Here is a 53,770-nt window from a genome sequence, read left to right as displayed (position 1 = left end):
TTAAAAGAATACATTCTTCAATTGATTATAGAACCCCAAATGAGTTCTATAATCTAAAAAATAGTAATTTTAAGAATAAGCTAGTAATTAGCATTTAGAGTCTACTTTTATGGGGCCAATCCGACAGTTATGGTTAATATTACTCATTTCATTCCTAATATTTAAAATAAAAATACATAAAAACTACGTTTTTATATTGTTTTACACTAATTTGCTTTGCAAATCTAATAAAAAATCATTCTTTAAAATTGGATTTCCAATTTTTACATTCATTTTCAACTTTCAATTTTCCATTTTCAATTTTCAATTAAATTAATTAGAATTCTCAACTGAAACATGAATATCTTAACATTTCAACTTGTATTCCTATATAGGGTTCCAAGCTGAAAAATAAAATTATTCAAATATTAAATGAGAATGGTAGTATTCCGAGAAATAGTAATTATTTAAAACGTTATTCATAAAAACTTCAAAGAAACTCTAATAAATTTGCTATTTTATTTCCAAGACTAAACGGCTGAATCGACGTCCTGTCTAGGCAGTCGCTGAACCCGTCCTTGGGTTCAGGTCTTGAAAATAAAACACAAATTAATAAGATTTTCTAAATCAATTTTTAAAGAAATACTAATTTAAATAATTCCTGTTTCTTGATAAAAGAAAAAAGTTTTTCAATTGAGAAAGATGTTATTTAAAATTTGAACTTGGAACCCTATATATGGTTCCAAGTTCAAATTCAAAAGTTACAATTTATTTCTATGTTTAACTTTTTTCTTTTACATTAAATCCTTTATTCCATACGATAATTGTTGCTAAAATTAATACTCCAATATAAATATATATTCCCATAGATATTTTTAATAATACATAATGTACTATTGCAAAAATAGCTACTACTGCCATTAATAATAATGTCTTACCTATATTTTGATTTTTACTATTTACTGAAAATGCTAGACTAAATGGTAAATTTTTTTCTGTAATATTAAATGAACCTACAATAGTAATAAGCATAACTAAAAACATAGCAACTAAATGAACTATAACTTTAGTTTTAAATATAGATATATAAATCAAGGAGCATATTATAAACATTGGTATAATAAATTTGTATATAAATGCTTTTATACACCCTCTATACATTAATTTTCTATTTTCTATAGACACAACATTGTATATCCAAGCACCCTTGTAATTCTCAGAGTACTGCATCATCATTGTAATTGATGGTATAGCTATTAACATCAAATACATTGTCAAAAAACTATTTGAATTTTTTAACTGATTTAATGCATTTAAAATTTCTCCTTCATTTTCTCCAGCAATAAATAAAAATATAACTGGAAATACTAGTGAAAGTGCTACATCTGGATATATTTTTAATTTTAATTCTCTTTCTTTACATATTATTTCATGAGAAAAATTAAAAAACATTCTTTCTTCTTTATCTCTACATATATACTTACTTAACTTAAATGCTAATGTGTTTTTTTTCTTAACTTTACTTTCGCTACTATTTAATTTTATTAAGTAATTTTCAAATGAGTTTGAAATTCTTGAATAAATAATTATTGCAATGATAGGTATTATAATTCCAATCATTGTTAATATCAAAAGATCCTTTTCTACGCTTCCCTTGTTAATCATTTCTAAAGGAGCTGCAAACCACATAGGTGGTAAAAAACAATGTACCAATTTTATATTATACTCACTACTAATTTCTACTACATTAAATATTCTTCCCATTAATTGTGACATTACTACTATAACAACAGTTAAAACTATTTGAACAATATTTATCATATCTTTTAATTTTTCACCATCAAAAAACTTTAGTATTACAAAATATAAAAGTGCAGTAACTGTTATCATAAAAATATCTATAAAAACTATTTCTAATATAAATACTAAACAAAATGTTATACCATATTTAAAAGATGATAGTATCGAAAATCCACATAACGCAAGTGTTATTTGAAATATATAAATCATTATATGTGTTATCTTTGCAGCATTAACAGTTTTTAAACCTACCCCTCTAATACCTATTAAATTTTTATCCCTAACATCTAATATTACTGAAGAGAAATCTGATATAAACACTGAAAAAATCATAAACATAATCATTCCAAAATAAATAGTCATTTGTATCATTATATTTACATCTATAATAATCATCATCATACATAAAAGGCCTAATATACAATAATAAATTAATGATCTCTTAAATTGATTTTTATCTTTATCATCATTTCCTTGACTGCCACTTAAGACAGTTGGAATTTTCCTTCCATCCATAGTCAGTTTCATTCTAAGAATTAGTATCATAGTGTCATAATCTACGCCAATTTTTTTATATAAAAATTCAAACTTTTTTACTAATTTTAATATTTTAAAATCCTCCATATTTTATTCTCCTTCAACTATTGATATTATTCTTTCAGCCAATTGTTTATGCATATCAAAACCTGTAAGTTCGTTGAATATACTTTCCAGTGAACCTTCATTATGACTATGTTTTAACTCTTCAAATGTTCCATCTGCCACAATTACTCCTTTATCAATCAGTATTATTCTATCACTAATTTTTTCTACAACTTCCATTATATGCGATGAATAAAATATGGTTTTACCCTTAGCTGCAAATTCTGCTAAAAGTTCTTTTATAATCATTACACTATTAGCATCTAACCCACTTAATGGTTCATCTAAAAATAATATATCTGGATTATGAATTATACTTGAAATTATCATAACTTTTTGCCTCATTCCCTTAGAATAAGATGACAATCTAGAATTATATGCATCACCAATTCCTAATACATCCATTAGTCTCTTTGCCTTATTATCAATTTCATCATAGTCCATTCCATACAACTGACCTATAAATGTTAAATACTCTTTAGCACTTAAACTTTCATATAAATCTGCAACTTCTGGAACATATCCAATTTTCTTTTTGTAATTCCCGTTGGTATTTTTGATTTCTTCACCAAAAATTTTTATTTCTCCATCATATCCATCAATTAATCCTAATATCAACTTAACAGTAGTACTTTTTCCTGCACCATTAGGCCCTATATACCCTATTATATTTCCTCTGTATATATCTAAATTAATTCCTTTTAAAACACTCTTACTTCCAAATGATTTAGTTAAATTTCTTATTTCTATAATTTTCTCCATAAGTCCCCCTCCAATAAAAAAAGCTAGTGAAATAAAAATTTCACTAGCCTAATTATACATAATTAATAAACATATTGGTTATATTTTTCATCAAAGTAATTATTTTGTACTTTAAATATTTTTCTAATTATCCCCATGGAAACTTACTAAATCTATCATTGCAGTAAGACCTATAAAAAATATTTTATAATTCTCATCATAAACTTCTAATGAATACTTATCCCTTGGACTTAATCCTTTATCGATTCTTCCTATTACTTTTCCATTTTTTGTTAATTCATAATGTCTTCTTAATATATCACCTTGTAATTTAATATTTCCAACTAATCCAGATATACTATAGCTAGCTTTCATTAATGAAAATGCTTTTTCTATAGTTGCAATTTCATCATTATTTCTATTATAGGCAACATATTTATGTGTTCCTAATCTAATTTTTTGTTTCATATACAATAATTTCTCAGTTTTATTTATATCATAAATAGATATGTTTTTACCTATATCAAGCTTATCTCCTTCTATTAAATACTCTTCCATACCATATTCATTTGTTACAACATACTTACTTCCTATAGCTATCAATTTTTCTTTTATATAATATTTCATAACAATCCTCCATGTCTATCTATAAAAAATTAAACTTCCAAATTTTCCCTTACTTGAAATTTAGTAATTTAAATTTCTTTCTTTAAAATTTAATTTTAATTAACACTTAAATATAAATTATATTTTCTATATTATATATCATAAATTTTTATTTAACATTAACTTAATCTTAAATCTTTCTAAGTTTAATATAAATTTAATAAATATCTCTTTAAATTTTTATATTCATATATTATAATATATAAATATAAAAGATTTGTTTTACCTTTATTGATTTTTATATTAATATCTGATATTATTTAATAATAATTATTAAATATATAGTGTAGTTTATTTTTACAGTTTATTTAATTTAAATAATGGGAAACATAACTTTAAAATAAATCTTAATTTTTTATTGATGATATAATTTTTCATTATATCTGATATTTTCTTACAAATAGGAGGTAATTTAAATGGCAAACGTATTAAATAATAGTAATTTTGATTCTGAAATTTCAAATGGAGTAGTTGTGATTGACTTCTTTGCAACTTGGTGTGGTCCATGTAAAATGTTAGCTCCAGTATTTGATGAATTAAGTAATGAAATGAATGGCACAGCTAAATTCTTTAAAGTAGATATAGATGAAAGTGCTGATTTAGCTCGTAAATATTTTGTTTCTAGTGTTCCAACAATTATGATTTTCAAAGATGGAAAAGCTGTTGAAACAATGGTAGGATTTATTCCAAAAGAAAATCTAGAAGCTAAAATTAAAGCTCACCTATAGAAATTAGAGGTAATTAATATGAGATATGATATAGCAATTATAGGCAGTGGTCCTGCAGGATTATCTGCATCAATAAATGCTAAAATAAGAAATAAAAATTTTATACTATTTGGTTCTTCTGAGCTAAGTCCCAAAATTAGTAAAGCGCCTAAAATTAATAATTATTTAGGCTTTCCAAATTCAAACGGATCTGAACTTAAAGAACATTTTAAAAACCATATAAATACTATGGATATTACAATAACTGAAGAAAAAGTGAATGCAATTTACTCTATGGGTAGTTATTTTGCTCTTATGGTAAATGACAAAACTTATGAAGCAACTACTGTAATACTTGCAACTGGTGTAGAGTTTACAAAACCTATAAAAGGTGAAGAAGAATTCTTAGGCAAAGGTGTTGGATATTGTGCTACATGTGATGCTCCTCTATACCGTGGAAAAGTTGTTGCAATAGTTGGATACAACAAAGAAGCTGAAGAAGAAGCTAACTATGTATCTGAACTTGCTTCAAAAGTCTATTATATACCTATGTATAAAGAGGAACCTAATGTTAATTCAAACATAAATATACTAAAGGATACTCCAATAGAAGTTCAAGGTGATACATTAGTAAGCAAATTAGTTCTTAAAGAAACTACTATCGATGTTGATGGTGTGTTTATGTTGAAAGACAGTATTTCACCAGCAAATTTAATGCCTGGACTTCAAGTTGAAGATGGTCATATCATAGTAGATAGAACTATGTCAACTAATATCAAAGGTTGCTTTGCTGCTGGAGATATAGTTGGAAAGCCTTATCAATACATAAAAAGTGCCGGTGAAGGATTAATTGCCACATTAAGTGCAGTATCTTATTTAGATAAAAATAAATAAATAATAAAAGAGCTATGTATTTTATATCATAGCTCTTTTATTATTTAAAATCCTTCATATATCTACTTTTTTATAATTCTAAAATTCAGCTGATATAGGGCCAAGTTCAAATTTCAAATAATATCTTTATCAAAAGATACTACTAAAATTATATGTTATTCCTATTTTTATATTTAGAACCAATTAAGAACTAAGAGTGAATAGTGAATAGTTATGGTAAATATTACTCACTTCGTTCTTAATATTTAAAATAGAAATACTTAAAAACTACGTTTTTATATTGTTTTCAACTAATTTGCTCTGCAAATTTAATAAAAAATCGTTCTTTAAAATTGGAAATCCAATTTTTACATTCACTTTCCATTTTCCATTTTCAATTTTCAATTAAATTAATTAGAACTCTCAACTTAATCATCAATAACTTAAAGTTTTAACTTAGATTCCTATAGAAAGCATTTAAGTATTACATTTTTAAATAATCCTATTATTTTCCATGAAATTTATAATATAATTATTTCTAATTGATTAATTTTATAGATAGAGAGGATTATATGATGAATAAATTACCTGATTTTATAAATGAATTTAGCGAAGCTCGTAGAAATGCTTTTATTAAAATTAAAGAATTAAAAGATGAGGGAAAAAAAATTGTAGGAGTTTATTGTGGTTTTGCTCCTTGGGAAGTTATTGCTGCCTCTGATGCTGTAGCTGCTTGGCTTTGTGGAATGGATGAAGAACCAATAGAGTATGCAGAAAAGGATTTACCTCGTAATTTATGTCCATTAATTAAATCTAGTTATGGATATGCCATATCAGAAAAATGCCCATTTTACTATTTCTCTGATATGTTGCTTGGAGAAACTACTTGTGATGGTAAAAAAAAGATGTATGAATTGTTAAAAAAGAAAAAACCTATGCATGTTATGCAATTACCACAAACACCGTATGGAAAAGCATCTTACGATTATTACAGGGCATCTATAGTTGAACTTAAAGAAACATTAGAAAATCAGTTTAATGTTGAAATAACAGAAGAAAAACTAAAAGAAAAAATTTCTTTAAAAAACAGAGAAAGACAAGCTCTTAGAAATTACTATGGATTATCTAAACTTTGTCCTCCCCCTATGACTGGATATGATTTAAGAAAAGTTATTCAAGGAACTCTTTACATAGCAGATAAAGAAAAAGAAATTAATGATATATATTCAATAATAGATGAAACAATGAAAAATTATAACAACGACATAAGACCTGTTTCACCTTCTTCAAAAAGAATTCTCGTTACTGGTTGTCCACTAGGCGACTCAACTGAAAAAGTTATAACTGCTATTGAATCTAATGGTGGAGTTGTTGTTTGTTATGAAAATTGTAGTGGTGCTAAAGATGAAAGTCTATTAGTTGATGAAACTAAAAATCCTATTGATGCTCTAACTGAAAGGTATCTACGAACTGCATGTGCTTGTATGAGTCCTAATGATAATAGACTTGAATATCTATCATACCTTGTAGATGAATACAAAGTTGATGGTGTTGTTGATGTTGTTTTACAGGCTTGTCATACATATAATGTGGAAGCTACTACAATTCAAAATTTTATTACAACTAAAAAAAATAAACCATATATGAAAATAGAAACTGATTATTCAACTACAGACATTGGTCAATTAAACACAAGAATCCAAGCATTTATTGAAATGCTCTAAATTTAATTATCTTAATATATAAATCTAGTATTTTATAAAATTACTAGATTTATATATTAAAAAGTAATTTTTTTACTATACCTTTATGTATTTTCATACATTTTAGATAAAACATATCTTCTATTTATTTTATATTTTAAATAAACTTTTTCTAATATATAAAATTGGATTATATATATTTTTATTCATTTTTCTCAATATTATGGATTATTCCTTATTTTTTTACATATTTTTATATTTTTTGTCTTTTAAATATTGATTTTTTTCTGAAAATTGTACATAATTATATACATAGATTAATTGCATATATTAATATTTATGTATTTTTTGTAAACATATATATTTACAGATCAATTTAATTAATTTTTATATAGTTTCAAAATTAGAAACATTTAGCTATGGTTTATAAGGTTTTATATTTAAACGGGAATACATTTATAAAACTTTGTATATAAATTTTTATGAATCCGAGGGGGAAATTTAATGGACTTTTTTAATGACTTTATTAGTTTGGCAAACAATTACTTATGGGGATATGTATTAATTGCACTGCTATTAATACTTGGGTTATACTTCTCTATAAAAACACATTTAGTTCAATTTACACATATCAAAGAAATGTTTAGACTTATTTCTGATTCTGAAGACAAGAAAAATAATAAAGATGGTAAAGTATCATCATTTCAATCTTTTTGCATAAGTACTGCATCAAAAGTTGGAACTGGTAATATTGCTGGTGTTGCTATTGCTGTTGCTATTGGAGGCCCTGGAGCTGTTTTTTGGATGTGGCTTATAGCATTAGTAGGTGCAGCATCTGGATTCGTTGAGTGTACACTTGCTCAAATCTTTAAAGTTAAAGATGGTAATGCTTACAGAGGTGGTCCAGCTTATTATATGGAAAAAGCACTTAATAAAAGATGGCTTGGTATTATTTTTTCAATTCTTATAACAATTTCTTTTGGATTAATATTTAATGCTGTACAAGCTAATACTGTTACTGTTGCTTTTGATACAGCTTTTGGAATAAACAGAACAGTTATGGGTATTGTTCTTGTTGGTCTTACAACATTAGTTATATTCGGTGGAATCACTAGAATTGCAAGAGTTTCTGAAGTTATCGTTCCATTTTTTGCAATGGCGTATATAGTAGTTGCTCTTTTAGTTGTTATTTTAAACTTTAGAGCTATTCCAGGAATCCTTAAATTAATTATCCAAAATGCTTTTGGATTTAAATCTATTACAGTTGGTGGATTTACTGCTACTCTTATGCAAGGTATAAAAAGAGGATTATTCTCTAATGAAGCTGGTATGGGTAGTTCACCTAACGCTGCTGCAGCCGCTGAAGCATCTCATCCAGTAGAACAAGGACTTGTTCAAACTTTAGGAATTTTCATTGCTACATTAGTAATTTGTACTTGTACTGCATTTATAGTTCTAATTCCTGGTGCTTATGCTGATTCAGCTTTAACTGGAATAGAATTAGCTCAATATGCACTATCATCTCAAATTGGTGCTTTTGGTAATTACTTTATAGCATTCTGTATTTTCTTATTTTCTTTTAGTTCTATAATAGGTAACTACTATTATGGACAATCTAATATAGAATTTATAAATACAAGTAAAGTATCTTTAAATATATATAGATTTTTTGTTGTAGCTATGGTTCTTTTTGGTTCTTTAGTAAAAGTAGAGTTAGTATGGAACTTAGCCGATTTATTCATGGGATTAATGGCTATAATCAACCTAATAACAATAACTCGTATAGGTAAATTTGCATTCCTAGCCTTAAATGACTACAAAGCCCAAAAAGCTAAAGGAATCAAAAAACCTGTTTTCAAAGCATCATCTATTCCTGGACTAGAAAATGCTACTGAATGGTCTAATTAATTTAATTTTCCATAAATTAAAATTTTTTAAATATATTATTGAACTTAAACAAGCTCCAAATTAAAATATCTTGGAGCTTGTTTTTCTATATATATTTTCAATATATATTTTTCAATTCACATTTTATACTAATATAAAAATAAATTTACTTATGTATTCCAAATCCAGTTATTATTAGTGTTGCCCAATCACTGTCTTCAGTTTCTATCCATTTATATTCAATGTCCATTTCTTTTAACCATGCATTTAGTCCACTGTTTCCTTTACTTGCATTTGGTGATTGTCTTTCATATACTCTTTTTATAGTATCAAGTAACTCTTTTTGTTCATCTTTATCTAAATTTTTATTTAACATATCTCCAATTATTTCACAACATTCGTCATATGCTATATAGTCACGACTATATAATTCATTAGCTAATAATTGTCTTTTTTGATTTAATTCTTCTCTAACTTTTTCAATTTCAGCTTCATTAGATAAGTATTTTTTAGCTATTTTTAATGCTGCAATATCCTTATCTAATCTAACTATTGATTTTTCTAAGTTTTCATTTTCCATTTAATTAATCTCACTTTTCACTTTTTTATTTAATCATTTAAATTGCATATATCTTTTATAAAATAATTTAAATAACAATTATTCCATTATACCATTAACTGAAATTCAATCAATACATTATTTTAAAACTCTCTATAATCTAGGACTTTTCTATAATTGTTTCAAATAAATCTACAAGTTTCCAGTTTTTTATTATATAATTTACTTTGGCAATGTAAACTATATTAAAATTTTTATTACTTTTTTATGTTTTATATTTTATTTAGGAGAGTAATTATGTTTTTATTAAGTATTTTTGAATTTATTGGAACGGTAGCTTTTGCTGTGTCTGGCACACTTATAGCTATTCAAAAAAAACTAGATCTATTTGGAATATTGACATTAGCTGTAGTTACAGCTGTAGGCGGAGGAATTTTTAGAGATATTTTAATTGGTGCTAATCCTCCAAATGCCTTTAAAAACCCTTTTTACTGTTTTATAAGTATACTTACTGCAATAGTTGTAATAGGGTTATATACTTTAATTTCTAAAATAACATATAATAGGATAATAAAAGAAATAAAATTTTCAACTTCAAATGAGGATATGCAACGTATAGAACTAAAACAAAGAATTGACTTTTTGCGTAGAAGAACTGCTATACTTAGGAAAATAAATATTGTTTTAGATGCTATCGGCTTAGGTGTTTTTACTGCCGTTGGTGCTAATATAGCTACATCTAATAATTTTGCCAATTTATTTTTAGTTATATGTCTTGGTTCAATCACTGGTATTGGTGGTGGAATTGTAAGAGATGTATTTGTACAAGATATTCCCATGGTTTTTAAAAAAGAGATTTATGCACTTGCATCAATTTTAGGTGGATTATCATTTTGGTTTTTACATAATTATGTACCACGTGTAAATGCTCTTTATATTTGTTCTTTTATAACTTTTACATTTAGAATACTTTCTGTAAAATTTAATTGGAACTTACCAAATTTAGCACTTAGCCGAAATGTTGCTAAAAATTAAATTTTAAAAGGGCTGTATCAAAATTAAATAATTAGCCCTAAGAAATAAAATGACCAAATTCTAAAAATGAATTTGGTCATTTTTTGGGTAACAGAAGATTTTTGTTATGAAACACTTTTAAATCATATAAAATATAGCTTTTTCTGTATCTACTTCTATTTTTATATTTTGTCCAATGACAAAATCATATTCTCTATAAGTTTCAACTATCAATTCAATATCTTTATATAACACAACTAAACTATATTTATCACCTAAATATTTTACATTTAATATTTTACTTTCACTTTCTTTATCACTATCTAAAATTTTAATATCTTTAGGTTTAATCATTAATGTGTACTTTCCATCTTTCAATGATGTGTTATATGTACCTATCTTACTCGTAAATACACCATTTTTGCATACTCCATCTATATAATTCATATCACCAAAGTAATCTGCTACCGCTCTAGAACATGGATTATTATATACCTTTTTTGCTTTGTCATATTGGACTATTTCTCCATTTATCATCATAGCTATTCTATTTGACATCAAAAGAGCTTCTTCTTTATCATGAGTAACCATAATTGTTGTTATTCCCATTTCTCTTTGTAACTTCATAACAAGATCTCTCATTTTATATCTTAAATTTTCATCTAAACTTGAAAATGGTTCATCTAATAAAAGTATTTCTGGTTCACTTGCTATTGCTCTAGCTAATGCTACCCTTTGTTTCTGACCACCTGAAAGTTCATAAACTTTTCTTTTCTCATATCCCTTAAGACCAACTTTTTCAAGCATTATCTTTGACTTTTCTTTTCTATCATCTTTATTTATACCTTTCATTTTAAGTCCAAACTCTACATTTTCAATTACATTCATATTCGGAAAAAGTCTTAAATCTTGAAATACTATTACTGTTCCTCTTTTCTCTGGTGGAAAATCTTTCACATCTTTACCATCAATAAGTATTTCCCCTGCTGTTGGCTCTATAAGACCTGCTATTGTTTTAAGAAGTGTACTTTTTCCACATCCAGATGCTCCTAAAAGTGAAATCATTTCACCACTTTCAACATTTAAATTTATATTTTCATTTATAATTTTTTTTCCTAATTCAACTTTAATATTTCTCAACACTAGTTCATGCATTAAATACTGCTCCTTTTTATCCGAAAAAATAAGTGTTTTCTATATCATAATATTTTTTTATAAGCTTCTCAAATAAAATGAAAACACCTAAAGTAGCAATTATAAACATAACTCCATAAGCTGATGCAATGGTTCTATCTCCACTTTGAATATATGGAAGCATAATCATGGAGAAAGTAACTACTCGTCCACCTCCAATTATGAAAGTTAAAAAGTATTGGCTAAAGGAAATAATAAAAGCCATACTAAATGATGATATTATACCTGGCATCAATATAGGTATAGTTATATTGATAAATGCTTTTAATGGCGATGCTCCTAATACTCTTGCTTGCATTTCTAATTTATTTCCGACAACTTCTGTTACTTCTGATATAATTTTCATAGTGTATGGAATACAAACAATTATATGTACTAATATTACACCTACTACTGTATCATTTATCCCCATTTTTATAAAAAATATTTGAATCCCCATTCCAAAAGCTGTAGCTGGTACTATTATTGGCATAAGTATTACAAACTTAAAAATGTTTTTGCCATAAAAATTATACATTGTAATAGCTCTTGCTGCTGGAATACTTATGATTACAGAAATAATTGCCACTATACAAGATATTAAAACACTGTTTAAAAGTACTTTTATAGCTCCTGAATATCCTCCAAACAACTCTTTAATTGCTCTAGTTGAAAATGTTTCTGGAAATATATTGGGGAAAGACCACCTTCCCGCAATACTCCATAATATCAAAATAAGAACAGGAAAGATTATAAAAAATAATGCTAAATATATAAAAACTGTTTTTAATATATTTTTATTCCTCATTCTCTATTGTCCTCCCTGTGCTTTTACTATATTTGTTTGAATGATTTTGTAATATACATAAGTTAAAATTATTGATATTATTACCATAATACTGTTTAACACCATTGCATATGGTCTATTTAATAGACTTGGATGAATATATTCTACATATGCCATTACTGGCAATGCCTTTGGACTAGTTGGTCCTAATAAATATGGAATTTCATAAGCACCAAAGGAATATGCAAATATAATTATAAATGAAGTTGCTATTGTGCTTTTGCATAGTGGCAATGTTATATTAAAGAATGTTTTAAATTTAGATGCACCTAAATTTATAGCAGCTTCTCCTAGTGACGAATCAATATTAGCCATTATAGTAGATACTATTAGTATGACAAAAGGTATCTCCTTCCACAAATATGCAAGTATTATTCCAATTCCATTTCTATCATATAGTAAGCTTATGAACATTTCTTGGTTTTCTATAAATCCTAAGGAATAAAATATCCTTGATATAATTCCACTTTGTGAAAATATATTTATTATAAGTAAGGCTGAAACCATATGTGGTACTATTATTGGTATTTTAAATAATTGAAAGATTTTTCTTTTCATTAAGCCAGTAGTTGAAACCACATAACTTATAACAATTCCTATAATGATTGCAAAAATAGACGAAACCAATGATATATATATACTTTGTTTAATTCCCAGTATTATGTTTTTATTTTCAAATATCATTTTATAATAATCTAATGTAAAATCTTTAAGTCCAATAGCTGGAATTATACCAAAGCTTTGAATTATACCATTAATAAGTCCATGGATAAATAATATCATTAGCATTAGTACAGGCATGATCATAATATATGGTTTTAATTTTTTATGCATTATAATTATCCTCTAGCTGCAACTTCTTCTTGCCATATTGCTTCTATTACTGGTACTAGTTTTGCTGGTACTTCTGGAACTCTTTTTTCTAAAAGTTCATCTGAAGGTATAACTCCTTTTCCCGCATTAACTGAATTAAATAAATTTTTTTCTTCAGTATTAAGTTTATCAAAATCCACTACAGGCAAATCACCCCAATTTTTAGGATCGTATTTTGAAGATTGCATTTCTGGACTAATTATTGCATTAATCACAGCTAATGCTCCATCTATATTAGATGCATTTTCTGGTATTGCTACAAAGTGTGTATTTCCTATTGTTCCTTTATCAAATATAAAAGATCTAGATGTATCTGTAAATCTTCCACTTTCTATCATTGTTGCTACTGAATTAGGATTATATGACATAGTCATAACAAGCTCTCCATCTGCAAACATATTTTCTACTTGTGATGTTGATGCTGGATATGTTTTTCCTTCATTCCAAAGATAAGGCTTTAATTCATTAAGATAATCCATAGCAGGTTTTATAGCTTTTCTAACCTCTTCCTTATCACCACTTAAATCTTTTACTTTATCATATCCTACTGTTTCATATATAATATTTCTCACAAATGCACTTCCTGTAAAATCTGGTGGTGCTGCATATGTAACTTTACCTTTATATTTCTTTACAAACTCTAATAACTCCGCTGTATTTTTAGGTGTTTCTTTTGTAATATTAGAATCATTTATTAAAACAAACTGAGCTTTTCCATATGGTACTTCATGACCTTTAATTTCATATCCAAAATCATATTTTGCTTCATCTGAAGTTCCATCCAAGTACTTTTCATAATTTGGAATGTACTGTGTAATAGGTCCATATAATAATTTACTTTCCATTGCAGTATAAAAATTTTCTCCATTTATCCAAACTAAGTCAACTGCACCCTCTTTATTTCCTGCTTGCTTTTCCCCAATCATCTTATTAAGAATTTGATCTATATCCATAGGAACTCTTTTTAATGTAATATCATAATTTTCTTTTACATACTTTGAAAGTATAGTATCTATCCACCTATTAGTGTGTTCGTCTCCTCCCCATCCATAAAAATTCACAGTAGTTCCCTTGGCATTTTCTGCTATCTCCTTAAAATCTCCTCTAGTTTCATTTGCCTCTTCTTTTTTATTTTCCTTAGAACATCCTACAAAAACAAACATAATAGCTATTGTCATTATTAATACGAGATTTTTAACTATCTTTTTCAAATTTATTCCTCCTTTTTTAACTTGTTTAAATTGGTATATTTTTCATTATACATATACAGAATACTACATAACTTTATTTAATCCTAGTAAAATAAGACATTTAAATAGTTGTTTTTCTTTTATTTATAAAATTTAATAATAATTAATCTTTATAATTATTATTATCAAAAACATATTTTATTATTTAAATAAGTACTGTTTATTTGTACTGCATTAAATTAATTTTCAACTTAATTAATTTAATGCAAAATAAAAAAATGGAGAAAATAAACTTCTCCACTTTTTAGTATCATATATATCTAATTAACTTTTGCTGCTTTTTCTAATCTCTTAAGTGGCATTGCAGTTACAAGAACTGTTGTTAATAATCCTTCAACACCAGCTGATGATAAATTATATATTAATGAATATAACCAAACATTCATTCCAGCTGGTGCATATTGTCCAAAGAAAACAGCACCAGATACTACCATTGATAATACACTTAATCCAGCTGCAAATAAACATCCTGCAATTACATTAGATTTCTTTTCCCTACCAAATGTACCTGCAAGTCCAAGTGCCATTCCACCAAGTAAGTAATCTAATATAAATTGTGCTGGATGAACTATAGTTGCTCCATTTAAAAGTTTTAACAAACCAAATATAGCTCCTCCTGTAAGTCCTGCTTGTCTACCATATAATAGTGCCAATATCATTGTTGGCATCATTGAAAACAAACTTATTCCCCCTCCTTGAGGATATTTTATAAATTCAATCAAATATAATACAAAGGACATTGCACTAAACATCCCTATCATAACTATACTTTTAACATTAAATTTTGCATTTTTGATAAGATCTACAACATAAAAAATCATTAATACAATACTAAGAATCGTTGCGAAAATAACCATTTTCCTTCCTCCTAAATAATTTTATTATTTAATAATTAGTTTTTTCTTTTCATTTTTCTGATATTTTCAAATATTTTATACAAAACAAAAGCTATACTCCATGCGGAATATAGCTTTTAACTTTATATAAAGTTTTTAATTATATACATAAACATAATTTAAACTTTGCTTTCCTCCGCTGGTATTATCCATATCAGGTACAAGGGTTAATATTTATAAATATCTCTCAGCCACTTAGGCACCCCTAGCTAATTATTATATTTTTCATTATCATTATAACTCAAAATTTACAAAACATCTATAGTTTCTTTACAATTATCTGTAAAATATATAAAAGAAAAAAGCATAGGGTTATTATTTATATACCTATGCTTAAATTTAAAATTAATTTTTAATTGCTTTTAAAAACTTTATCTTTATTCCTTGTGCACTAAACATATCTTCGTGTTCTGTAGTCACATTACCTTCAAATCCACTGTTATGTAAATCGTATGTTATATATTCTATTTTGAAGTTACTTTCTTTAAAGTATTCTAAAGATTCTTCAAAAAGTTCATCATCATCTGTTTTAAACCAGATTTCTCCGTCCTCTTTTAAGAATTCCCTATATTTATTTAATTGTCTTGTGTGTGTTAATCTTCTTTTTTTATGTCTTTCCTTAGGCCAAGGATTGCAAAAGTTTATATAAATTCTATCTATTTTATCATTGCTATCTAACATTTCATCAATAATAGCAATTTCTTGTGCCATTAATTTTACATTATCTACTTTTCTTCCCTTTTCCTCAAATGAAGCTTCTATATTTCTTTTAGCTAAAACAAGTACTTCATCTTTTATGTCTATTGCTATATAATTTATATTTTCATTTTCTGCTGCATGTACAGCCATAAATGTTCCTTTTCCACATCCTAGTTCTAAGTATATTGGCTGATTTCTAGTGAAAGATTCACTCCACTTTCCTTTATATTCAGTAGGATTTGTTATAAAAAAACTACATTCTTCTAATTCTGGTCTAGCCCAAGGCTTTCTTCTCATTCTCATATCTATTCGCTCCATCCTTACCTTTTATTTTATCAAGGATTGTTTTCTTAAATTTCATTCCTTATATTTTATACTCAATTATTATACATATTTACTTAAATTCTATCAACTTATATTTAACTTTTAATCTACTGATTTTAATGATTCAACCATTTGTATTTTTTTTAATTTGTAATACATTGTAAAATTAACTACTATGGCAAACATGAAAGTTAATAAAAATGAATATACATAGCTAATACTTCTTATGCTTCTTCCAAACATAATAGTTTCAAGTTCTACAGTTAACATAATGTATTTATGTAAGGCTACTCCTAAACCTAGTCCTACAATTATACCTATAAACGTTAAAATGATATTTTCCCTATAGACATATTTAGCAACTTCATTATCATAAAAGCCTAAAACTTTAATTGTTGCAATTTCTCTTAGTCTTTCACTAATATTTATATTTGTTAAATTATATAGTACTACAAACGCTAATGCTCCAGCAGATACTATCATTACTAAAACAACATAATTTAAGCTGGATATTGTATCCTTAAAATTATTTTTTATTCCAGAATTAAATCCTACAGATTTTACATTTTCCTTGGAAATAATATCTTTAGACAATTCATCCTCAAAATTTTTAGAATTATCCACTGTTTTTGCTATAATTTCATTAAATTCAACTTTATTTTTAGTTTTGTTTTCATAAAGTGATTTATCCATATATAAATAATGAAACGTATATTGCTCTGTAATTCCTGAAATCCTAATTTCAAATTCCTTTTCTCCATCCTTTACCTTAATAACATCAGCAACTTTAACATTTAATTGATTTGCTATTTTTTCACTAATAATAGCACCGTCTTCATCTAGTTTTAAGGTTTCTTTATTCTTCCTGTTTCTCATGGAAATAAACTCTTCTAATCTATCATTATTTTCAGGAATAATAAATTTTACATCCTTTTCTATATCATTAGATGAAATTTTTATATTTTTACTTTGTAACATCATATAATCTGATATTCTACTATCATTTTTTAACGTATGTTTAAATTCATCTAATTTATTCTCACTCTGGTTAAAATCAATATTTATGGACATATCATATTTATATATTTCACCAAACTGCTTATCTACTATAGCTTTTATTGAATCCTTTATACCAAATCCACATAAAAGCAAAGCTGTACACCCTGCAATACCTATTACTGTCATAAAGAAACGTTTCTTATATCTAAATATATTTCTAGCTGTAACTTTTTCAGTAAAACTAAATCTTTTCCATATAAAAGGTATTCTTTCCAAAAATATACGTTTACCATTTTTCGGTGATTTAGGTCTCATTAAAATAGATGGTGTTTCTTTAAGTTCTTTATTGCACGCAAATACTGCAGCCATTGTAGTTATTAAAACTGCAGCAACAGTGGATACAGTAGCATAATACCAATTAAACTTTAATATTACATTTGGCATAGAATACATTATTCCATATGCATTAAATATTATTGTTGGAAATACTGTAAATCCTATTGCTATACCTAATATACTTCCACTTACACTTGCAAATGCTGCATATAAAATATATTTAGATGCTATAGTTGCTTTATTATATCCTAATGCTTTTAGCGTTCCTATTGTTTCCCTTTGTTCATCAACCATTCTTGTCATAGTCGTTAAACAAACTAATGCTGCTACTAAAAAGAAGAATAATGGAAACACTTTTGCTATTGCTTCTATTCTATCTGCAGACCCTTCATAGTCTACAAAACTATAATTAGATTTTCTATCAAGAACATACCAATTTACTTCATTTATATCTTTTAATTTTTCTTCAGATTTATTTATCTCTTTTTCTGCCTTTAAAAATTCTGCTTCTGCTTTCTTTTTACTTTCTTCATATTTTAACTGACCTTTAGATAATTCACTTTTTCCATTATTAATCTTATTTTGTGCTTCAATAAACTGATTTTCCGCTTCCTTTTTCTTTGTTATTAATTCTTCATTATTTTTATCTAGCTCTATTTTTGCTAATGTTAATTGTTCTTTACTATAAGCTAATTTGCTTTCATTCTCAGTAAACATTTGTTTTTTACTATTCAATTCAACTTTAGCTAAGTTCAACTTTTTCTTACTTTCATTTAATATATTTTCTAATATTACTATTTGCTCTTGTATTTTCTCTTTATCATCCTCTTCAATATGTGTTTTTAGCATTAATTTTAAATTGGATATTTTATTTTCTAGTTCATTAATTCCATTTTCACTAGCTTTAATTTGCTCCTCACCAATTCTAATAGAATCTTCTATTTCTTTTCTTTTACTTATAAACTCATTGTAACCCCTATTATATTCAGATTCTCCTTTTTTTAACTCAGAATATCCATTAGAAATTTCATTTTCGGCATTCTCAATAAATACTCTAAATTCATTCTGTTTGGATTGTAACTCTGATTGTGCCAACTCTAATTCTTTTTTAGAATTTTCTATTTCATTTTTTGCTATGTTTAATTCTTTCTCAGCCTCTAACTTTTTATTTTTTAATTGCTCTTTTCCATCAGCAATTTTCTTTTTTCCATCTACTATAACTTCCTGATACCTTATTTTGCTTCTTTCTTTTCCAACCTCTTCAAGCTTGTCTTTTATTGGAATTACAACATCAAAATAATCATCATCATATGTAAATTTTTCTTTAGCATTATTTATTGTTATAAAAGTTTCCGTATATACTTCACTTTTAAAATTTTCTTGTGGAATCATTATGTAGTTTCCAACAGAACCATTTCCTATATTACTGTTTCCTTTTTCATAAGATAAATAATATGGTGTCTCTACTAATCCAACTACAGTATATTCATTTTCTTTTAGACTATCTTTAATATCTTTATCTGTTCCAGACTGAAGACTCAACTTTGATCCTACTTTTACATCAAAATCTGCTATTTTACTATTTTCTACAAGACATTCATTAGATTTTTCTGGATATCTTCCTTCTACTATTTTTACTTTGTTTATATAATTTTCATTATCCTTTGTATCTTCATATTTAGGTAACCCATGAACTCTTAATACTGTCTCAACATTTTTTATATTGCTAATAACATCCATAGAATATGTTGGATATATTCCTTTAACACCATCTACTTCATTTATTGCTTTAATATCTTCATTTGTAAATCCTAATGTTGATATTAACTGAATATCCATAAAATTGTAGTCATCATAATATTTATCCGCAGTTATTTTCATATCCGGAGAACCTACATTTATTCCAGAAAAAAAAGCTACACCTATGGCTACTATTGCAAATATAGATAAAAATCTACCTAAAGATTTTTTTATTTCTCTTAAAGTATCTTTTCTTATAGAATTATTCATAACTACCACTCAATCCTTTCTACTGGAGTAGGATTTTCATTTATAGTTATACTATCAACTTTTCCATTTTTAACTTTTATAACTTTGTCACCCATATCTGTTAATGCTAAATTATGTGTTATAACAATTACTGTCATGCCCTTTTCTCTACAAGTATCTTGAAGTAACTTTAATATTGCTTTCCCGGTGTTATAATCAAGTGCTCCAGTAGGTTCATCACATAATAATAATTTGGGATTCTTGGCTAAAGCACGAGCAATTGCAACTCTTTGTTGTTCTCCACCAGATAATTGAGCTGGAAAATTTCCTTTTCTATCTTTTAATCCTACATCTTTAAGTGTCTTTTCTGGATCTAATGGATTTTTACTAATTTGTGTTGCCAATTCTATATTTTCAAGTGCTGTTAAATTTTGTACTAAATTATAAAACTGAAACACAAATCCTATATCATACCTTCTATATGTAGTTAATTGCTTTTGATTATAACTACTTATTTCACTTTCATCTACCAAAACTTTTCCTGTTGTTACAGTATCCATGCCTCCAAGTACATTTAAAATTGTACTTTTCCCAGCACCACTTGCCCCTGCAACTATGACAAATTCACCTTTATTTATAGAAAAATTTACTCCATCTAATGCTTTTATTTCAACTTCACCCATTTTGTATGTCTTTTTCACATCTATAAACTCTATGTATTTATTCATAAATTTTTCTCCTCTTAGTTTTCATAATTTAAAATATATTATAATTATATATGATTTTTTTTAAAATTCTATAATTATAATATATCTTAATTTATAATCTATTCATCATATAAATCACTTGCTAAATTTTCTAAAATTTTCTTATTTACAATTTCATAAAAATAACCTGACTTTTTTATAGCCCCCATCTCGCTTAAACTTTTTAAAGTGCGCAATAAATGCCTATAGCTGCAACCTAATAGTTCTGACATTTCTATCAAGTTGCATTCTGTAACTAATCTAAAATCTTCATTACTCTTTTTTACTGATGTTGCTAGCAAATAGCTAGAAAGCCTGTTTTCTAAAGGATATAAAAGATTTATAGAACTATGTTTAGAACTTCTTGAAAGTTTTTTTCCTAAACTTTCAATCATATATATTAGAAATTTAGAATCATTTATGGCATATTTCCTTATATCTTTGAAATCAATTGCTACGCAATAGCTCTCCTCTATAACTTCTATATTTGAATCACTCTTATCCAATTTTACACACTCTATATCCCCTATAACTTCTAATGGCTTATTAAAAGTAAGCAATAATGACTTACCATTTTCTAGGGAAATATAAACCTTCGCCTTTCCTTCTACTAAAAAAAATAACTTATCCATTTTTTCATTAGCTCTACATATGTATTCACCTTTATTTATTTTAAAAAGTTTCATATATGGTTTCATATCTACACTAAATATTTCATCTAATTTATATTTTTTTATATATTTATCTATTTTTTTATCTTCTTTAATCTCTACCAAAATGTTTTCCTCCAAATTAAAATATTTTATATTATTTTACTACGTATATGACATATGTCATATATATATCGTAAATTTTTGTGTTAATTTAATATACAAGGAAATAATTTATTTCTGAAAGCAAAGTTTAAATTTCACTTATTCATTCCGTATGATAAATTTTACAAGTGATTTATATAAATTTACCCAAACATCACATACAAAATGATATGTCTAACTTTGCAACTACCATTATTATATTTATAGACAGTAGATTAAGCCTCTACTGTCCTTTTATTATAAAAAATATCTTAAAACTTAAACTTTAAGTTTTAACTTATAGTATGTTTTATTCATATTTGTTCATACTATGAAATGTTTAAGGAGTGATACTAATGAATAATTTATATTGTCTATTAATAGGTATATTGATTACTCTAATGACTACATTTAATGGAATTTTATCAGAAAATATCGGTAATTATACATCCACTGTTATAGTACATCTAGTTGGTCTTTTATCTACAATATTCGTAATGTTATTTTCTAAACGAAAAATTATATTTAATAAAAATATCCCCTTATATCTTTATAGTGCTGGAGCCATAGGTGTTTTAACTGTTTTATTTAATAATATCTCATTTAATGCTGTTGGAATTTCACTTACTTTATCTTTAGGCCTTTTAGGACAATCATTGACATCTATGATAATCGATCATTACGGACTATTTGGTATGAAAATAAATAAATTTAACAAAAAGAAAATCTTAGGTTTTGCATTTATGACTATAGGAATTATCATAATGACAATTTATTAGAAATGAGGGATTTACATTGGTTTTTATACTTGGTATTTTAGCAGGTGTCACCATAACAATTGCTAGAATTTTAAATTCTAATCTTGCAGATAAACTTGGTTTACTTGAAGGCACCTTTTATAATTTTCTAGTAGGTTTACTAACCTCTATATTATTTTTATTATTCACGAAAGAACTACCATTATTGTCCACTATTTCATTTTTTAATATACCTTTATTTGCATATATAGGTGGTGGAATTGGAGTTTTAGTAATACTTCTTTCTAATTATGTAACACCTAAGATTTCAGTATTTTATGCCACAATAATAATATTTGTTGGTCAACTATTTACTGGAATATTAATTGATTATATTACTTTAGACATGATACCCAAAGGCAAAATAATTGGAGGTTTATTTGTATTAATTGGATTAATTATAAATATATTAATTGATAAAAAAGATTTTAAGTCTATATAAATAAAGCTATGATTATTGATAATCATAGCTTTATAGTATTTCATTTTCATTTCAAAACCTATTTTAAAAAGTTATTGCAATTTATATTTTAACTTTTTATATATCCGAAAACTCTACAGATAATTTACCTTGATTTTTTTCATAATTTTTAACTTCTTCTATATCTTCATTTATTCTCTTATTAGGTAACTTAATTACAAATTCACTACCTTTTTCTACATTATCATCTAAAAATACATTACCATCATGTAATTCCACTAATGATTTTACTAATGACAATCCAATTCCACTTCCATCTTTCTTTCTACTTTTCTCACTATTAACCTGAATAAATCTTTCAAATATAATTTTTCTTAATTCTTTTGGTATTCCTATTCCATCATCTTTAACTTTTATAGTAACCCATTCTTCATCTATACTTAAATCCACCAATATATTTCCATCATTTTCAGTAAATTTTATTGCATTTGATAATAAATTAAGTACTATTCTTTCAATCTTTTCTGGATCACACCTTATAATAAGTTCTTCTACTTCTGTATCAAATATAATATTTATATTTTTAACTTGAACATATGGTACTACAGATAAAGTTATATCTTCAACTAAGTTTACAATATCATAATTACCAAAATTCATTTTTATAAAACCAGAATCTATCTTTACAATATCAAGCAAATTATTTACAAGCTTTAATAATCTTAAACAATTTTGTTTCATAGTTTCTTCATACTTATTATAATATGTTTCAAAATTATAACTATCATTACTTTTCTTACTTTCTAAAAGTTGTATGCATGAATAAATAACATTTATTGGTGTTTTTACTTCATGTGAAAGATTAGCAAAAAACTCGGTTTTTACTCTATCATATTCTTTTATTTCTTCATATTGTTTTTGTAAATTTTCAACAACTTTTCTGTAACTTAAATCTCTAGCCACTATTATTCTTCCTATTTCTTTTCCTCTATCATTAATCATAGGACTTATTAATGACTCTACTGGTATATTATTTCCTTTTGCACATTTCATATCATGTTCTATCCAAAGTTTACCTTGTCCACAGTTTAAATTTTTATCATAATTCTCTTTTGTTATTGTCATTAAATCTATATACCTAAATTTTTTAATTTTATCTTCTGTATATCCTAAAATTTCTATTACTGTATTGTTAACATATGTTATATATCCTTCACTATCTATAGTTATAATTAAATCCTTTATATTATCATTTATAGTTTTAAGTTTTTCTTCATTTATTCTTAACTTTTCATTTTTTACGTATTCTTCTGTCACATCTATAATAGTAGCTACTTCTATATTTCCATGACCTACCTTCATTTTTTCTACACTTATACTTCTAACTTCATTATCATCAAAAACTATGTCCTTAAATGCATTCTTTTCACTACTATTGCTTTTGGTATTATTTATATCCTTTATATAATTTTTTATGAACTCTTCTAAATTTCTATATTCTCCATTCCCCTTACTAAGTTCATGCCTTATTAATTTATTTGTATAAATAATCTCAGTTCCTTCTTCACATATGATTACACCACTGCTTTGGTTATTTTCTGTTATATCATAAAATAGTTTTAATCTTTTTTTTAAAACTTCACTTTCTTTCATTTTCATATCCATTTCAATAAATAAACCTAAAATCACAACTGAAAATCCAATAAAAGTAAATATATTTCCTATATTATATAAATTATTGTTTTTTATATTTAAAAATCTTACAACACATACTCTTCTTAACGTAAAAAAGTTCATACTAATAATAAATATTGTATACAACCAATCTTTTCTTTTAATATTTTTTATGCTCCAAACAATTATTATACTAAAATAATAGATTATAAATATTACATTCATAAACGTTATTAACTTAATATTATGATTTTTGTAATTATTCACTATAAATCTTTTATCTAACATAATTAAGCCCCAAGTTGCAATACATACTAAACTGGCTAAAATAAATTTTTTACTTAAAAATTTTTCTATTTTTTTATTATCTTCAATAATAGTATATGTTATTAATACAGCTCTCATTGCATATGGTACTATTGCTGCATTTAAAATTGCAAATTGTTCATACTCTATACTATCAAACATAGCATTAACTAAAAATCTTTCTATAGCAAAACTTAAATACATTAATGCAATTATAAAAAAATCATTTTTCTTATGCATATAATAGTACGACCAACAACTAGCTATGGAAATAATGGCTAGTGTAGAATTTATTATTTTTAAATTATATAAAAACTTAATTTCATAACATGGAATTTCACTCATAAATGACATACCTAATATAAATACAATACTCATTAAAAATATTAACCTTGTTGCAATCCTATTAAATTTAAACAACCATATTTTTTCCGTTGATCCTTTTAATTTTATATTCATAAATTTTTATTCCCCCTAAATTATACCAAAGGCCTAAATATTACATATTTAAATTATAACATCTTATTTATCTTTATCATCTTATTTATAACACAAATATACATTTTTTTATATTATTTACTATAAAATTTACAAATTTATTTTTAAATAATATTTATTATTTGTTGACATTTATTATTTAAGTTGTTATACTAAATCTTGTAAGGAAAATAAATAAAATAATTTAACATATTTCATACTAAACGAAATTTGATTTGAATTTTTAGGAGGGTATATAATTATGAAAAAATTTGTATGTACAGTTTGTGGCTATATTCATGAAGGAGAAATGGCACCAAAAGTTTGCCCAGTTTGCAAAGTTGGAGCTGATAAATTTATAGAAAAATGTGATACTATGACATTTGCTGATGAGCATAGAATTGGTATTGCTAAAGATATAGATGCTGAAGTTATCGAAGGATTAAGAGCTAACTTTATAGGAGAATGTACTGAAGTTGGTATGTATCTAGCTATGAGCCGTCAAGCTGATAGAGAAGGATTCCCTGAAGTTGCTGAAGCATATAAAAGAATAGCATGGGAAGAAGCTGAGCACGCTGCTAAATTTGCTGAAATTTTAGGTGAAGTTGTTGTAGCTGATACAAAAGCTAACTTACAAGCTAGAGTTGATGCTGAGCATGGAGCATGTCAAGGTAAAAAAGATTTAGCTACACTTGCTAAAAAATTAAACTTAGATGCTATTCATGACACAGTTCATGAAATGTGTAAAGATGAAGCAAGACATGGTGCTGCATTCAATGGATTATTAAATAGATATTTTGGAAAATAATATATAAATAAAAAGTCAACTCTATTTTAAGAGTTGATTTTTTTTATTTATATATTATAACTCATCATAATTTTTTATAATTTCCACATCATTAAAATATATTGTTTTGTCTTTAAATATTTGATATTTTTCATGTCCTTTTCCAGCAATGATTACAATATCATCTTGATTTGCTTCTTTTATTGCATATAAAATGGCTTCTTTTCTATCTACTATTTTTTTATAACAACATTCTGTATATTTTAATCCACTTTCTATTTCCTCTATAATTTTATTAGGTTCTTCATTTCTAGGATTGTCTGAAGTTAATATACACATGTCAGCTAGTTCTCCTGCTATTTTTCCCATTATAGCTCTTTTACTTTTATCCCTATCTCCACCGCACCCAAATACAACTATAACCCTTTTATTACATATTTGTCGTGCTGATTTCAATATATTCTCTAAGCTATTAGGATTATGGGCATAATCTACAATACTCATAACTCCTTTTTTATTATTTACTACTTGAAATCTACCTGGTGCTCCCTTTATTTCACTAATATATAATATTATTTTATCTAAATTTCTTGTTAATTTATAACAAGTTGCAATAGTTGCAAGTATATTATAAATATTAAATTTACCACTTAATTTAGAATAGACTTCCTTTTCATAATTTTTATATTTAAGTTTGAATTTCATTCCATTATTTAAATATATTATATCAGATGCTTTAAAATCTGCATTTCCTTGTATTCCATAAGTTATAATATCACAACATCTACTATCTACAATTTCTTTTCCAACTGAATCATCAATATTTATAATTGCAGTTTTACACATATTAAACAACTTCATTTTTGCTTTTTTATAATTTTCCATAGTTTTATGCTCTTCTAAATGATCTTGAGTAAAATTTGAGAATATACCTATCTCAAAATTACACCCATATACTCTATCCTGAGATAATGCTGAAGATGATACTTCCATAACTATATGTGTTGCATCATTCTTTATTATTTCTTTAAACATTTTTTGAAGTTCAATACAATCTGGCGTAGTAAGATTTAATTTTTCTGTATTTAATTTTTTACCGCATACACTGTTCTCTATAGTTCCTATAATTCCAGTTTTAATTTTCATTTTTTCAAGAATCTCATAAACATAATAAGCTATAGATGTTTTCCCATTTGTACCAGTTACCCCTATTAATTTAATTTTATCGGATAATTTTCCATAGTACTTATTTGCAATTTGAGCCATGACTCTCCTAGAATCATTAACTTTTATTAATGTTATACTCTTTGGGATACTTTCTACTAATTTTTCAACAACAACTATCTTCGCTCCATTTGATATTGCTTCCATTATAAAATCATGTCTATCAATATTTCTGTTTTTTACACATATAAATAAGTCACCTAATTTAACTTTTCTTGAATCCCAACATATATTATTAACTTCTCCACTTACATCCCCTTGAAGTATTTCACAATCTATACTATCAAGTAATTCATATATTTTCATAACATATCCTCCAACTATACAAATTTAATGTTATAATATTTATTATATAGTTGTTTTTTGCAATGTTTATTGTTTAAAATGCTAATTTCATTGTAAAAAATGCTATTATATAATTAATTTTAAAGTCTATTGCAATATACAATCATTGCTTCGCTTAAAAACTTAGCAAGTCCTTCACCAAATTTATCTATATTTTCAGTAAATCTCTCATCTTGTACATACATTTTAGCAAGACCTCTAAATATTTCTGGAGTGCAATCATAGAAATTTTTAGAAATATGATTTCTCCACTTTTCAACTAACAGTTGTACTTCTTTATCATCAGCCTTCCTATCCATTAATTTTGCAATATTCCTATATATTTCATTAGCATCTTCATTGATTTTATTCCAATCATCCTTTTTATATTTTTCTGTTTTCTTTGTGCATTCATCATAAGCTTTTGTATTACCATACTTCTCTGCCGCCTCTTTAGAATACTTATCCTTACATGCTTCTACATCTTTCATACTAAATCCCTCAAACATTTCTTTTTTACTCATTTCTATTTCTCCTTTATTACATTCTATTGTCTTATTTATTAAGTTTATTATTTTATCTAACCTTTTTCTTTTTTCAATTAACAATTCTTTTTGAAGTTTCATTGCATGTTCTTTATCGTAATTAGGATTATCTAATATCTCTTTTATTCTTATTAAAGAAAAATCTAACTCCTTAAAAAATAAAATTTGCTGCAATCTTTCTAATTCATTATCACTATAAAGTCTATAACCATGTTCATTAACTGATTTTGGCTTTAAAATTCCTATTTCATCATAATACTGAAGTGTTCTAACACTTACACCTGCTAAAATTGATAATTCCTTAATTTTATAATTCACTTTAACACCTCCCATAAACTAATAATAATTTATCACGCAACGTTAGAGTCAATACTTTTTTCATTCAATCATAAAGTTTTTAATATATTTTATTGCAAAATTTTAATTCATTTATAAATAAAAAAACATCTAAAAATATAGATGTTTTAATTTATCTTACTAATTTTCTTGTTACCGTTCCTACACCAATGCCCATCATTATTGCCCCAACTATCATTTCTATATTTTCTACAGTGTAACTTATTTCTGTTGGTTTAGCATTATTGTATCCAACTCCTACAAATGCTCCTGTACTTAAGTTTAATGTTTCATTCATATGCATAATAAAATCTTTAAATGATATAGTTGAAATTGTGTTAACTGTATACTGAATTGCATCTCCTTCTAAATCTATTCCACTAAATAAATAAATAACAGCAAATATAAAAATTAGTACTAATGATGTTATTAATGCATACCAAGGTCTTTCACCATAACCACATGTAACTAAATATAAGTATGAACCAATTCTAGGTATTAATTTTAACGTTTTTCTTTGCATAGTTTTGCATAAATAATAATATTCACCAAAATTATTATTCAATGTGTTTTCTTTAAATTTATTGGCTAATGTCTCATAAACAGTATATAATCCTTCATATTCATCTCTTGTTTTTTTTCGAACTTCTATTTTATCAAAAAAAGTTTTTTCATCTAACTTAGTTTTATTTATATCTCTAAACTCTAAGTCACTAATATATGTTTTAACAAATTTACTTCCAGTTAAATTACAATCTTTTATTATAACCATTTTTAATTCACTATAAATAATAATTGCATTGCTAAAATTGCTTTGTTCTAAATTAGTATTCTTCATTAAACATTGTTCAAATATTGCATAACTTACTTTACTATTTAAAAACTTAGCATATATCTTACATTCTTTAAAATAACAACTGAAATTATCTTCTTTGTTTAATGATGGAGTTTTATTGCTATCATCTTTAATAAAATTACATTTATCAAAAACTACTCCACCATTATCAAACTTACATTTTTCAAAAATGCAGCCTATAAAATTACATTCTATAAATTTTACATTTTCAAATTTACATTGAATAAACTTAGCACATACAAAATCTGTATTTCTTATAATTAAAAAACTTTCTTCATCTTCTGTAGTATTTTTCCCGATTAATACATCTTCTGTTTCTTTATAACTATAATCCTTATCTGGACTAAATCCTTTAGCTAATGATTTATTCTTCTTCATTTTATTTAATATATTTTCATTGTTATTTATTCTATTAATTAATTCAGTCTTTGCAACTGAAACTTCTTCTTTAAAATTAATATATCCCATATTTAATCCTCCACTAAGAAAATTAACTATTAGAAAGTCTAATTTAGTATTTTCAAAGTGAACAGTAAATATGTAATAAATATTATTTTAAATATTTTATAAAAACTTATTTATAACAAAATCAGGTATTCCTATATCAACTATTTTTATTTTCCCACAATACTTTCTTGATTGTTCATTTAAAAATCCATTTTTCTTTAATTGTAAAGTTATGGTTTTATTAGCTCTAACAGCTGACCCTAATTCAATTCCATTATCACTATCAAGTCCAGATGGTACATCTATAGAAATTATATGTTTACCACTTTCATTTATAGTTAAAATAACTTCTTTGTATACTCCTTCAACTTTTCTTTTTAATCCAGTGCCAAAAATCCCGTCTAAAATTATATCGCTATTTCTAATTTTCTCATTTATAAAATTAATATTTTCTTCTGTAACCATCTCTATATTTATCTTCATATCATCAAATTTATTTATGTTATTTATGATTTTAAAGTTCTCTTTAAAATCATTACTTGCTTTTTCAAGTTTTCCTAAAATAAAAATATTTACTGTATATCCACTTAAGTACAAATGCCTTGCTACTGCAAGACCATCTCCTCCGTTATTTCCAACCCCACAAAAAATACTTATATATTGTCCATTATTTTTAACTAATTCATTTTTAACTTCAGTAAATATTTTAATAGCTGCATTTTCCATTAAAATCATTCCACTTATCCCAAGAACCTCTACACAATATTTATCTATACTTCTCATAGTTTCTGAATTAACATTAATCATAATACTCCCCCCAAATAACCAAAACTCTTTATACTTTCTTACATATAAAATTATAATACATTATAGGGTTCCAAATCCAAAGCAATCTCTTTATCAAATTATACTAACTATATTACTATATTTATATTTGGAACCAGTTGACAATTGAAAATTGAAAATTTACATTTATGGTTAATATTGCTCATTCCATTCCTAATATTTAAAATAGAAATATCTAAAAACTACGTTTTTATATTATTTTCAACCAATTTGCTTTGCAAATCTAATAAAAAAGCATTCTTTAAAATCATTTTAAACTTCCATTATTATAGGTATTATAGTTGGTCTTCTCTTGGTTTTTTCATATATATATCTTTCTAAAGCTACCTTCATATTATTTTTTAAAACATACCATTCTACTATTTGACTTTCTAAACATTTATCAAGCTCAACTCTTGCAATATCCTTCATTTCATTTATTAAATCACCGGCTTCTTTTGCATAAACAAATCCTCTTGTTATAATATCTGGACCTGCTACTATACTATATGTTTCATTATCTATTGCAACAACTATAGTAAGCATTCCATCTTCTGCTAAGAACCTTCTATCTCTAAGAACAATATTACCTACATCCCCAACACCTAAACCATCAACAAATATTTTTCCTGTTTTCACTCTTCCACTTATTTTTGCTTCTCCATTTTCTAGACTTAATACCTTTCCTGTTTCTAAAATAAAAACATTTTCCTTTTTCATACCTAAAGATACTGCTAAATCTTTATGATGTTTTAAATGTCTGTATTCACCATGTACAGGAACAAAATATTTAGGTTTAACAAGTGCATGAATCAATTTTAACTCTTCTTGACATGCATGACCTGACACGTGTATTTCTTCTAAATCTTTATAAATTACATCTACACCTTTTCTAAATAATTCATCAATAACTCTTGATATAAGCTTATCATTTCCTGGTATTGGTGATGCTGAAATTATAAATAAATCTTTTTGTTCTATACTTATTTTTCTATGTGTACCAAAAGCTATTCTTGCAAGTGCTGCCATTGGTTCTCCTTGACTTCCTGTTGTTATTATAGTTATATTTTCATTTCTATAATTTTTTATTTCATCAATACTTATTCTGTATGATTCTTCAATATGTAAATAGCCAAGTTCTGTAGCAACATCTGATATATTTTCCATACTTCTACCACTAAATGCAATTTTTCTATTATTCTTTATTGATGCATCTACTATTTGTTGTATTCTATGTATGTTAGATGCAAAAGTAGCTACTATTACTCTACCATCAGCATTTTCAATAATTCTATTTAATTTATCCCCTATAGCTTTTTCTGAAATAGTATGACCTTTTCTTTCAACATTAGTACTATCTGCCATTAAAAGAAGAACTCCTTCTTTGCCTAATGTTGACATCCTTTCTAAGTCCATAACTAATCCATCAATAGGTGTATAATCAATTTTAAAATCTCCTGTATGTATTATTGTTCCTTCTGGAGTGTGAATTGCTAATGAACATGAATCAGCTATACTATGAGTATTTCTAATAAATTCAACCCTTAACTCTTTAAAACTTATATTATCACCTGAATTTACAACATTTAATTTGCATTCTGAAAATATATTGTGTTCTTTTAATTTATTTTCTATTAGCCCGATACTTAACTTTGTTCCATAAATAGGTATATTAATTTGTTTTAGAATATATGGAAGTGCTCCAATATGATCTTCATGTCCATGCGTTATAAATATTCCTCGTATCTTATCTTTTTTCTCTTTTAAATAACTTATATCAGGAATAACTAAATCTACTCCATACATTTCTTCATCTGGAAATCCAGCTCCACAATCTATTATAATTATCTCTTTATCACTCTCAATAGCCGTCATATTTTTCCCAATTTCTCCAAGTCCGCCTAAAGGAATAACCTTAACCATATAAATTCCTCCTATTCACTGTGATTTTAAAATTTATTTTTATGAAGCATTACATTTTCAGTTCCTTACTTTTTTATTTATTATTATTCCTAATGTTATAGATTAAATTCTTAAAATAAAAAATTAGAAATAAGATATACTTATTTCTAATTTTTTAGGCTTGCAATCTCAATTTTTAAACAATGTAATTTCCTATTCCTCTTCTTCTATGTCGATTTCATTATCACATTCATCTTTATCAAAAACTTGCTTTTGAGTTTCTTCCTCCACTTCTACTTGCATACTAATTAAAGCAAAAACTTGAAAACATCTTTCATTTGCCTTTTCAATTTCACATAATTCTACTTTAGGTACAACATTGCGAATTTTTACCTCTCCATCTTTATTTAATGGTACTATTTCTAAAAATGGTTGCTTGAATGTTATAAATGTATTTCGCTCTTTACTGTCATTAGGTTTATAATGCACTTCTGTAAGCTTATATCCCTTTATAAGTAATCTATTTCCTAGGCAAGTTTTAATTATCTTACAACTTAGCATTCTTATCTTAAGATTTGATTTATTAACACTTTTAATACTTGGTTTAGATGCTTTAATACATAAGTTTGCTGCATAAGGTATCTCCTTGCAATAAATCTTATTTTCCATATAAAGATTACCTCCTTTACGTACTGATTTGTTTCTATTATTTACATAATATGCATTTATTTCTGTAAGTGTAACCTTTTCTAAATATAATTTATAAAACTCTCATCCTATATGCTTGAATAGCGGTTTTACTCAATCTATCTACAATTTTATTGTTTAAATATGCACCTACAAATGCTCCAATCCATGGAACCATTTGCAAAAGTTTTGCCAAATCTATATAATCTCTGTACGGCTCCTGAAACTCTCTCCAATCAAGTGAATTTATATCACTTGACAATCCATTTACATACGCGTCCCAATATTGTACTCTATGGAATACTTTATTTATATGTTCCTGACTGGAAAAAGCTAACTGAAATATATTTAATATATATATTTTCTCCATATAATTTTTAACATCAAATCCATAAATTACAGCAATATCATAAAGTAATTTTATCTTTATACTTAATAGCAATGGGAAATCTGTAAATCCTAACCTTATACCTCCAGCCCTATTCCAGCACATTCTATAATTGTAGTATTCTTATACAACTTAGTCTTTAATTAATTCTTCACGTTCCTTTAAACTTAATCCTATAGAAGGTTTTTTTGTTATATATGTACATTCAAAAATTACATCCTTAACCGTATTTTCTGAACTTTAATCATAATCTCATGATATTTATCTAGCAATATCACAATTTATTTTTCTATCTTATCTTTTATGTATGTAGCATAAGGATTTACTGAATCTAAATCACACATCTCTTCTTCTAGAAAAGCACCTCTACAATCTATTACAATGATTTCATTATCACTTTCAACAGCTGTCCATATTTTTATCTATTTCTCCAAGTCTACCTAAAGAAATAAATTTTACCTTTACTACAATAAATTTATTAAATTTTATAATACTCATCTCTAATTATCTTAATCTTTTATTTATTATTCCTCATATATTAGATTAAATTTTTAAATAAAAAAATTAGAAATGAGCTATTCCCATTTCTAATTTTTTTAGTACTTTTTTATATAGTTTATATGTTAAAAATCAAAATTTATCTTATACTAATTTATTCTCATTAATAATTTTCAATAAATACTTCAAAATATCCTTGTGGATGTGCACATGCTGGACATGCTTTTGGTGCTTCTTCACCTTCATAAATATAACCACAATTATTGCATTTCCACATAACAACTTCATCTTTCTTGAATATTGTACCATTTTCTATATTTGACAATAACTTTTTATATCTCATTTCATGTCTTTTTTCTACTTCTAATATTTTTTCAAAAGCTATTGCTATGTTGTCGAATCCCTCTTCTCTTGCAACTTTTGCAAATTCAGGATATAATTTTGTCCATTCTTCATTTTCTCCATTAGCTGCTGCTTTTAAATTTTTAGCTGTTTCTTCATGAAAAGATACTGGGTATGATGCCTGTATTTCTATATCCTCATCTATAAAATCTTCTTTTAAGAATTTATAAAATTTCTTTGCATGTTCTTTTTCTTGTTCTGCTGTTTCCATAAATATATTTGATATTTGAACATAGCCTTCTTTTTTAGCTATGCTTGAATAATAAGTATATCTTGTTCTTGCTTGACATTCTCCAGCAAATGATTTCATTAAATTTTTAGCTGTTTGACTTTCTTTTAAACTTTTCATTTTATACCCACCCCATTCAAAGCAATTTTTTTAATATTTCTTTAATTATAACATAATCTACATAGATATACATAAATATATTGAAATTTACAAAATCCTCATTCTATACGCTTCTATAGCTGTTTGACTTAATTTATTTATAAGTTTGTTATTTACATAAGCACCTACAAATGCTCCTACACCTGGAAGTATCTGAAAAAGTTTTGCTAAGTCTATATAATCTCTATATTGCTCTTGAAATTCTCTCCAATCCAATGAGTTTATATCCTTTGGTAATCCATTTATATATTCATTCCAATATTCAACTCTATGAAATACTTTATTTATATGCTCTTGGCTTGAAAATGCTAATTGAAATACATTCAATATATATAATCTTTCTTTATAATCTTTAACATCAAATCCATAAATTGCTGCAATATCATAAAGCATTTTTATTTTTATACTTAATAATAATGGAAAATCTGCAATTCCTAGCATTATTCCACCAGCACCAGTTCCTGCTCCTTCTATAATTGCAGTATTTTTATATAATTTAATTTTTTCATATATTAAATCTTCTCTTTCTTTTAAATTTAATCCTATATAAGGCTCTTTTGTTATATATGTATATCCAAAGAGTACAGCCTTAACCATATTTTTTATAGCTCCAGTCATAATCTCATGATATTTATCAGGTAATATTCCATTAAACTTGTTTTGAATATTTTTAGATGTTTTATCAAATATAGATGGAGGCTTTTTCATAATTTTTTTCCATTCCTCAAGCTCTCTTTTGGCAACTTCATCATAAAATTCCAATACCATTCCTCCTTTAAAATCTTATATTTACATGAGTAATCTGTTTTATATTATAAAAGATAAACTACATTTTTTATGTAGTTTACCTATATAATATAGTTCATGTCTAAATTTACAGATTATATTAATCTAAATCTCTTTAGTTTATATTTTTTATTTCACCATATCTATTTTATCATTAAATTTTAATTTAATTTCTTCATCACTTTGTTCCATATTCTCTTTATTTTTTTCATATTTTAATTCAGTATTTTCTTCTTCATATTGTTTTAATTCAGTTCTTTTTAACTCTAGTGAATTATTTTCTTTCTCATTAAACTCATTATATTCAGTCTTTTCTTGATTATCATCTATATCATATTTAGATTGTTCCAAATACTCTTCTCTATCATACATATACTGATTATTATCATAATTTTTTTCACAAGAATAAAAATTATCACAGCACATAACATATTCTTCACCACATAAGCAATCTTCATCTGTATTATTACAGCAAATAGTCTTATTTTCTTTTATTTCTACTTCAATATTAATCAATGAAAACAGTTGAAAACATCTATTTGTGCACTTATCTATATTGCAATATTCCACTGTTACTATTATATTACATATTTCTATACTACTACATTTATCTATTGGTATAAATTCAAAAAATGGTTGTTTAAAAATTGCTTTTTCTATTTTTCTACATTCACCTTTAGGTTTATATCTAATTTCTGTTATTTTACATCCTTTTAGTATTATTCTGTTTCCATTGCAAGTTTTTATAACTTTACATTCATTTATTACTATTTTTAATTTCCCAGCAACTATTTCATTGATGCTAGGTTTACATTGATCTATGCACATACTACTTGCAAAGCTTACTTCTTTATTATACTTTTTACTATGCTTTTCATTATAACATTTCACAATATCTCTTCCTTTAACAATCCTTAATTTTAAAATTTTATTTATATTAAACTTTATTTATTTAAATATTATTTTTTATTAAGGTTCAATATTATTTTTTATAAAAATATATTATACTTCATACTATGTTATATATAAATTAATGTAACTATAATTTAATACTTTTTTATAAAAATTTATATTAAAAAGTTATTTTTATGTATTAAACTTGCTTATATATAAACATTTTGTAATGCATTTCTATGTTTATGGATATTTTTTTATTTTAAAATAAAAAATGTATAAAATTATATTTTTATACATTTTTCTTTTACATTATTTATTTTTTACATATGCCAATAAAACAATTTATATTTATTATTTGCCACAACATTTTTTGTATTTTTTCCCACTTCCACATATACATGGGTCGTTCCTTCCAACTACTTTTTTCATAGCATTATTATTTAATACTTCTTTTGAAATTTCATTAGCTGTAAATCCTTTATTAGCCCACTTTCTTGTATTGTTGCTAACATTTATAACTAATTTTAAAACTTCCTCAAATTGTTTACTATTCTTTATTTCTATATTATTTTTTTGTAAATATCCACCTAAATCATGAGCATCAAAATCTATAGTACTTAATGTTATACATATATCTTCAAATATCTTACTTACCTTATCATCATCATTGCAGATATTTTCTAAATATGTTTTAAACTTTATATGCTCATCAGTTATATCTATATATCCATCATGAGCATAGTTATTTACAGTTTCTTCATTAGCTTTATAATACTCTTTTCCTCTTCTTAACTCTTTTAATTGCTCTATATCACCTTCTACTGATAATAAAGCTTCATGAACAATTTCACCATCTACTATATCAACTAGCCCAGTTTTACCAATAAACTTATTTAATGCAATTTCTAATTCCTTATCATCTAACTTTTCACTATTTTGTTCGTTAAATGTTTCAATAAGTAATTCTGGTTCAAATATTCCATATAAGTTAGAAAAAGCAACAAGATACTTTTCTATACTTCTATATCTTTCTTGCTCTAAAGCTAATTTTTCAAAATCAACTTTTGCTATAACTTTTTTTGTTTCCTTAGGCATAACCATAAATACTTTATCATCTTTAACATATGTAAATATAACACCTACATTATATAAAAATAAATAACTGTATACTGGAGATGTAGTACATTCTATACATTTCTCTTTTTGAAGTTGTTTAAGTAATTCCATACCATTTTCATCTATGGAAATTAAGTCATTATAAATTACATCTTCGTTTTGCATTGAATCAAATAATGTTGAAACTAAATCATCTTTTTTCATTTTATGACGTCCAACAACTTGATATATTGCAGCTAATTCATTTAAATTATTTTTTGTAAGATCACTTAAACAATCTTTTAAATTATATTTTATTTCTTTTTTAATAGCTAAACTTTTATTTAATTCAACTATATTCTTTTGAATATCATCAATCATTCGTAAACTCTCTCCCAAAATATTTTAATTTTCTTTAGTAGTTTTAACGTTCTAACTACCTTAAATAGACTAAAATTTATTATTACTTTATAAAATAATAATCTAGTTCTATTTTTACACTTTACTATTTATTATAACTTTATCATATTTTTATGCAAGTTTTAAAGTTAAAATCCCCATAGTAGTATTTATATTGTTAATAACTTCATAATACGATTACTGAGATATTTCTTTTATAAACAAAGTGGCTGTATCAGAATGAAGTTTTTTAACTTCACTCTATACAGCCCTTTTTCTATAAAATTTTATCCAATATATTAAATTTTACCTATGATAAATTACATAATGAGTTATTTTAGACATGACAAAAGGGGTAAAAAAATTTATCCCATAAAATGTATTATTTTTAATTAATATCAACTATCAACTTTGTGCAGTAATTTTTCTTTACGATTTTGAAGGATTTTATTGTGCAATTTATTTATGTTATATCTAAAAGCCATTAATAAAAATTCTGTATAAACTTTAGAATTGCTTCGCATTAAAAACATTCTAAATCCATAATTCTGCTTTATAATGCCGAAGGCTCCTTCAACTTGAATTGATCTATTCATTCTTAAAACAACACCTGTCGGTGAAGTTATATTTTTTAAAGAGTTTTTTCTCAATCGTAAGAATTCTTTAGCTACATGAATCTGCTTATTTCCTTTTGATTTTGTACATTTTTCTTTAATGGCGCAGTCAGTACAATCCTCACATTGATATATGTATTTAACAGATAAAAATCCAGACTTACTTTTTTTATGTGCAGTACCTTTAAAAAGTAGCTTTTTACCTGCTGCGCAGATGTACGAATCCTCGTCCTCTAGATAAGTCATATTTTCAAATTTACTAATATCATTTTTAAATTTTAATGTTTTAGATTTTTCATATGATGCTGGTTTAATATACGATTGTTGATTATTTTTCTCTAGATGTGTATAATTTTCTTCACTTTCATAACCTGCATCTGCAATGACTGACTGATATCTAACACCTAACCTTGTCTCTAATTTTTCTAAAAATGGTATAAATGTAAGTTGATCTGATCTTTCAGAAGATATATCAACACCTACTATGCATTCACCTTCAACTCCAATTTGAATATTATAAGCTGGTTTAAGTTGACCATTTTTCATATGATCTTCTTTCATATGCATAAAAGTATCATCATGATCAGTTTTAGAAAAGCTGTTTCGTTCATTAAATATGGAGTTATAGTTGTCATATTCACTTTGCTTATCTATAAAATGCAATAATTCTTCAGTAAATTTTTGAAGTTTACTTTTTCTTTTGCATTTTCCGAAAACAAACTCAATATCTTCTTTAGTTTTCAAAGAATTAAGTTGTTGTAATACTTCATTAGCTTCACTAATAGATATCTTATCATTTTCATTTTCATAGTTTATATTAAATTCATCTCTAATTAAATTTAATAATTTTGATGTTTTTTCTTGTAATTTATACTCAAATTTATCTATAGATTTTTTCCAAACAAAAGAATATCTATTAGCATTAGCCTCAATTTTAGTACCATCTATAAATATATTTCCAAATTTTATTTCGCCCAATTCTGAAAGCTTCGCTATAAATTGATTAAGTAAATTATTAATACAATTTTAAAAATTATTACTTCTAAACCTTGCTATTGAATTATGACCTGGTGGGTGTTGTCCTTGAAGTAGCCATTTAAAATTAATGTCTTACCGACAGGCCTTTGCAAGGCTACGACTTGAGTAAATGCCATCCATATAACCATAGACTATAATCCTAAACATTGTTTCAGGTAAGATTACTGGATTTCTACCCCTGGTAGAGTAAGTTTTATAAAGCTCAGTATAGTTTAATCCCTCCGTAACATCATAAAGTAATCTTACCGAATCATCATCAGGTATTATATTTTCGAAAGAAATTGGCAATCCTAATTGATGGATATGTATAATATTATTAAATTCACTGTTTATATGTTTCATAAATAATATTATGCACAAAAATGACCAAATTCATTTTTTGAATTTGGTCATTTTATTTTTAGGACTAATTATTTAATTTTGATACAGCCCCTTTATAAATATTATTTACTTATCTTATCACTTAAATAACCTCTATTGTGAATCACCATATCACTATTGGGAATATACCTAGCTGCTATTTCATTATACTTATTTGATTCATCATAATCTCCTATTTTTGAATAACATACACATAACTGTATAGCTGGTACCCAGGTATACATTGAATGATCTATAAGGTTTAAACTATCTTTTTCTGGCACTGTATCAAATGCTAACTTATACCAAAAAATAGCTTCTTTAAATCTATCTTTTCTAAAAAAATAATATGCTATGCTACAACAAAAATCACATCTCGGAACATCATATTTAAATTCTTCTAATAAGCTATTAATTTCTCCACTTTCATCTCCAAGATTAATATAACATTCTGCTCTATTCTTTAATGCTATTTTTATGTCTTCAATCCAACCTTGTTTTGTGTCCAAAAATCTATTATATTGTTCTATTGCTTTATCATAAAATCCATTATAAAAAAGTTCGTTTCCATAATAAAAAATATTTCTCGGTGTGAATTCCACATTGTCTTTTATCATTTCTTCAAATATTCTTAAATTTCTTCTACCACTTGCTTTTAATTTTCTATGTTTTACAGATATATCTGCATTAATTATATTTCCATAGACATCAAAATATTCATGTATCCTACCTACCCATAAAAATTTTCTACTGCTTTTAACTAACCTGTTTCTTCTTAAAGATGATATAGTATTTCCCTCATCATCTTCTGCTAAATCATAAATCATAGTTACTGAATCTATTTCCTTATCAAAATTATTTTTTAAATTTAATAATTTTTTCTCATTTTCCTCTGTTAATAAATCATCTGCATCAGCCCACATACTATACTCTTTTGTCGCTTTACTAAAGCAAAAATTTCTTGCTGCACTAAAATCATCACACCACTGAAAATCAAAGACTTTAACTTTATCTGATGAATTAATTGCTAATTCTCTAGTACAATCTTTAGACCCTGTATCAACTACTATTATTTCATCAGCAACATTTTTAAATGAATTTATACATCTTTCTATAACATCTTCTTCATTCCTTGCTATTATACATACACTAATAGTTATTTTCCCAATCATTCTAAAACACCCCTTTTATATATTAACCCTAATTATAACTTTATATATATTATATGGATTTTAAATACCAGGGTGATTATTTTTGATATTAATTGAATTTCTGTAGCTACCATCTGCAATAATTTTTAATTTCATATGAATACTTAAAGAAAATATTATTATATCTTTTAAAATTTGCAATTTTGTTAGTTTTAAATTTTTAGTTATAATTCTTAATATAGTATTATCACAACTTTTCAAGTAAAATGATTCTATTATTATTACTTTCTTAGTTTCTATGGATTTTCTTATAACCTTGGCTTCACCTAATTTATCCTTTACCATTATTCTATAAGGAATTTTCAATTTAAATTTTATACTTATACTGTTATTTTCCCTTTCTATCTCCTCGCTACCTTTTACAATGTATCCCATACCAAACACAATGTTTTCTAATACTATTGGGCACTTATAATTAGTTGGTACTTCCGCTATAATGTTTTTAAGTGACATTATTTCACTATATTCCCTTATTTCTATATCATCAACTTTATTTTCTAGCATTTCTAATGCTGCCTCTTCTATATCATTGCTTGTATTAAATCTTTCATTATAATTTGATATAACTATTGCATCATATGGAATGCCATATTCTTCATTAATAAATAAAGTATTATTTGATTTATTATCTATGTCATGAATAGTTATTGAAACCCTACTGCTACTTGGCTTTCCTAAAATTATAATTTTATTATTATCTAATATCATGTATTTAGGATTTAAAATTTTTATATTTCGTTCTAATATTCCAGTATTTATATCTATTAAATCAATCCTATTAAGCCCGTAATTTAAAGCATATATTATATTATCTTTAACAACTAAAGATTTAATAGATGAGTTTTTTTGTAAATCTATTTTTTTTAATTTGTTGTTTTTTATATCTATAATGGATATATTTCCACTCCACCCATCTATACCACCTCTATTTGCTATATAAATTTTTTCATCATATATCTTTATATCGCTAGATTTTATTCCTATATTTTCTACAACTGAAATTTTCCTCATATTCTTAATATCATAAATGCTTAACTTTCTTTTTAAAATGTCTACAATAAATAACCTACCATTATCAATTATTATATTATCTACTATTCCAAACCCCTTTATAACTTTTATTACTTTTTCTGATTTTATATCATATACATATACTTTTGAAATATTAGATATATAAATTTTATTTGAACTTTTATCCAACGCAATATTACCATTATTTTTAATGCTCATGATCTTAATATCATCATTAAACTTATTTATAATTGCCATGTTTTCCCCATTTCCAGAGACATATATATTTATATCATCCTGAACCATTTTAAAGGGTATAAATGGTAGATTTATTGATCTAATTTTTTTCTTTGTTTTACTATCAATTATAAGTATTTCATTGATTTCATGATTAGAAATATAATAAAAACAACTATTTTTTTTAGATTCTTCTAACATTGAATTTAATCTCCACCCCTTTTATTCCATATTCTACTTATAAATGATCTATTAAATTCCTCCTCTAATTCACTTCTTAATTTTTCTTTTTCATCACTAAGCAAATTTATCGTATCATGAGCTCCTTCAATTTCAGTTCTTAAAATTTCATTTTCATATAATAATTCATTAACCTTAGCTTTATTCTCTTCCTCTCCTAACTTCATTATCTTCATTTCATCTTCTCTATCTGATAGTAATATCTCAATTTCTTTATGCTTATTAGATTTCTCATCTAATTGAATTTTTATTACATCGTATTTTATTTTTGTATCTTCATATATTTTTTCTAAGTTTACATATAATTGTTCTTTATTTTTTAATAAGCTTTTTAAGTTCTGACATTCTTCGTTAATCACTCTTTTTTCTCTTGAAAATTCAGTTTCATTTTTTAATATTTTTTCCTCCAATAACTTTTTATCCATATCTAATTTTTTTATTTTTTCTTCATTTTCTTTTTCTTTTATATATAACTCTTTTTCTAAATGCTCTATTTTATTTTTAAATTTTTCTTTTTCTTCACTTGATTTGTTTTTCTCATTTATTAAACTATCTCTATCTTCTTTTAACCTCTCATTTTCTTCACTTAATCTGTTTTTTTCATTCATTAAATTATCTCTATCTTCTTTTAACCTCTCATTTTCTTCACTTAATCTGTTTTTTTCATTCATTAAATTATCTCTATCTTCTTTTAAATTACCTCTTTCTAAAATTTCCTTTTCTATATTTTTCTTAAGATTTTCTTTTTCAGTGGCAACTTCTTCAAATATTGACTTAAATTCTAATAAATTTTTTTCTTTATGTTTATTTTTAATTTGCAAAATTTCATAATTTTCTCTTATTTTTTCATAATTATCTTCGCTTTTTTGGAGTTGCAGCATAAGATTAGCGATTTTTTTATTTAACTCTTTTATTACTTTATCATTAGACTTTAAATTATTTTCTTTAACCTTTTTATTCTCATGTTTTTCATCAAAATTTATACTTGTATCATTTTTAGAAATCTTTCTTAAATAATCAATATTAAATTCTTCATTTTCATTATTATTCGTTAATAAAAACCTTATTTTAGGATAATTAGATCCTATAATCTTATGAGAAATAATACTCTCATTTCTTAAACTTATACATTTAGAGTTATATAATGTCAAATCAAACTTTTCATCTTTAAAAATATTTTTTACTTCACTCCATTTTTTTTCAAAATTGCACTGGAGGATACTTTCTTCTTCTTGCCACAATAATTCAATATACTTTTCTCTATTAAGAAGTATCATCTTTTCTATACTATTTTTAGTTTCATATATTTTTGTATAGCTCATTTGTCCACTAGATGAAATATTAACTTCTTCTAAATATGATATTCTATTATTTTGAGATAAATTTAATACGTAGATACTATTATTAAATGTCAGTGTTATAATTTTTATATTTTCTCCTTCTAAGTAATATAAACTTTCTTTTTTTCCCCATTCATTATTAAATACAATTTTACTTACAACCTTTTTTTCTTTTTCAGATTCTAATAATATTAAGTTAATATTGTTTTTTTCTAATACTTCTAAAGAATAATAAGGTGTACTAGTGAATCTATTAATTTTACACACATTTTTAAATTCACCTTTAACATTATCAAATCGATAATGTATTATTTCTTTATTTTGTTTTTCATAGTTTCCACTTATAAAAAATACATTAACATTATTATTTGTAGCTAATATTTTTATATTTTCTATATATTCTCCAACTTCTGATTCATAAATTATTTTTCCCAACCATTGCTTACCATTCCAAATACAATACTTAATTTTTTCACTATCCCTATAAACAATATGAATATTATATCCACTATCTACATCTAAAAAAAATTCTGATACTTCTTTATCTAATCTTTTTTCCTTTGTCCACTTGTCATCTCCATACATAATATTATAAACTAATTCATTTTTATCATTTAAAAATACTTGCCATAAATTATTTTCTTTATCGCTAATAACCCAAACATTGCTTTCATTAATCAATTAAATCCCACCTTTTAGAATTATATAGATAAGTAATCTTAATTTATTTACAAATGTAAATTTTTTCTAATTTATTGCTAACTTAAAGAATTTTTAATCCAGTCTAACTATTTGGGATATCTAAGTTTTGAAATAAATTAAACCTATAACCTATTTCTTATAATTCATATAAATATATCTTCTCTATAGATTTATATTTTAATACTTTATCATATATTACTTAATTATTTTAGTTATATTTCTTTATTTTATTAGATTATTTAATATCACACAATTTTGAAGTTTTGCATAATATGTACTGTGAAATGTATTTATTGTAATAAAGGGAGGAAACTGTATGATTAGCTCCGATAATAATTTTATACCAAGACCAGGTATTATAAACAAGCAAGGTTGTCTTCCTGACCCAATAGAACTTGTTTGTGTTGAAGTACCTAAAGTCTTTGATCAATGTCTAATCAAAAGATGTATAAAGTATCATGATGGCCCTGATACTAACTGCACTGATGAGGAATTAAGAAGCAACCCATTAAAATGTCCTAAAATCTTTTTAGGATGTCATAATTTTAATATTAAATTACTAGCTTTTGATAAAATTCCTATTAGAGATCATCCTGATTACAGCAAAATAATTATTCATTTTGTAATTTCATTTTATGCTGACTTTTTAGATAGGAATGGAAAACAATGCTCAGAGTTTTATGAAATAAATAGATGTGAAACTATTTCAAGATTTTATTGTCCTAATTCAATAGCTAAAATAGCTTCAACAAATGTTCCAGATTCTAAAGATTTTGAATCCGAACAATTAAAGCTTGAATTAGTTGCTGAATGTCTTGATGGAACATTCACTAAAGATTGTGATGACAATGAAGTTTTAGATGTTACACTTGGTTTTCATCTAATTGTTAAGTGTGAACTTTTAGTTCAATTGTTAATTCCTGCTTATGGATATTGTCCAGTACCTAAGCCATGCAAACCAATATCATCTAAAGATCCTTGTATAGAGTTTAATAGAATGCCTGCACCTAAATTCTATCCAGATCAAAAATTAAGACCTTTATTTACAGATGATCATGATGATGAAGAGAATATTTATGATTGTGACTGTGATGATGAAAAATAATTTATTTTGTTTATTAATTTCATATATACCTAATACATTATTTTATATTAATTAAATCGGGGAGGATTTATTTATGAATTCAAAATCAAGAAAATATTATGATAGATGTGACGAAAGATGTGATTGTAACGAAAATAATTATGGTGAAAATAACTGTAACTGCCATGATAGATATGATAATGCGTCTAACTACAATTGCTGTAAATGTTCTGACAAATTTGAAAAAGATTACGATTGGAATAGCTGCAAATGCTCTGATAAATGTGGTAAAGATTATAATTGTGGATGTAAAAAAGATTATGATAATTATGAAGATGATTATAAAGACAATAAATGCTGTAATCAAGGATATTGCAATCCAGGTCATCCACTACCAACATGCTCATTATTTGCTTGTGGCCAAGGAACTGGTGTAGCTATTCCTATACCAAGTGCTTTAAATCCTACTTTTAATCCTATACCACTTGCAAGCGTTACTATAGATACAACTTGTTTATGTAATCCTAGTGTTAAAATAGATTTTAACTCTTTAATAAATTATCAAGCTCTTCTAAGTGCTGGAACAATAACTACTCCATTTACAGTAACTTTTCAATTAAGTAAAACTTGTAATTCTGGTTCAAAAATAGCTTTAGGTACTTGGGATTTCTCTTATGCTACTTTAGCTGCAGCTATTAATATTACTAATTCATTTAATTTTACTCATTGTGAATGTAATGTATGCCCTGGATGCTGTGTTTACACTGTAGAAGTAATCAGAGTTACTGGAGGCTTAGGTGGTACTGGATTAACTCTTACAGAAAATGCTTCTATAAGAAGTTCTAATATCTCAGCTACAGCTATTTCTCACTAATTATATATTAAACTTAATTAATTCTATAGAAATTTATTTCAAATTTCTATATTTTCAATAATATTGCTAATATCATTCCATATTACTTTAAAAATAATATATGACATGAATTTAAGGAGGTTTATTTATGAACGCAAAATCATGTAATGATAAATGTCATGACGATTTTAAATGTTGTAATCAAGCTCATTGCTGTCCTGGTCATCCATTAGCAACTAAATCAATTTTAGCTTGTGGTCAAGGCAGTGGATTTGCAATTCCTACATCTACAACACAGCCAATTCCAGTTGCAAGTGCTACTATAGATACCACTTGTCTATGCAATGCTAAAGTTAAAATAGATTTTAACTCAATCATAAATTATCAAGCTTTAATAACTCTTGGTGGTACTACACCTATTCTAGCTTTAAGCGCGCCATTTACAGTTACATTTCAATTGAGTAAAACTTGTTGTGATGGCTCAAAAATTTCTTTAGGTAGTTGGGACTATGCTTATGGCACTGTAAGCCTTTTTACAAATATAACTAATTCTTTTGGATTTAGTTATTGTGAATGCAATCCATGTCCTGGATGCTGCGTTTATACTGTAGATATAGTTAGATCTACTGGTGGACTTTTCTCTGTTTCAGGAGCTGGTGCTACCTTATCCCTTACTGAAAATGCTTCTGTAAGAAGCTCTATATTGACAATAATAGCTAGTTCTAATTAGAGTTTTGCTTAGACATCATTTCTGAAATAATAAATATTCAAAAAATATATTAATATAAAAAATAAGACCTTAGAATTCCAAAACTTTAAGGTCTTATTTTATATTATTTTTCTTCATATTTGTAGAAAATATACTAAATAAAGTAACTTAAATTACATTTTAATCATATTAATATAATTAAATAGTATTATTTAATTATAAGGAGGTTTATTTATGAACTCGGAGTTTTTTAATAATAAGTATCCTGATGATTTTAAATGTTGTAATCAACCTCATTGCTACCCTGGTCACCCATTAGCAACTAAATCAATTTTAGCTTGTGGTCAAGGCAGTGGATTTGCAATTCCTGTATCTACACCATATCCAATTCCAGTTGCAAGTGCCACTATAGATACTACTTGCTTATGTAATCCTAAAATTAAAATAGATTTTAACTCAATCATAAGTTATCAAGCTTTGATAACTCTTACTGGCACACTTGTTCCAATTTTAGCCAATTCATTTACAATTACATTCCAATTAAGTAAGACTTGTTGTGATGGCTCAAAAATTTCTTTAGGTAGTTGGGATTATGGTTTTGGTTCTGTAGCCCTTGCTACAAATATAACTAATTCTTTTGGATTTAGTTATTGTGAATGTAATCCATGTCCTGGATGTTGTGTTTATACTGTAGATATAATACGTGCTACTGGTGGAGTATTAACTCCTACTGCTATAACTCTTACTGAAAATGCTTCTATAAGAAGTTCTATCTTAACAATAATAGCTAGTTCTAATTAGAGTTTTGTTTAAATATCATTTTGAAATAATAAATATTCAAAAATATATTAATATAAAAATAGTCCCTTGAAATGCTAAAATTTTAAGGGCTTATTTTTATTATTTACATCCATATTTTTTTAAATAAACCAATAAAGTAACTTAATTTACATCTTAATCATATTAATATAATTGAATAGTACTATTTCAAAAGATAAGGAGGCTTTTATATGAATTCAAATTCTAACAAAAACTTTTCAGCTGAAACTTTTCACACTTCTCCTTATAATAAAAGTAATTTTAATTTAATTTCAAGCTTCAATGAAGGTAGTTCTTTAATTGTACCCATTCCTAGTGTTTCTAATCAAAGTTTTGCACCTATTCCTATAGTAAGTGCAGATATAGATATTACCTGTTTTTGTAATCCAATAGTTAAAGTAGATTTTACCTCAATAGTTAATTATGAAGCTATTCTTGTGCGTTCTACAGGTACTATAGTTCCTAGAATATATGTTCCTTTTACAGCAGTGTTTCAACTTACTAGGACTTGTAATGATGGCTCCAAAATTTTGTTAAAATCTTGGAGCTATTCTTACTCTTCATTACCATTTACCTCTAATATTACTCAAAACTTTAACTTCATGTATTGTGACAAAAATCCTAAACCTGGCTCTTATGTTTATGGTGTAGAATTGATAAGAATTAATTATGGTATATTTAATACAGCAATTAGTGATGATATAGAAACATTTTCAATTGAAAATTCTACACTTTCATTAACCGCCATAGACCGCTAAAAAGTCACATTAGCTTTCCCAACTTTTTATATTTTTACTGATTTTAAATGTCACATTATGATTTTATTTGTATATTATATACTGTAGATATAAATATTATAATAAAAGGAGGAAAGTTCATGTCTATACCTAGTAATCAATTTTCGCCAAAACCAGGTTTAATAAATAAAGAAGGTTTTCTTCCTGATCCTTTAGAACTCGTTTGTATCGAAGCTCAAAAAGTTTTTGATCAATGTCTTGTTAAAAGATGCCTTAAGTATAAAGATGGTCCTGATACTGACTTCTCTGATGAAGAGTTAAGAAGTAACCCATTACCTAACGCTAAAATTTTTGTAAGATGTAGAGACTTTAATATAAAACTTTTATCTTTCGATAAAACACCTCTAAAAAATCATGATGGATATAATAAAGTAGTCATAAATTTCTTAATATCATTTTATGCAGATTATATAGATAATATGGGTAATACTATGTCTGAATTATTTGAAATAAATAGAAGTGAAACTATTTCTAGATTATATTGTCCTGACTCAATAGCTAAAAGTTCATCAAGCATTGAATGTGACTCTGAAAATTTTAATACTGAATTTTTAAAACTTGAATTAGTTGCAGATTGCCTTGATGGAACTTTTGTTGAAGGCTGCAATGGATGCATATATTTAGATATAACACTTGGTTTCCACTTAATTGTTAAGTGTGAGCTTTTAGTTCAACTTTTAATTCCAGCATATGGCTACTGTCCTGTTCCAAAACCTTGCAGACCTATACCAACAGAAGATCCTTGCAGAAGATTTAGTAGATCTGCAGCACCTAAATTTTATCCAGATCAAAAGTTAAGACCATTATTTGAAGATGACGATTGCGATGATATTTGTGATTGTGATGATGATTGTGATGATATTTGTAACTGTGATGAAGATTGCAATGATTCTTCCAATTGTTAATTAAAAATTATCTTAAATAATATTTTACAACCATTAAAAACGTGTAATTATTTTAATATTAAAATAATTTTAAATTTGAGGAGGTTTATTTATGAATTCAAATTCTTGTAATTCTAATTATATAGATAACTATAGACGTGACTCTAGATGCTGTAATCAAGCACATTGTACACCTGGACATCCATTACCAACATGCTCATTATTTGCTTGTGGACAAGGAACTGGCGTAGCTATTCCTATACCAAGTGCTTTAAATCCAACTTTTAATCCTATTCCACTTGCAAGCGTTACACTAGATACAACCTGTTTGTGTAATCCTTCAGTTAAAATAGATTTTAACTCTTTAATAAATTACCAAGCTCTTATAAGTATAGCTGGTACTTTAAGTACTCCATTTACAGTAACTTTCCAATTAAGCAAAACTTGTAATTCTGGTTCAAAAGTTACTTTAGGAACTTGGGATTATTCTTATGGTACAGTAGCTCTTGCTACAAATATTACTAATTCATTTAATTTTAGTTATTGTGAATGTAATGCTTGCCCAGCATGTTGTGTTTACACTGTAGAAATAGTTAGAGTTACTGGTAGCTTATTAACAGCAACTGGTTTAACTATTACTGAAAATGCTTCTATAAGAAGTTCTAGTATTTCTGCTACAGCTATTTCCCACTAATATTATATTTATATTAAACTCTAAAATTAAATGTTTAATTTTTTAAACATTCCACCAAGACCTTATGGAATATTTTTTCCTAAGGTCTTTTCAATCTAAAGATAGATTATAAGTCAAACTTGTAAGGAGGAATCAATAATGGATTCATGTGACTGTAAAAGTTCTGATATAGATGATTATAACTATTGTTTTACAAACAATTGTACCTTTAACACTAATCATTCCTTGCCATCTAAAAACCTTTTTAATTGCAAAAATGGAAGTGGAATAGACATTCCTATACCATCATTTATCAATCCCACTTTTAATCCTATTCCTATAGTAAATACTAAACTTGATACTATATGTTTATGTAATCCTAATGTTAAAATAAATTTTAACTCTATTATACATTATAAAGTTATTTCCCCAAATATAGTATTGAACAATCCATTCATAATAACTTTTCAATTAAGCAAAATATGTAATAATACTTCAAAAATTATTTTATCAACATTTGATTACGCTTATGGAAGTGTAGTTACTACAGACATAAGAGAATCCTTTAATTTTAATTATTGTGAATATAATATATGCCCAACTTGTTCAGTCTATTTAGTAGAAATAATTAGAGTAACTGGAATAGATCCTGTTGCTGCTTTTGAAGAAGCATCAATAACTAATTCTTTTATTTCTGTTAATGCAATATCTAATTAAACATTACTTATTTTAAAGTATTAAGGAGATGCTTTTATGATTTCAAAAACTTGTATTGATAAGGATAATAAATTGGCATTTTCTAAAGAGCTAAATCACATTAATAAAACTCAATCGTTTCCTAAACTACTCTTTTCTTATGGAGAAGGTAGTTCTATATTGCTTCGTGAGCCTAGCTATATAAATCCATACTTTCCAGAAACAACAATTGCAAAATTAGAAATAGATACAACTTGTTTATGTAACCCTAAAATTAAAGTAAATTTTAATTCTATTATAAGTTATCAAGGTAATTTTGGTGGTACAAATTTAAGATTATTAAATCCTTTTACCATAACATTTCAATTAAGTAAAACATGTAACCTTGGTGAAAAAATTCCTTTGGAAAGTTGGACTTATGCCAATGGTAATATAAGTGCCAATACTACGCTTTCTAATTCATTTAATTTTATTTATTGTGATTCTTCTTGTGATATTGGATGTTTCGTTTATACAGTAGAAATAATACGACTTACAGGTAGCTTAATAGCAGGAGTTAATCCTACTGTAGTTGAAAATGTTTATATAAAAAGTTCTAATATCTCTGCATTAGCTTTTTCTGAGTCTAAATAATATCTCTCATCAATAAAAAAACCTAGAAATTTAAAATTTCTAAGTTTTTTTATTTGTAATTAAAATAAAATTTATCACTTAATAAAGATAGATTCTTAAACATCATCTTGAAACCCTATAACAATTTAAAATAGTAAATAGTAATAATACATCATTTACTCTATATTTTATTAAATAAAGTAACCTCTTCTAATAATACATCATATTAATATAATAAAAGTGTTTTGATAAAATTATATGTTATTTACTTTTGAATGGACAAATTTAAAGGATATATAAATTAATCTTTTAAATAGACTTTAAGTATTATGTAATTTTTAAGGAGGATTTATTTATGAATTCCAATTCCAGAAATTATTCTAACTATATAGATGAATTTAGAACTACCCATGGGTATTCTAATAATATGATAAACTATAATTCTCAATATCCTAGAGTTACATCATGGGTCTGTCCTAATGATTCATGTGCTTGTAACTCTTCTAATTCATGCTGTTGTCATTCAAATAATAATTGCAACTGTAATTGCAATAATAATTGTAATTGTTCATCTAATAGTGGCACAGTATTTTCTTGTGGTCAAAGTAGTGAAACAGTAACTATTCCAGTAACTATTACTACTCCCATTCCAGTATCAACTGTATCAATAAATACTAGCAATCTATGTAGCCCTTCAGTAAAAATAGACTTTTCATCTACAATAAATTTTTCCGCTACTTTAGTTGGAGCGATCCTAACATTATTATCTCCATTTGTAATAGTATTTCAATTAAGTAAAATATCTAATTTTGGATCAAAAATAGGCTTAAGAAGCTGGAGTTATACCTACACTCCACCAGCATTATCACTTATTATAAATTCAAGTGCTCCTTTTAACTTTACCTATGTTGAATGTGATACTTGCCCTGGTTGTTACACTTACTCTTTAGATATAATCTCTGTTACTCCTCTAGCATTATCAGTTGGTTCAATAACAACTCAAAGTGCATCTATATCTAATTCAACTCTTTGCGCTACAGCAATATCTAGATAATCACTTTTATAAAAATATTTCAGTTAGCAAATATATAGATTTTTTATTAAAGGTAGATATGTAATATCTACCTTTTTATGTTTATCATTATATAATAGTAATATATGTATATTAATCTATATTGCTACATTAATATACATATATTATATTCAATTTAAAAGGATTCAGAAAAATATAATATATAACTTTCTGAATCCATATTTTATTACATCTATCCTATTCTATGAATAGACCAAATTATACCTCCAGGACTAGTACCTAAATTAAGATTAATTGTTAATCCACTAGCTTGATAGAAAAGCCCTATTATATCTCCTGAATTTAAAAGCACATCTCCTACTAAAGTTACTGTTCCAGCACCTAGTATTGTTCTTAAATTCAATACCAATGCAATATTAACATCTAATATTGGGAAATTTCCAGTAATTAAAGTTGCTGCACTTGGTGATGTCCTCTGTATTGTAAATGAAGGATTTACTCCAGCACCAATAGCAACTGATATAGTTGCTGCTGTATTATAACTTATCTGTGCTTTAATAGAGTACCTACCTGTATCTGGAACCGTATAATTTCCTGTTCCTGCATCGAACCCTGTACCTGTATAGTATGGTGATGTTACTGTCCATCCATTTAATTGAGTCGTTGCATTAAGTGTTAATGATGTTCTAGTTGCTGAGAACCCTGTTGTTCCAAATGCTGGGCCTGTTGGGCCTGTTGGTCCTGTGGCTCCGGTTGCTCCCGTAGCTCCTGTAGCTCCGGCTGTTCCTGTGGCTCCGGTTGCTCCCGTAGCTCCTGCCGTTCCAGTCGCACCTGTAGCTCCAGTGGCTCCGGCTGTTCCTGTGGCTCCTGTTGCTCCTGTTGCCCCTGTAGCTCCGGCT

Annotated in this window: 46 protein-coding genes, 2 pseudogenes and 1 riboswitch; of the genes and pseudogenes, 18 read left to right on the top strand and 30 right to left on the bottom strand. The window is 25.9% G+C overall.

The annotated features are described in order from the left end of the window. Positions 1-759 precede the first annotated feature (759 nt). The 3 genes from AC07E4_RS03980 to AC07E4_RS03970 form a co-directional block, all read right to left on the bottom strand. Positions 760-2,403: a hypothetical protein gene (locus AC07E4_RS03980; RefSeq protein WP_478215802.1), complete on the bottom strand. Its 1,644-nt coding sequence runs from the start codon at positions 2,401-2,403 to the stop codon at positions 760-762. Between the two features lie 3 nt (positions 2,404-2,406). Next, positions 2,407-3,183: an ABC transporter ATP-binding protein gene (locus AC07E4_RS03975; RefSeq protein WP_040329966.1), complete on the bottom strand. Its 777-nt coding sequence runs from the start codon at positions 3,181-3,183 to the stop codon at positions 2,407-2,409. Between the two features lie 123 nt (positions 3,184-3,306). Beyond that, complete coding sequence (locus AC07E4_RS03970) at positions 3,307-3,789, bottom strand: LURP-one-related/scramblase family protein (RefSeq protein WP_478215801.1); 483 nt, start codon at positions 3,787-3,789, stop codon at positions 3,307-3,309. Positions 3,790-4,244: 455 nt separating this feature from the next. Between AC07E4_RS03970 and trxA the strand changes: the two genes are divergently transcribed. The 4 genes from trxA (at position 4,245) to AC07E4_RS03950 (ending at position 9,019) form a co-directional block, all read left to right on the top strand. Then, the gene (gene trxA / locus AC07E4_RS03965; protein WP_040329964.1) at positions 4,245-4,556 is read left to right on the top strand and encodes a thioredoxin; all 312 of its coding nucleotides are present in this window, start codon (positions 4,245-4,247) and stop codon (positions 4,554-4,556) included. Between the two features lie 12 nt (positions 4,557-4,568). Beyond that, complete coding sequence (locus tag AC07E4_RS03960; protein WP_040329962.1) at positions 4,569-5,429, top strand: NAD(P)/FAD-dependent oxidoreductase; 861 nt, start codon at positions 4,569-4,571, stop codon at positions 5,427-5,429. Positions 5,430-5,983: 554 nt separating this feature from the next. After that, complete coding sequence (locus tag AC07E4_RS03955) at positions 5,984-7,132, top strand: double-cubane-cluster-containing anaerobic reductase (RefSeq protein WP_040329961.1); 1,149 nt, start codon at positions 5,984-5,986, stop codon at positions 7,130-7,132. A gap of 483 nt (positions 7,133-7,615) precedes the next feature. Beyond that, positions 7,616-9,019, top strand: a complete 1,404-nt coding sequence (locus tag AC07E4_RS03950) for an alanine/glycine:cation symporter family protein (RefSeq protein WP_040329960.1) — start codon at positions 7,616-7,618, stop codon at positions 9,017-9,019. 145 nt (positions 9,020-9,164) lie between these two features. On the opposite strand, the gene AC07E4_RS03945 is transcribed toward AC07E4_RS03950, so the two are convergent. After that, positions 9,165-9,578: a hypothetical protein gene (locus AC07E4_RS03945; RefSeq protein WP_040329959.1), complete on the bottom strand. Its 414-nt coding sequence runs from the start codon at positions 9,576-9,578 to the stop codon at positions 9,165-9,167. Between the two features lie 276 nt (positions 9,579-9,854). Between AC07E4_RS03945 and AC07E4_RS03940 the strand changes: the two genes are divergently transcribed. Continuing rightward, positions 9,855-10,592, top strand: a complete 738-nt coding sequence (locus tag AC07E4_RS03940) for a trimeric intracellular cation channel family protein (RefSeq protein ID WP_478215800.1) — start codon at positions 9,855-9,857, stop codon at positions 10,590-10,592. Positions 10,593-10,709: 117 nt separating this feature from the next. Here AC07E4_RS03940 and AC07E4_RS03935 read toward each other — a convergent pair whose 3' ends face one another. The 9 genes from AC07E4_RS03935 to AC07E4_RS03895 all read right to left on the bottom strand — a co-directional run bounded on the left by AC07E4_RS03935 (position 10,710) and on the right by AC07E4_RS03895 (position 21,479). Beyond that, on the bottom strand, positions 10,710-11,726 hold the full coding sequence (locus AC07E4_RS03935; protein ID WP_478215799.1) for an ABC transporter ATP-binding protein: 1,017 nt from the start codon (positions 11,724-11,726) through the stop codon (positions 10,710-10,712). Positions 11,727-11,742: 16 nt separating this feature from the next. Continuing rightward, positions 11,743-12,552 carry an ABC transporter permease gene (locus tag AC07E4_RS03930; RefSeq protein ID WP_478215798.1) on the bottom strand — a complete coding sequence of 270 codons (810 nt, stop codon included), beginning with the start codon at positions 12,550-12,552 and terminating at the stop codon, positions 11,743-11,745. A gap of 3 nt (positions 12,553-12,555) precedes the next feature. Further along, positions 12,556-13,425 carry an ABC transporter permease gene (locus AC07E4_RS03925; RefSeq protein WP_040329955.1) on the bottom strand — a complete coding sequence of 290 codons (870 nt, stop codon included), beginning with the start codon at positions 13,423-13,425 and terminating at the stop codon, positions 12,556-12,558. Positions 13,426-13,430: 5 nt separating this feature from the next. Then, positions 13,431-14,666 carry an ABC transporter substrate-binding protein gene (locus AC07E4_RS03920; protein WP_423219658.1) on the bottom strand — a complete coding sequence of 412 codons (1,236 nt, stop codon included), beginning with the start codon at positions 14,664-14,666 and terminating at the stop codon, positions 13,431-13,433. A 308-nt stretch (positions 14,667-14,974) separates the two neighbouring features. Then, positions 14,975-15,571, bottom strand: coding sequence for an energy-coupled thiamine transporter ThiT (gene thiT / locus AC07E4_RS03915; RefSeq protein ID WP_478215797.1), 597 nt, complete (start codon positions 15,569-15,571; stop codon positions 14,975-14,977). 153 nt (positions 15,572-15,724) lie between these two features. Continuing rightward, positions 15,725-15,827, bottom strand: a riboswitch (TPP riboswitch). A 128-nt stretch (positions 15,828-15,955) separates the two neighbouring features. Continuing rightward, positions 15,956-16,612: a tRNA (guanosine(46)-N7)-methyltransferase TrmB gene (trmB, locus tag AC07E4_RS03910; RefSeq protein WP_478215796.1), complete on the bottom strand. Its 657-nt coding sequence runs from the start codon at positions 16,610-16,612 to the stop codon at positions 15,956-15,958. A gap of 123 nt (positions 16,613-16,735) precedes the next feature. Beyond that, positions 16,736-19,978, bottom strand: a complete 3,243-nt coding sequence (locus tag AC07E4_RS03905) for an FtsX-like permease family protein (protein WP_478215795.1) — start codon at positions 19,976-19,978, stop codon at positions 16,736-16,738. Between the two features lie 2 nt (positions 19,979-19,980). Continuing rightward, positions 19,981-20,685, bottom strand: a complete 705-nt coding sequence (locus AC07E4_RS03900; RefSeq protein WP_040329948.1) for an ABC transporter ATP-binding protein — start codon at positions 20,683-20,685, stop codon at positions 19,981-19,983. A gap of 98 nt (positions 20,686-20,783) precedes the next feature. After that, entirely contained in the window at positions 20,784-21,479 is a 696-nt protein-coding gene (locus AC07E4_RS03895; RefSeq protein WP_430830461.1) for a cyclic nucleotide-binding domain-containing protein, read from the bottom strand. Between the two features lie 374 nt (positions 21,480-21,853). Here AC07E4_RS03895 and AC07E4_RS03890 point away from each other — a divergent pair, with 374 nt between their 5' ends. Both AC07E4_RS03890 and AC07E4_RS03885 read left to right on the top strand, forming a co-directional pair. Continuing rightward, complete coding sequence (locus tag AC07E4_RS03890; protein ID WP_478215794.1) at positions 21,854-22,276, top strand: DMT family transporter; 423 nt, start codon at positions 21,854-21,856, stop codon at positions 22,274-22,276. A 16-nt stretch (positions 22,277-22,292) separates the two neighbouring features. After that, positions 22,293-22,736, top strand: coding sequence for a DMT family transporter (locus AC07E4_RS03885; protein WP_040329944.1), 444 nt, complete (start codon positions 22,293-22,295; stop codon positions 22,734-22,736). 96 nt (positions 22,737-22,832) lie between these two features. Here the strand turns inward: AC07E4_RS03885 and AC07E4_RS03880 are convergent, their stop codons facing one another. Next, on the bottom strand, positions 22,833-25,154 hold the full coding sequence (locus tag AC07E4_RS03880; protein WP_478215793.1) for a sensor histidine kinase: 2,322 nt from the start codon (positions 25,152-25,154) through the stop codon (positions 22,833-22,835). A 280-nt stretch (positions 25,155-25,434) separates the two neighbouring features. Here AC07E4_RS03880 and AC07E4_RS03875 point away from each other — a divergent pair, with 280 nt between their 5' ends. Beyond that, positions 25,435-25,980 (top strand): NADH peroxidase, encoded by a 546-nt coding sequence (locus AC07E4_RS03875; RefSeq protein WP_478215792.1) that lies wholly within the window; start codon positions 25,435-25,437, stop codon positions 25,978-25,980. Positions 25,981-26,034: 54 nt separating this feature from the next. Here the strand turns inward: AC07E4_RS03875 and AC07E4_RS03870 are convergent, their stop codons facing one another. From AC07E4_RS03870 to AC07E4_RS03800, 15 genes and pseudogenes are all read right to left on the bottom strand, one after another. Further along, a complete protein-coding gene (locus AC07E4_RS03870; RefSeq protein ID WP_478215791.1) occupies positions 26,035-27,489 on the bottom strand; it encodes a UDP-N-acetylmuramoyl-L-alanyl-D-glutamate--2,6-diaminopimelate ligase in 1,455 nt (484 codons plus the stop codon). 119 nt (positions 27,490-27,608) lie between these two features. Then, complete coding sequence (locus AC07E4_RS03865) at positions 27,609-28,370, bottom strand: MerR family transcriptional regulator (protein WP_478215790.1); 762 nt, start codon at positions 28,368-28,370, stop codon at positions 27,609-27,611. A 151-nt stretch (positions 28,371-28,521) separates the two neighbouring features. Continuing rightward, entirely contained in the window at positions 28,522-29,712 is a 1,191-nt protein-coding gene (locus AC07E4_RS03860) for a pentapeptide repeat-containing protein (protein ID WP_478215789.1), read from the bottom strand. A 96-nt stretch (positions 29,713-29,808) separates the two neighbouring features. Then, entirely contained in the window at positions 29,809-30,498 is a 690-nt protein-coding gene (locus tag AC07E4_RS03855) for an NAD(P)H-hydrate epimerase (RefSeq protein WP_478215788.1), read from the bottom strand. Between the two features lie 291 nt (positions 30,499-30,789). Next, a complete protein-coding gene (locus tag AC07E4_RS03850; protein ID WP_478215787.1) occupies positions 30,790-32,439 on the bottom strand; it encodes a ribonuclease J in 1,650 nt (549 codons plus the stop codon). Between the two features lie 192 nt (positions 32,440-32,631). Continuing rightward, positions 32,632-33,087 carry a hypothetical protein gene (locus AC07E4_RS03845; protein WP_478215786.1) on the bottom strand — a complete coding sequence of 152 codons (456 nt, stop codon included), beginning with the start codon at positions 33,085-33,087 and terminating at the stop codon, positions 32,632-32,634. 91 nt (positions 33,088-33,178) lie between these two features. Then, the gene (locus tag AC07E4_RS03840) at positions 33,179-33,598 is read right to left on the bottom strand and encodes an EcsC family protein (protein WP_478215785.1); all 420 of its coding nucleotides are present in this window, start codon (positions 33,596-33,598) and stop codon (positions 33,179-33,181) included. A gap of 556 nt (positions 33,599-34,154) precedes the next feature. Then, positions 34,155-34,742 (bottom strand): rubrerythrin, encoded by a 588-nt coding sequence (gene rbr, locus AC07E4_RS03835; protein WP_478215784.1) that lies wholly within the window; start codon positions 34,740-34,742, stop codon positions 34,155-34,157. A gap of 87 nt (positions 34,743-34,829) precedes the next feature. Then, positions 34,830-35,543, bottom strand: a complete 714-nt coding sequence (locus AC07E4_RS03830; RefSeq protein ID WP_478215783.1) for an EcsC family protein — start codon at positions 35,541-35,543, stop codon at positions 34,830-34,832. 153 nt (positions 35,544-35,696) lie between these two features. Then, positions 35,697-36,458, bottom strand: a complete 762-nt coding sequence (locus AC07E4_RS03825) for a DUF3794 domain-containing protein (RefSeq protein WP_478215782.1) — start codon at positions 36,456-36,458, stop codon at positions 35,697-35,699. Positions 36,459-36,815: 357 nt separating this feature from the next. Next, entirely contained in the window at positions 36,816-37,940 is a 1,125-nt protein-coding gene (locus AC07E4_RS03820; RefSeq protein WP_478215781.1) for an SEC-C metal-binding domain-containing protein, read from the bottom strand. Positions 37,941-38,356: 416 nt separating this feature from the next. Then, positions 38,357-39,952: pseudogene (locus tag AC07E4_RS03815) on the bottom strand (IS1182 family transposase). Positions 39,953-40,053: 101 nt separating this feature from the next. Beyond that, positions 40,054-41,142, bottom strand: a complete 1,089-nt coding sequence (locus AC07E4_RS03810; protein WP_478215780.1) for a tetratricopeptide repeat-containing glycosyltransferase family 2 protein — start codon at positions 41,140-41,142, stop codon at positions 40,054-40,056. 60 nt (positions 41,143-41,202) lie between these two features. Continuing rightward, positions 41,203-42,630, bottom strand: coding sequence for a YncE family protein (locus AC07E4_RS03805; RefSeq protein ID WP_478215779.1), 1,428 nt, complete (start codon positions 42,628-42,630; stop codon positions 41,203-41,205). A 5-nt stretch (positions 42,631-42,635) separates the two neighbouring features. Then, positions 42,636-44,690: a ligand-binding sensor domain-containing protein gene (locus tag AC07E4_RS03800; protein ID WP_478215778.1), complete on the bottom strand. Its 2,055-nt coding sequence runs from the start codon at positions 44,688-44,690 to the stop codon at positions 42,636-42,638. Between the two features lie 337 nt (positions 44,691-45,027). On the opposite strand from AC07E4_RS03800, the gene AC07E4_RS03795 reads away from it, so the two are divergent. The 10 genes from AC07E4_RS03795 to AC07E4_RS03750 all read left to right on the top strand — a co-directional run bounded on the left by AC07E4_RS03795 (position 45,028) and on the right by AC07E4_RS03750 (position 52,892). Further along, positions 45,028-45,816: a hypothetical protein gene (locus tag AC07E4_RS03795; RefSeq protein WP_478215777.1), complete on the top strand. Its 789-nt coding sequence runs from the start codon at positions 45,028-45,030 to the stop codon at positions 45,814-45,816. Positions 45,817-45,889: 73 nt separating this feature from the next. After that, positions 45,890-46,669 (top strand): DUF4489 domain-containing protein, encoded by a 780-nt coding sequence (locus AC07E4_RS03790; protein ID WP_478215776.1) that lies wholly within the window; start codon positions 45,890-45,892, stop codon positions 46,667-46,669. A gap of 127 nt (positions 46,670-46,796) precedes the next feature. Continuing rightward, positions 46,797-47,378, top strand: coding sequence for a DUF4489 domain-containing protein (locus AC07E4_RS03785; protein WP_478215775.1), 582 nt, complete (start codon positions 46,797-46,799; stop codon positions 47,376-47,378). 213 nt (positions 47,379-47,591) lie between these two features. Then, positions 47,592-48,158, top strand: a complete 567-nt coding sequence (locus tag AC07E4_RS03780; RefSeq protein WP_478215774.1) for a DUF4489 domain-containing protein — start codon at positions 47,592-47,594, stop codon at positions 48,156-48,158. Between the two features lie 209 nt (positions 48,159-48,367). Then, the gene (locus AC07E4_RS03775) at positions 48,368-48,934 is read left to right on the top strand and encodes a DUF4489 domain-containing protein (protein WP_478215773.1); all 567 of its coding nucleotides are present in this window, start codon (positions 48,368-48,370) and stop codon (positions 48,932-48,934) included. A 119-nt stretch (positions 48,935-49,053) separates the two neighbouring features. Next, the gene (locus tag AC07E4_RS03770) at positions 49,054-49,878 is read left to right on the top strand and encodes a hypothetical protein (protein ID WP_478215772.1); all 825 of its coding nucleotides are present in this window, start codon (positions 49,054-49,056) and stop codon (positions 49,876-49,878) included. Between the two features lie 91 nt (positions 49,879-49,969). Then, complete coding sequence (locus AC07E4_RS03765; protein WP_478215771.1) at positions 49,970-50,551, top strand: DUF4489 domain-containing protein; 582 nt, start codon at positions 49,970-49,972, stop codon at positions 50,549-50,551. A 138-nt stretch (positions 50,552-50,689) separates the two neighbouring features. Further along, positions 50,690-51,247, top strand: a complete 558-nt coding sequence (locus AC07E4_RS03760) for a DUF4489 domain-containing protein (RefSeq protein WP_478215770.1) — start codon at positions 50,690-50,692, stop codon at positions 51,245-51,247. A gap of 36 nt (positions 51,248-51,283) precedes the next feature. Next, positions 51,284-51,859: a DUF4489 domain-containing protein gene (locus AC07E4_RS03755; RefSeq protein WP_478215769.1), complete on the top strand. Its 576-nt coding sequence runs from the start codon at positions 51,284-51,286 to the stop codon at positions 51,857-51,859. A 334-nt stretch (positions 51,860-52,193) separates the two neighbouring features. Continuing rightward, positions 52,194-52,892 (top strand): DUF4489 domain-containing protein, encoded by a 699-nt coding sequence (locus tag AC07E4_RS03750; RefSeq protein WP_478215768.1) that lies wholly within the window; start codon positions 52,194-52,196, stop codon positions 52,890-52,892. A 211-nt stretch (positions 52,893-53,103) separates the two neighbouring features. Here AC07E4_RS03750 and AC07E4_RS03745 read toward each other — a convergent pair. Continuing rightward, a pseudogene (locus tag AC07E4_RS03745) lies at positions 53,104-53,770 on the bottom strand (DNRLRE domain-containing protein); the annotation flags it as partial.

It is taken from the genome of Clostridium amazonense, assembly GCF_056431285.1.
The sequence above is the reverse complement of the archived record's forward strand: the minus strand, read 5'-3'. Positions and strand labels throughout refer to the sequence as shown.

Bases quoted from the DNA above. Each gene is read 5' to 3' on its own strand.
- AC07E4_RS03980 (WP_478215802.1), bottom strand. From the start codon at position 2,403: ATGGAGGATTTTAAAATATTAAAATTAGTAAAAAAGTTTGAATTTTTA.
- AC07E4_RS03975 (WP_040329966.1), bottom strand. From the start codon at position 3,183: ATGGAGAAAATTATAGAAATAAGAAATTTAACTAAATCATTTGGAAGT.
- AC07E4_RS03970 (WP_478215801.1), bottom strand. From the start codon at position 3,789: ATGAAATATTATATAAAAGAAAAATTGATAGCTATAGGAAGTAAGTAT.
- trxA (WP_040329964.1), top strand. From the start codon at position 4,245: ATGGCAAACGTATTAAATAATAGTAATTTTGATTCTGAAATTTCAAAT.
- AC07E4_RS03955 (WP_040329961.1), top strand. From the start codon at position 5,984: ATGAATAAATTACCTGATTTTATAAATGAATTTAGCGAAGCTCGTAGA.
- AC07E4_RS03950 (WP_040329960.1), top strand. From the start codon at position 7,616: ATGGACTTTTTTAATGACTTTATTAGTTTGGCAAACAATTACTTATGG.
- AC07E4_RS03945 (WP_040329959.1), bottom strand. From the start codon at position 9,578: ATGGAAAATGAAAACTTAGAAAAATCAATAGTTAGATTAGATAAGGAT.
- AC07E4_RS03940 (WP_478215800.1), top strand. From the start codon at position 9,855: ATGTTTTTATTAAGTATTTTTGAATTTATTGGAACGGTAGCTTTTGCT.
- AC07E4_RS03935 (WP_478215799.1), bottom strand. From the start codon at position 11,726: ATGCATGAACTAGTGTTGAGAAATATTAAAGTTGAATTAGGAAAAAAA.
- AC07E4_RS03930 (WP_478215798.1), bottom strand. From the start codon at position 12,552: ATGAGGAATAAAAATATATTAAAAACAGTTTTTATATATTTAGCATTA.
- AC07E4_RS03925 (WP_040329955.1), bottom strand. From the start codon at position 13,425: ATGCATAAAAAATTAAAACCATATATTATGATCATGCCTGTACTAATG.
- thiT (WP_478215797.1), bottom strand. From the start codon at position 15,571: ATGGTTATTTTCGCAACGATTCTTAGTATTGTATTAATGATTTTTTAT.
- trmB (WP_478215796.1), bottom strand. From the start codon at position 16,612: ATGAGAATGAGAAGAAAGCCTTGGGCTAGACCAGAATTAGAAGAATGT.
- AC07E4_RS03905 (WP_478215795.1), bottom strand. From the start codon at position 19,978: ATGAATAATTCTATAAGAAAAGATACTTTAAGAGAAATAAAAAAATCT.
- AC07E4_RS03900 (WP_040329948.1), bottom strand. From the start codon at position 20,685: ATGAATAAATACATAGAGTTTATAGATGTGAAAAAGACATACAAAATG.
- AC07E4_RS03890 (WP_478215794.1), top strand. From the start codon at position 21,854: ATGAATAATTTATATTGTCTATTAATAGGTATATTGATTACTCTAATG.
- AC07E4_RS03880 (WP_478215793.1), bottom strand. From the start codon at position 25,154: ATGAATATAAAATTAAAAGGATCAACGGAAAAAATATGGTTGTTTAAA.
- AC07E4_RS03875 (WP_478215792.1), top strand. From the start codon at position 25,435: ATGAAAAAATTTGTATGTACAGTTTGTGGCTATATTCATGAAGGAGAA.
- AC07E4_RS03870 (WP_478215791.1), bottom strand. From the start codon at position 27,489: ATGAAAATATATGAATTACTTGATAGTATAGATTGTGAAATACTTCAA.
- AC07E4_RS03860 (WP_478215789.1), bottom strand. From the start codon at position 29,712: ATGGGATATATTAATTTTAAAGAAGAAGTTTCAGTTGCAAAGACTGAA.
- AC07E4_RS03855 (WP_478215788.1), bottom strand. From the start codon at position 30,498: ATGATTAATGTTAATTCAGAAACTATGAGAAGTATAGATAAATATTGT.
- AC07E4_RS03850 (WP_478215787.1), bottom strand. From the start codon at position 32,439: ATGGTTAAGGTTATTCCTTTAGGCGGACTTGGAGAAATTGGGAAAAAT.
- AC07E4_RS03845 (WP_478215786.1), bottom strand. From the start codon at position 33,087: ATGGAAAATAAGATTTATTGCAAGGAGATACCTTATGCAGCAAACTTA.
- AC07E4_RS03840 (WP_478215785.1), bottom strand. From the start codon at position 33,598: ATGTGCTGGAATAGGGCTGGAGGTATAAGGTTAGGATTTACAGATTTC.
- rbr (WP_478215784.1), bottom strand. From the start codon at position 34,742: ATGAAAAGTTTAAAAGAAAGTCAAACAGCTAAAAATTTAATGAAATCA.
- AC07E4_RS03820 (WP_478215781.1), bottom strand. From the start codon at position 37,940: ATGATTGATGATATTCAAAAGAATATAGTTGAATTAAATAAAAGTTTA.
- AC07E4_RS03810 (WP_478215780.1), bottom strand. From the start codon at position 41,142: ATGATTGGGAAAATAACTATTAGTGTATGTATAATAGCAAGGAATGAA.
- AC07E4_RS03805 (WP_478215779.1), bottom strand. From the start codon at position 42,630: ATGTTAGAAGAATCTAAAAAAAATAGTTGTTTTTATTATATTTCTAAT.
- AC07E4_RS03795 (WP_478215777.1), top strand. From the start codon at position 45,028: ATGATTAGCTCCGATAATAATTTTATACCAAGACCAGGTATTATAAAC.
- AC07E4_RS03790 (WP_478215776.1), top strand. From the start codon at position 45,890: ATGAATTCAAAATCAAGAAAATATTATGATAGATGTGACGAAAGATGT.
- AC07E4_RS03785 (WP_478215775.1), top strand. From the start codon at position 46,797: ATGAACGCAAAATCATGTAATGATAAATGTCATGACGATTTTAAATGT.
- AC07E4_RS03780 (WP_478215774.1), top strand. From the start codon at position 47,592: ATGAACTCGGAGTTTTTTAATAATAAGTATCCTGATGATTTTAAATGT.
- AC07E4_RS03775 (WP_478215773.1), top strand. From the start codon at position 48,368: ATGAATTCAAATTCTAACAAAAACTTTTCAGCTGAAACTTTTCACACT.
- AC07E4_RS03770 (WP_478215772.1), top strand. From the start codon at position 49,054: ATGTCTATACCTAGTAATCAATTTTCGCCAAAACCAGGTTTAATAAAT.
- AC07E4_RS03765 (WP_478215771.1), top strand. From the start codon at position 49,970: ATGAATTCAAATTCTTGTAATTCTAATTATATAGATAACTATAGACGT.
- AC07E4_RS03760 (WP_478215770.1), top strand. From the start codon at position 50,690: ATGGATTCATGTGACTGTAAAAGTTCTGATATAGATGATTATAACTAT.
- AC07E4_RS03755 (WP_478215769.1), top strand. From the start codon at position 51,284: ATGATTTCAAAAACTTGTATTGATAAGGATAATAAATTGGCATTTTCT.
- AC07E4_RS03750 (WP_478215768.1), top strand. From the start codon at position 52,194: ATGAATTCCAATTCCAGAAATTATTCTAACTATATAGATGAATTTAGA.